The organism is Nocardia sp. NBC_01503 (assembly GCF_036327755.1).
Taxonomy (GTDB): domain Bacteria; phylum Actinomycetota; class Actinomycetes; order Mycobacteriales; family Mycobacteriaceae; genus Nocardia.
In genome coordinates this window covers 4,405,548-4,461,317 of the sequence record NZ_CP109596.1, presented here as the reverse complement: position 1 = coordinate 4,461,317, position 55,770 = coordinate 4,405,548, and the positions used below count along the sequence as shown (strand labels likewise).

The following is a 55,770-nucleotide window of genomic DNA, read 5'->3' as shown; positions in this document are numbered from 1 at the left end:
GTAAGACCACATTCGTCGGCAGTGTCTCGGAGATCAAACCGCTGCGCACCGAGGAGACCATTACCGAGGCCAGTGTCGGTGTGGACGATCTGGCCGGACTCGGCAGTAAGACCACCACCACCGTCGCCATGGATTTCGGCCGCATCACCCTGAATCCGCAACTGGCGCTTTACCTTTTCGGCACACCCGGCCAGCAGCGCTTCGTCCCGCTCTGGGAGGAGCTGGCCCTGGGCGCGCTCGGTGCGCTGGTGCTGGTGGACACCCGGCGCATCGAACAGTCCGATGAGGTGCTCGCCGTGCTCGAACAGCGCGGCGTGCCGTATTCGGTGGCGGTCAACGAATTCGAGGGCGCCAAGCGGTATCCGCTGGAGGAGATCCGCGATGCGCTCGACCTCGCCGAGGGCACCCCGCTGACGGCCCTGGACGCACGCGATCGGCGTACGTGCGTGCAGTCGCTCATCACCCTCGTCGAATACCTTTTTCATTCGCGTCAGGAGTCACGGATTTGACCACATCGACCGGGCCGACCGTCCTAGTCGACGGCATGCAATTCCCTTTGTACTCTGAGGAATTCGCTGCCGACCCACATGGCAACTACCGCGCGATGCGGCAGCGCTACGGCTCCCTGGTACCGGTGGAGCTCGCGCCCGGGGTGCCCGCCACCCTGGTGATCGGCTATCACGACGCGGTGCGGATTCTCAATGACCCGGAGCATTTTCCGGCCGATCCACGCATCTGGCAGCAGAATATTCCGGCGGACTGCCCGGTGAAGCCGATGATGGAGTGGTATCCGAATGTGCTGCGCAATGCGGGTGATGCGCATCGGCGGTACCGGCAGGCCAATGTCAGCGCCGTCGACGGCGTGGATCTGCACGGGCTGCACGCGATCGTGGAGCGCGAGGCCACTCCGCTGATAAACACGTTCTGCGAGAACGGATCCGCGGAGCTGATCAGCCAGTACGCGTTCCCGCTGGTCTTCGCCGGCCTCAATGACATGCTCGGCTGTCCGCCGGAGATCGGCCAGCGCGTCGCAGCGGGTATGGCGGCGCTCTTCGATTCGGTCGACGAGAACGCCGAGCTGGGTATGCAAATGCTCAGTGGCGCACTGCTGGAGCTGATCGAGCTCAAGAAGCGCGAACCCGGCGACGATATGGTCACCCGGCTGCTGCAGCACGACGCGGGCCTGGACGACACCGAGATGCTCGCCAACATCATCAGCATCTACGGCGCCGGACTCGAACCGCAGCAGAATCTGATCATCAACACGCTGCGGCTGATCCTCACCGACGACCGCTTCGCAGGTGACGTGCTCGGCGGAAGTCTCTCCACCCGTGATGCTTTGGACGAGGTGCTCTTCAACGATCCGCCCATGGCCAACTTCGCCATCTCCTATCCGCGCCAGCCCATGCTCGTCGGTGATACCTGGCTGCCCGCGCATCAACCGGTCGTGATCAGCCTGGCGGGCTGCAATAACGATCCCGCCATCGGCGGCGGTGAGCGCATCGGCAATCGCTCGCATCTGGCCTGGAGTCTGGGGCCGCACGCCTGCCCGGCGAAGTCGGTCGCCTCACTGGTGGCGCAGGAGGCCATCGACCAGCTACTGGACGCGCTGCCCGAGCTGCGCCTCGCGGTGCCGGTTGATGAATTATCTTGGCGTGCAGGGCCGTTCCACCGCGCGCTGGCGGCGCTGCCGGTGGTCTTCCCTGCGAGTCCGCCGTTGAATGTGAAGTAGGAGAGTTGTTTTGACGATCGAACCCCTGGCGCTGGATCTCACCGGTGTCGACATTCAAGGCGAGAATGCCCGCATCCGTGCTCGTGGACCGGTGACCCTGGTCGAGTTGATGGGTGTGCCCGCCTGGTCGGTCACCGATGCCGAGGTGCTCAAGCGCCTGCTGGCCGATCCGCGGGTGTCGAAGGATCCGGCACAGCACTGGGCGGCCTTCGGAAACGGTGAGGTCACCCCGGAGTGGCCGCTGTTCCCGTGGGTCGCGGCGACCAATATGTTCACCGCCTACGGGGCCGATCACCGGCGCCTGCGCAAGCTGGTCTCGCCCGCGTTCACTCATCGCCGCACCATGGCGCTGCGGCCGCGCATCGAGGAGATCGTGACCGATCTCCTGGATCGGCTGGCGGCCGCGCCGGCGGGTGAAACCGTGGATCTGCGTGAGGGTTTCGCGTACCCGGTGCCGATTCAGGTGCTCACCGAGCTGATGGGTGTGCCCGAGGATCGGGAACCCGCCCTGCGCATCTGCGTGGCGCGGTTCTTCGATACCGAGATCTCGCCCGAGGCCGCCGGGGCCAACTATGTCGAAATGTTCGGTCTCATCGAGGAACTCGTCGCCTTCAAGCGCGACAACCCGGGCGACGACATGGTCAGCGTGCTCATCGCCACCCGTGACGAGGACGGCGAGCGGCTCACCGAGAAGGAGATGGTCGATACGTTGATGCTTGTCATCAACGCCGGTCATGAGACCACCGTAAACCTTTTGGACCAGGCCATTTTCGCGCTCCTCACCCATCCCGAGCAGTTGGCCGCCGTCCGCGCGGGCGAGGTCACCTGGGAGGACGTCATCGAGGAGACGCTGCGCTACGAGGCTCCCGTGGCCCATCTCCCGCTGCGCTACGCGGTGGAGGATATCGAGATCGACGGCATCACCATCCCCAAGGGCGACGCCATTCTCGCCTCCTACGCCGCCGCGGGCCGCGACCCGAAGATCCACGGCGACACCGCCGAATCCTTCGACGTCACCCGCGTCAACAAGGATCATGTCTCCTTCGGCCACGGCGTCCACCACTGCATCGGCGCACCCCTGGCCCGCCTGGAGGCGAGCATCGCCCTGCCCGCACTGTTCAACCGCTTCCCGGATCTGGAGTTCGCCACCGACCCTGCCGATATCGCCCCGGTGATCGGCTTCATCTCCAACGGCCACCGCGACCTCCCGGTCCGCCGCACCGCCGAGTAGCTCCGGACGTCTTCGGGCCCGGCGGGGGCCGGGCCCGAATCACCCTGATCGCGGTATCCACCGAGCACGTCACCTTCCCCGGCGGCATCGAACCGGAAGTCAACTGAACGGCGTCCGGTCCGGACAACCCACAACGGCGTCCGGAACCACCCTGATCAGCTATTTCCCGGAGTCCACAAGGTTTCCGTAAGTGCCGCAACAGGTTCGGCTCCCTACTGTTCGAACTGCCGCTCAGGCAATCGCTCAACCGAATCAGTACGGGGGAACCAAATGAGGAATCTGCGCACCGCAATCGCCACCGCAATCGCCGCACTGGGCTGGACCGCCGTCGCGGCAACCGCCGCACCGGCACACGCCGACTATCCCGGCGCATGCCTGGTGTGGCAGAACCACTCCGGACGAACACTCGACATCTCGATGAACTACCCGGCCGGACACGATGGCGCGTGGACGGTCGAGCCGGGCGACTACGGCCTCGTGAGTGAGAACCATGTGATCATCACGTCGAACACGGGCCATTTCAACGTGACTCTCTCCGACTCGCGCCCCACCGTCTGGAATTACGATCCGTACATGAACCGAAAGGACGGCTGCAACGGTGCATGGATACTGACGATCAACTAGCCGACGTCAGTGTCCGACCACCGTCAGCACGAATTGCTGGGTCGTATTGTTCTGGGCCGGACGGCTCACGACGCCGTAATCCTTTTCGGGGATCTCGTGGGCGTCGACGTAGCGGTTACTGGAGACCTGCTGCATGGTGTACTTTCCGCCGCCGATGGATTGAATCCGCCACTGCTGCGTCGGATTGTTCTGCACGGGGCGGGTCACCAGGTGGTAGTCCAGGGATTCGATCTCATGGGCGTCCAGGTAGCGGTGGCTGCTGACCTGTTCCACGGTTCCGGTGCCGGTTCCGCTGTCATCCCAGTGAATTCGCCACTGCTGGCTGACATCGCCCTGCTTGGGCCGGGTGACGACGTTGTAATCGTGCGTGCGGTCATTCCAAGCATCGAGATAGCGGCCGCTGGAAACCTGTTGAATTGTCACGACATCGTCCGGCTGCGCGGCATTCGCGGTGGCGGGAGCGATAACCATGCCGACGGCGGTCAGGGCGCCGAAGAAGAGTCCTGCTTTCGCGCGGGTGATGAAGTGTGTCAAGTCAGGATTCCTCTGATCGAAGGGTGTCGCCATATCGGCTCAAACCAATGTTCGAGCAGGCGCACCCGATCCGGAACGGACCCTGAGGAGGCACTTCCACTCCCGGGGGTGAGCAAATCACCCCCAGAGAGTGGCCGTGGCAATCAGTTGGCCGAGGCGTTCAGCTTGGAGCTTCGGTAGCTGAAGCCGAAGTAGAGGGCCAGGCCGAGCAGGAGCCAGACCACGAAGCGGACCCAGGTGATGATGTCGAGGTGGCTGATGAGCCAGAGGGAGAAGGCGACTCCGATCAGGGGGACCACGGGGACCCAGGGGGTGCGGAAGGCTCGGTCGGCGTCGGGGCGGGTTCGGCGGAGGCGGATGACGCCCAGGGCTACGACTATGAAGGCCATGAGGATGCCTACGTTGGTCAGTTCGGCGGCCTCCCGGATGGGGAGGAATCCGGCGATGAGGGCGGAAACCACTCCTACGGGCCAGATTACGCGGGTGGGGACCTTGCGGCGTTCGCTGCTCTTGCCGAAGTAGGAGGGGAGCAGGCCGTCTCGGCTCATGGCGAAACCGACTCGGGTGACGGCGAGCATATTGGCGAAAGCCGAAGTGGTGACGCCGATTACGGCTCCGACCGCGATTATCAGGCCGAGGATGCCCATACCGACGGTGTCGAAGGCGCTGGAGAACGGGGAGGAGACATTGATGTCGGTGTAGTTGACCATGCCGACGATCACCAGGCAGACCAGCAGGTAGACCACCGAGGCGATACCGAGGCTGATCATGATCGCCTTGGGCATCAGGCGTTTGCCGTCCTTGGACTCCTCGGCGGCGGCGCTCATGGCGTCGTAGCCGTAGACGGCGAAGAAGGCCAGGGCCGCACCGGAGACCGCGCTGCCGACGCCGAAGGGGAAGAACGGGGTGTAGTTGCCCGCCTTGATATGGAAGGCGCCCGCGATAACCACAATCGCGACGATCAGCATCTTCAATGCTACGAGACCTGTTTGCACACGGGCGGATTCGCGGGTGCCACGTGAGAGCAGGAAGGCCAGCAGCAGGCAGAGCAGCACCGCGAACAGGTCGATCTTATGACCGTCACCGGTACCGGGTGCGCCCAGCGCCCAGGTGGGGAGATCGAATCCGATGTAGTGGGTGATGTAGTTGAGGTAGCCGGAGACCGCGATGGCCACCACCGAGACAATGGCGGTGTACTCGAGCAGCAGATCCCAGCCGATCATGAAGCCGATGATCTCGCCCAGTGCCACATAGGAATACGTGTACGCCGAACCCGCCTTGGGCACCATGCCCGCGAATTCGGCGTAACACAGACCCGCCGCGCCCGAGGCGACAATGGCAATGGCGAAGGACACCAGTACGGCCGGACCGGACACCTCATGGGCCACCACACCCGCCAGCGAGAAGACGCCGGCACCGACCAGGCCACCCAGGCTCAGCGCCACCAGCTGCCATAGACCCATACTCTTGTTGAAATCGCCGGTGTCCTCGGAGGTCACGGGCATTCGGCGCATCACCCCGCGCAAAGTCATGGGGGAACGCGGGCGCTTGGTTACGACAGTCATTGTCGTGGCCTTTCAGGTGGTGATCGGTAAAACAGTTGTCGCGGTGCTGGATTGGGCGCGATAGCGCGTGCGTCAGAAGATGAATCCCTCGGGGAACGGGTCCGACGGGTCGAGCAGATAATTGGCGGTGCCGGTCAGCCACGCGCGGCCGGTGATCGTGGGGATGATCGCGGGAGTGCCCGCGACCGTGGTGGTTTCCACTGCCCGCGCGTAAAACGTGGTGCCGATGAACGAGTCATTGCGCAGCACCTCGTCCCCGGCGAGCAGTCCGCGCGCGTGCTGGCGCGCCAGCAGCGCTGAAGTACCTGTGCCGCAAGGGGACCGATCGAACCAGCCGGGGTGAATGGCCATGGCATTGCGGGTATGCGCGGGTTCGGAAGCCGGGTCCAGGAACAACACATGCTTACAACCGGAGATGCTCGCGTCCGCGAGATGCACCGGACGGCGGAACTCGTTGATGGCCGCCATGATTCGCAATCCGGCATCGAGAATGCGATCCTTGTGCGCGCGATCGAACGGCAGCCCGAGTTTGCCGAGATCCACGATGGCGTAGAAGTTTCCGCCGTAGGCCAGGTCGTAGCGCACCGCGCCGAGTCCCGGGACCTCGACCTCATTGTCGAGACTGTCGCAGTACGACGGCACATTCCGCAGCGTGACCGAATCCGCGTGCCCCGCTGTCACATTCACGGTGGCGACCACGCGCCCGGCCGGGGTATCCAGGCGAATCTCGGTCACCGGCTCGGTCACCGGAATCATTCCCGCCTCGACCAAGGCGGTCGCCACCCCGATGGTTCCGTGACCGCACATCGGCAACAGCCCACTGACCTCGATGAACAACACGCCGTACTGTCCATCGGGGGTGGTCGCGGGTTGCAGAATCGCCCCGCTCATCGACGCGTGCCCGCGCGGTTCGTTCACCAGCAGCCTGCGCAACCCGTCCAGATGCTCGAGGAAATACGTGCGCCGCTGCGCCATGGTCTCGCCGGGAATCGTGCCGACCCCGCCCGTGATCACCCGGGTGGGCATGCCCTCGGTATGGGTGTCGATCGCGGAGATGATCTTGCTGCTGTGCATCAGGACAGTCCTTCACTATCGATTTCGGCGAGTTCACGCAGGCGGATCGGGGCGGCCAGGGGACGCCAGGCAGGCGTGGCGGCCGCCAATCCGGGGAGTGCGGCACCATCCGGGAGTGCTGCGCCGCAGGGAATCTCGGCACCGGGCTCCTCCCCGCACCACGGCGCGGCGGAGTTCCCGCTACCCAGAGACGCCGACGGGCACACTCGCCCCGGCGATCCGGATGCCGCGGTGCACGCACCGCCGAGGTGCGCACCGGCACGGACATCTCGATTCATCGCGGCCGTGGACTGACAGTTCCGGAGCCGCAGCGCCTCGATATTGGTGGCACACATGCGGCCCTGGCAGGGACCGAGACCCGCGCGAGTGGCGAGTTTGGCGGGGCGGTAGCCATCGCCCGCGGCGCGCGCCCATGCGGCGGTGAGTTCGCCGAGAGTGGTTGTCTCACAGCGACAGATCACCGTGTCGGGGTTGGACCAAGCCAGTGCGCCGGGACGGAGCGGGTGGGCGGCGGCCAGGCGGGTGACGAATTGCCGCGCGGTGCGGTGGCGGGCACGGAGTGCGCGGTCGGAGGTCGGGTCGGCTCCGGCGGCGCTCATTCCAGCGGCCCAGCCCTCGACGGCGGCGACTCGACTGCCCCCGATACCGGTGATTTCCCCTGCTGCCCACACGAATTCGGCGGTCGTGCGCTGGGAGTCGTCGACCACGACGAAACCTTCGGCGGTCAAACGCGCACCGGTGGCGACCGCGAGCTCATGCTGAGGGGTGAAACCGTGCGATACCGCTACCGCGTCCACGGGAATGGTGGTGTGACTGCCGGGAATCGGCAACCACTCCGCGTCGAGGCGGGCGATGGTCGCCTCCTCCGCCCTGCCGTCACCGGCCACCGCGACGATCGCGGTCGAGGTGCGCAGTGGAATACGGTGTCGCACTCCGGATCCGAGGTATTCGAACAGCTCGACCGCCTTACCCGCGCTATGCCTCAGCTCCCAAGGGCGGGCAGCCCACTGCCGTAGCACTCGCCGAGCCGGATTGGCCTCGAGCACGCCCAGGACCTTCGCGCCTCCTGAGGCCAGTGATTGCGCGACCGGGAGCAGGAATGGTCCGGTACCGGAGAGCAATACGGACTTGCCGACCAGTACGCGCTGGGTCTTCGCGAGGGTTTGCGCGGCACCGGCGGTGTACACGCCGGGCAGATCCCAGCCGGGAAATGGACATACCCGGTCGTACGCACCGGTGGCGATGATCAGCGCATCGCCCTGCACGACGCGATGTGTGCGCCGGTCACCCTCGACCCCGATCAGCAATCGCACTGCGGGGCAACCGCCTTCGGCATGCCGTTCGATCTGATAGACCGCCGCCAACGACAGATACTCGCAGCGCGGATGTTCGGTCAGCCATCGTGCGCGATGCTCGGACGCCCGGTAACCGTGTCCGATGGACAGTGGCCGGCGCACACCATAGTCGGTGGGAATCCGCCGGTTGTACTGTCCGCCGAGCGCCTCATTGGCATCGATCAATGTCACCGAAGCACCGTGCCGCAGTGCGGATTCCGCCGCGGCGGTCCCGGCCGGTCCACCGCCGATCACCACGACATGCCTGCTCATCGCTGCCCTGCCTCGGTCCGCGTGGCGATAACCCGGGTCTGCGTGGCAATGCGGTCGCCATCCCGAGCCGGTCGCCGACACAGCCGGATATCGGGCACACCGTTCACGGTCGCGACGCAGTCGAAGCAGACTCCGATACCGCAGAACACGCCGCGCGGTGCGCCATTGGGTGCGGTCCGCCAGTGCGAGCGGTCGGCGGCCAGCAGGACCGAGGCCAGGGTCTGGCCGTGCACGCCCGGCACCTCGATGCCGTCGCAGATGATGGTGAGCGGGCGGTCCGAACGACCGACCGGATCGCTCTCCGGGGGAATCAGATTGGGGCTCATAGTGCCGAGGCTCCTTGTGATAGGTACTCCCCTACGGCGATGACCGCGGGACGGCCGACGGCGAAGGGCGCGATATCGACCTCGCCCGGGCGGCCCGCCACAGCGTCGGCGAGCAACCGCGCGGTGCCGACCGAGAGCCCGATACCCGCGCCCTCATGCCCGGTGGCATGCCAGAGTCCGGGCAGTCGCGGATCCGGGCCGATCACCGGCAGATGATCGTCGACATACGGCCGGAATCCGCCGTACGCGCGCATGATCGCGACCTCCGCGAGCACCGGATACAGCCGTAATGCCTTGCGCGCGATGGCGGCCAGACTGTCCGGCCGAATCCGATCGTCGAAACCGCACTGCCGCCGGGACGAGCCGAGCAGTAGCGGACCGCCGCGCGTGGACTCCACCACCGCCGAGGATTGCAGTGCCGCATCCGAACTGCCCACCGCACCGACGTAATCGGCGTCGTAGACCTTGTGGAAGACGGTCGGTGGCATGGGTGCGGTGATCAGCACATCCCCGCGCCGCGGCTTGACCGCGATCGGTGCACCGAGGATTTCGGAAACCGGTCCGGACCACGGACCGGCGGCATTGATCACCACATCCGCGTAGCGGAAGCCGGAGGTGGTGCGCACCCCGATCAACCGGCCGCCTTCGATAATGGGTCCGGTGACGGCACACCGTGTTTCGACAATCGCACCGGCCGCGACGGCGGACCCGATCAGGGCCGCCGCCGCGCCGACGGGCTGGACCTGAGCGTCGTCGGGGTAATAGACGCTCGCGGTCACATCCCGGGTCAATGCGGGCTCCGCCGCCGCCAGCTGATCCGCGTCGAGAGACTCGCAGCGGACCCCGGCGGCACGCTGCCCACGGGCGAACTCGTCCAGTGCGACGGCCCCGGCCTCGGTGGTGGCAACGACTATGCCGCCCTTGGGTTCCCATTCGACCGCCGCCGCCTCCACGGGCAGCAGTGCGGCGATTCGCTCGAGCACCTCCGGCCATAATCCGCGCGAGTAGCGCGCGAGCTCCAGCTCCGGCCCGGGCCCCTTATCCGAGATCAGGACATTGCCCTCACCATGCGCGGTGGTCCCCGACGCCAGCCCACCCGCCTCACACACCCGCACCGACGCACCTTCGAGGGTGAGCCGATCCGCGAGCGCGCAGCCGATCATGCCGCCACCGATAATGAGCACGTCACTCCCGGCGAGAGCCGCCGCTCCGAACGAGTCGAGAATCATTGCGCGCGTACTCCATCCACCGATCGCGGCAGACCCAGCGGATTAGCCGCCCGCAACTGCGGCGGTAGCAGTTCGTCCGGCACCGACTGGAAGGCGACAGGCCGCAGAAACCGCGTAATCGCCCCGGTCCCAACCGATGTCGTCCCCGCAGCGGTTGTGGCCGGATATGGCCCACCATGCTGCTGCGCGTAGGTCACCGACAGCCCGGTCGGCCACGAATTCCACAGCACCCGACCCGCCACGCGCGCGGCAGCGGCGAAGAGCCCATGCGTGGTGTCGTCAGCCTGCTCACCGAAGACCGATACGGTCAATTCGCCGTGCAGCGACCGAGCCAACTCCAACAGCTCTGCGGCGTCCCGATACGTAACCAATAGCGTTGCCGGACCGAACATCTCCCGCATCAGCTCATCCCGATCAGCCAACACCGCCTGCGCGGTGGTGACCAGCAACAACGCTTCGCCCGGCCGCTCGCCGCGCAGTGTCCGCACTTGCGGATGCGCGCGCACCGGTTCGACAGCGTGGGCGAATCCCGCGGCGATCTGATCATTGAGCAGCTCACCGGTCGGAGGTGCTGCGGCGCTGCGCAATTCGTCCAGTATGGGAGCCCCCTCAGGCACCGCTACCAGGCCGGGCTTGGTACACAGCTGTCCCGCGCTGGAACTCACCGCCGTCAACAGGCCGGAGGCGATCTCCACGGCCCGGGCGCGCGCCGCTTCGGGGGTCACGAATACCGGATTGATAGATCCGAGCTCACCGTAGAAGGGGATCGGCACCGGACGGGCACAGGCCAGGTCGTACAGTGCGCGACCGCCCGCGGTGGAGCCGGTGAACGCCACCGCGCTGACAGCGGGATGCCGCAGGGCCTGAACTCCGGCGTCGCGCCCGAAGATGAGGCCGAATGTGCCACTCGGAGCACCACATTCGTCGATCACCTCATCGATGAGCGCCCCCACCGCACGGGACAACTCGGGATGGCCCGGATTCGCCTTCACGATCACCGGACACCCGGCCGCCAACGCGGAGGCGGTATCCCCACCGGCCACGGAGAACGCGAAGGGGAAATTGCTCGCCGCGAAGTTGAGCACCGGCCCGAGCGGAACATTCATCCGCCGCAGATCCGGGCGAGGCGCTCCCATGGGCCACTCCGGATCGGCGGAATCGATTCGCACGTCGAGGAATCCGCCATCCCGAACCACCTGCGCGAACAACCGCAGCTGGAAGCTGGTCCGCTTCAACTCCCCCGCCAATCGCGGCACCGCGAGATGCGTCTCCCGCACCGCCAGCGCGATCAGCTCCGCCGAATGCGCGTCGAGCCGCTCGGCGATCCCATCGAGCGCCCGGGCCCGCACCACCAAATCCATTGCGGCCCAGGCTCCCGCCGCGTTCGCGGCCGCCTCGGCAATGGCATCGACCTCCGCCACAGCGGACTCGGCCGACGCCGCTTCCTTACTGGTCATCGCGCTCCCACTTCCCGTATCCGGCATTCCGTGCGGTTTCGCCCGGCCTACCGGTAGCCCTTGGCCAGCACGTCCTGGGTGTCGGCGGTGATCTTGGCGATCAGTTCCGGGGCGAGCGGTACGCGCGGGGGACGGCACGGGCCGCCGGGGCGTCCGGCCAGGTCCATCGAGAGCTTGATGGCGTGCACGAATTCGGTCTTGGAGTCCCAGCGCAGCAGTTTGTGCAGGTCACGGTAGAGAGGCAGCGCCTTGTCCAGGTCGCGATTGACCGAGGCGTTGTACAGCTCGACGGTGGCCTGCGGAATAGCGTTCGGGTATCCGGCGACCCAGCCGACCGCACCCGCGATACCGAGCTCGAGCACCACATCATCGGAGCCGACGAGCACATCGAGTTCCGGTGCCAGCTCCTTGATCTCGTAGAAGCGGCGCACATCGCCGGTGAACTCCTTGACGCCGACGATCAGCCCCTCGGCGTGCAGTTCGGCCAGGAGGCCGGGGGTGAGGTCGATGTGGGTGTCGATCGGATTGTTGTAGGCCACAATCGGCAGACCGACCTGTGCGACGGTCCGATAGTGGTCCAGGATCGAATCGCGTCCGCCGCGATAGGTGTTGGGCGGCAACAGCATTACCGCCTGCGCGCCCGCCTCGGCCGCCTGCTCGGCCCAGCGGCGAGCCTGCAACGCACCGTAGGCGGCGATACCGGGCATGACGGTGAATCCGGCGGGGGCCGCGGCGATCGCGGTGGTCACCACCTTGGCCCGCTCGTCATCGCCAAGCGTCTGATATTCGCCGAGCGAGCCATTGGGGCTCACCCCGTGGCAGCCATTGGCCGCCAGCCACGCCACGTGTTCGGCATACGCGTCGTAGTCGACCGAGAGGTCCGCGTGGAACGGCAGGGTCGTCGCGACCAGTACCCCGTGCCAGGGCTTGTTCACCGTTGACGTGGTCGTTTCGGTCATGAGGGCCTCCATCGAATCGAGAGTCCGGGATGAGCGCCCGGCCGCCGGTGTCACCACAGTGCCGTGTGACATTGCACTGAAGTTAGCGGGTGTGGGCGGGGTCACGCAACCACTTGCGTGATGGCCATCACTTCTCTACGGTGCAATGTCACACAGCACTGAGCGATGGGGGTGCACACCATGACCGCTGTCGACGACACCGCCGCGACCACGCGGCAACCCACCGCGCTCTCGTTCCGCTATCAGGTCGCGCCGACTCTGGCCGGATCACCGGCCCCGCTCATCGCGATCAGCCTGTTGAACGGATTCCACAGCTCTTATCCGATCTCGCTGTATCTTGTTGCGGCGGCGATCATCTCGGTGATCGCGGTGGGCCTGGCCAAGGAGACCTCCGGTACCTCCCTGCACACGGTCGATGCGGAAGCCGCCGACCGGTGACGCGCTGAATGCAACGTGACATGGCATAGAATGCCTTCGACCGATCCGATCAGCTGACCATGGGCAGGAGTCACGTGAGCCTCGAGCACTTCACCCAGATGGAGAAGGTCAGCCTCCGCGACAAGGTTTCGCGGGCCCTGCGCGCGGCCATTATCGCCGGTGAGATGGAGCCGGGCGTGGTGTACTCCGCGCCAACGCTCGGCGCGCGGTTCGGGGTCTCGGCGACACCGGTGCGCGAGGCCATGCTCGATCTGGCGCGCGAGAATCTCATTTCCATCGTGCCCAACAAGGGATTTCGTGTCACCGAGGTCGCCGAGAAGGACCTCGATGACATCACCCGGATTCGACTGCTGCTCGAACCGCCGATCGTTCGCGAGGTCACGCCGCTGATTCCGGCCGCGGATCTGCCGCGGCTGCGCGAACTCGCGGCCAAGATCGTCGAAGGGGCCGAGCGCGGCGATCTGGTCGAGTACACCGCCGCCGACCAGATCTTCCACCTGGCGCTGCTCGGCTATGCCGACAATCCTCGGCTGACCGGTCTGGTCGCGGATCTGCGCGACCACACCCGCCTGTTCGGCCTGGCCTCACTCGCCAAGAAGGGCGAGCTGGTCGGCGTCGCCCGCGAGCATTTCACCATCGTCGACCTCATCGAATCCGGTGATCAGGATGCGGTGGAAGCCTTCCTGCGCAACCACATCAGCCAGGCGCGCGGGCGCTGGGCCAAGCCCGAGGATTAAGCGAACCGCCAGCGCGTCGCACCGTGCGGATCGGTGAGCGCGACCCCGACCGCGGTGTGAATCGTGAAGCGGTAGAGGTACCAGGGTCCCGGGCCGGCGCTCTGCGCGCTGTAGGGCGCGTTGACCGTATCCCCCGCACGCTCAGCGGGCCAACCACCGGCGCGATAGACGGCGGTCACCGCATCGAGCTCGGCGATATCGGTGGTTCGATGCGCATGCCCGTCGAAGATCAGATCGGCCTCCGCGAACCGATAGGCCAGCGTGCACGCCGGATTACCGATCAGGTTGCGCGACTTGAGAGTTCCGGGCCCGCTGGTGAAGTACAGGAACCCGTCGTACTCGACGGCCCCGATCCCCGTGGTGTGCGGCCGCCCGTCCGAGTCGGCGGTGGACAGGAATGCCGGAGTCTCGGGCAGACCGATCCCCGCCTCCGCCGATTTGCGCGCCCGGCTCCAGGACAGCTTGTCGTCCCCGTAGATATTCAGATCCTTGGCATCGATCGGGTCTGGCAGCATGACTCCTCCTTGATTCGTGATCCTGCAAATCAAGACGATGCGGCGCACCGGAATTCATCACCGCCAGGTGGTGACGGTCGCCTGAGCCATGATCGCCGATCCCATCCAGCGCCGGAGGTAGCGACGCAGCTCTTCATCGGTGCGCGGCGGGTGGCCGGGTGAGACGAAGAACGATTGCATGATGCGGAGCAGGTATTCGACGAGTTCGCGCAGGGCATCGTCGTCGTAACCGTAACCGCGCCAGTCGACATCGAAGCGTTTGATCATGGTCATGCCGAAGTCCTGCGCCTCTTCGGAGGTGATGCCGTCCGGATCGGCCGCGGAGTTGGCGGGGGTCAGCATGATGCCCAGGTGCGGGGTGCGCGGGACCTCGGCGAGGGTGAAGACAATGGCCTCGGTCATCGCCTCGACCGGATCGGGCATACCGCTGACCTGCGCGGCGAGCCGATCCAGGAAACCGGCGACGGCGGCGATGGCCGACGCGCGCATGAGGGCGTCCGCGCTCGGGAAGTAGCGGTACACGGTCTGGCGGATGACACCGAGTGATTCGGCCACGTCGGCGATGCTGATCTCCCGGCCGGTGCGGCCGATCAATTCGACCGCGGCGGCGACGATGCGGCGTGCCGCCTCGTCGTCACTGTCCGGCGGAGTTCCGCCCCATCCCCGCCTGCGTGCCACAAAAACCGACGTTAGCACGGGGTCGCGGGCCGACTCGATTTCTTACGAACATACACACAGACGCTCCTGTGTATGTTTGTATGGTCGCCATGACGGATCTGATTGTGCGGAAGATGAATTTCGCCTTCGAGGACTACGACGTGCCCTTCCTCTGGAACGAGGAGAATCCGGCCTTCTCGTCGATGGCCAATGCCGTGTCCTTCCTGGCCATCGGCTTCGAGAAGATGATCGTGAAGATGATCATGCAGGTGAAGCCGCAGATCACCGACGCCGAAGTCGCCGAGGAGGCGGACGCGTTCATGCGACAGGAGGGGCAGCATTCATCCGCGCATCGCCAGCATGTGCGCGGGCTGATCCGGAACTATCCGGGATTGCAGGAGACACTCGACGAGGTGATCGGTGAATTCGACCGGCTCACCGCCGAGACGCCGCTGAAGTATCGGCTCGCCTACACCGCGGATCTCGAGGCGACCTTCACCTCGGTCTTCAAACTCATGCTCGACAACGAGGCCGCGCTCTTCCGGCCCGGCGATGATCGCGTTGCCTCACTGTTCATCTGGCACTTCGTCGAGGAGGTCGAGCATCGCAGTTCGGCGCTGATCATCTTCGACTCCGTCGTGGGCAGTGACCTCTACCGGATGCGCGTCGCGGCGTCGATCTTCCAGCACGTGCTGAAGGTGGTCAGAATCGCCTGCGCGGGCTTCAATAAGCATGTGCCACTGGAGGAACGGCAGGTCGACGCGCTCGCCATGTTCGCGAACTACCGCCGTAAGCAGCATCTGCGGCGGTGGCTGCCGGGACTGAGTCCGCAGAACAGCGGGCCGATGCTGCGCGCCTTCGACGATCTGCCGCTCGGCGAACAGCTGATCGCATTGAAGGGGATAATCCGCAGCCAGCTGCCCAAGCACAATCCGGCCCACGAGACGCTGCCCGCACTCGCCGATGTGTGGTTCCGGCGCTACGAGGCCGGATATGACGTAACACGCTGGTACACAGCGGATTCCATCGGCTCGGAGGCCAATTCGTGACCGACCACTGCTCCCCCACCTTCGATCAGCTCGCGCATTCGCTCGGCTTCTCCTGCGAAGAGGCGGGCGGAATCGTCGAATTCCGCAACCCCTTCGGGCTGGAGAACTGGACGCTGCCCGTCCTCGAGTGCACCATCATCGTCGGCTCGATCCTGGCCCTGGTGCTCGCGGTAATTCGCCTGCGCCGCAATGGAGATCCCACCAACCTGGTGCTCTGGTTCGGCGCGACGGCCTACCTGTTCATCATCGAACCCCCGCTGTACTTCCCCGCGGCGTTCGGCATCCAAGACCATGTCGACACGATGTTCGCGCACAATGTCTTCACCGTCGACTTCCTGTGGGGCCGACTACCCCTCTACATCGTGGCCATCTACCCCTTCATGGCGACGGTCGCCTACGAAATCGTCCGCATGCTGGGCGTTTTCCGCCGTCACGGCGCATTCCTGGGCGCGGTCTGCGTAGGCTTCGTGCACCACGCGTTCTACGAGATCTTCGACCACATCGGCCCGCAACTGCGCTGGTGGGAATGGTCCACCGGCAACTCCCTCAATCAGCCGATGTTCGATTCGGTACCCCTGCCCAGCGTGGTGGTCTTCGCCGCCCTCTGGCCCACGTCGCTGGCCTTCTGCGTTTACTGGTTCGTGGGCCGCAAAGTCGATGCCGGACAACACTTCACCGGTCTCCAACTACTCGGTCGCACGGTGACAATCGGCCTCCTGGCCTCCCTGGGCACCTTCATCCTGCCCTTGCCCGCCACCGTCTTCGGCGCGGGCAGCACCACGGTCCGCGGCACCCTCTACGCCGCCGAACTGATCCTGCTGACCCTGGTGGCCATCCCCGTCCTGTTCCGCCAGTGGCGATCCCTACGCCGCGACCCCGAATCCCCGCACTACACGAACCCTTTCATTCGCTGGTACAGCGTCCTGTATCTCGCCGTCTTCGCCCTGCTCTGGGCCACCGCCCTCCCCGACTTCCTCGACGCCGACAACGGCCTGACAACCAACGGCGACCCCATCGGCAACCTCTGGTACACCCTCGCCTGCTTCGCCATCGCAATCCTCTGCGTAGCAGCGACATTCACCACCGCACGTCCTACCACCGAGGTCGCGAAACCCGCCGAACCCGCCGACATCCCCGGCCGGGCCGTGGCCTGAGAATCAGAGCCGCAGGTGCGTGGTCGCGAGGGTGTGCAGCGACCACCACAGCAGCGGGGCGGCGATGAGCGCGCCGAACAGGATGATCATGGCAATGCCGCCGCCGTCACGCGTAATGATGTGCAACACGAGCGATTCCACGAACAGGACGATCAAGCTCACTACGGCGACACCGACGGCCGCCCACATGGCGGCCGGTTGAAAGGTGAATCTGCCCACGGTCCACCCGAAGAGCAGTAGCACCGGTAGGACGAAGATCAGCCAGTAGAAGGAGAGTACGACCAGGTTCGACGCGTGCGCGACACGATCGGTCTCGCCCGCGCCGTCGACCGATTCGCTTGCCACCGTGCGGATTCGAGACAGTTGCACGGTGACGTGACCCACTCCGGCCAGTGCACAGGCGAGCAGCAGCGCGCCGTACCCCGCCGCGACATCGCCGGAGGTATCCAGCGGTGTACGCCAGGCCCACACCGTGGGCAGCCAGGAGGCGCCCACCATCGGACCCAGCGCGATAATGGTTTCCGGTCTGGCACAGAGCCTTTCACGCATATACCCGACCGGCAGCCGACGCCGCTTCCGACGGAACAACCAGAAGATCGTGAGCAGCGCCGAGATACCGATCACCGGCGTCAACCACCGCCAGTGCGCGGGCTCGGTGAACATGGACACGAACGCGATCAGCGCACTCGATACCCAGACCATGGTCGCCGGTCGACTCACCGCCATCCACATGCCGTCGGCCCGCGCCAGTCGCGGATCGACCGGCGCTGCCGCGGACCCCGAGGCCGGATGCAGTGCGCTCGCGTAATCCTCCAGATCCCACTCGATCTCCCACTCCCCCGCAGGCTCCGGCCACTCGCCCTGATGTCCGGAGCCGGGGCACATCACCCCGCTGTCATCGGCGCGATAGTCGTACTCGGGATCGAGCATTCCGTAATCCCGCATCTGCGCCATGCGGAGGGTGATGGCGAGGCCATGCCAGGACTCGTGACAGTACGGATTCGGGCAATCCGGATAGGTCGGATCGTCGAAGTCGTATCCGGTGCGAGGTTCGCCATCACGCATGCTGTCCTCGACGAGCAGATCGATCTCATCGAGCAGGCGCAGCACCGGATCGGGGCGCGGCGCACCGGCGTCCTCGGCGCGCCGCCCGATCGGGCGTCCCCACAGATCATCCCCCTGAGCGTCCACCTGCCGATAGTAGGTCGAGGCACCGACGCTCGAACACCCGATAATGCGGTGGACTCACCCCCATCGAGGAGTGCCTCAATGCGCCCCGAGGGCATCCAGAATCATCGGCCGCGCGATGGCGAGCGCCTGCTGCCAGTACGGCCAGGTGTGCGTGCCGTTCACGAAATCGATTCGCGCGGGAATTCCCAACGCCACCAGTCGATCCCGGAGCATCTGATTGGCGACCATGGTCATCGCCTCCAGCCCCATGGCGTTCACGGTATTGCCGACCCCGAACCGCAGATCCGCCAGTCCGGGCACCGCATTGCCGGTCGAGATGTACATCGGCAGGCCGCGCAGCAGTTCGGCCTGGTTGGTCGCGTCATTGCGATTCCACGCGGGATCCGAGGCCGGACCCCACATATCGTCGACATCGAAGTTGCCCTCATCGATCATGGCGGCGCGCATGGCCTCGTTCCACATCGGGAAGGTGGGGTGCACAAAGCCGGAGAACGACCCGGCGAACCGGAATTGATCACGATGATGCGCGGCCAGTGTGAGCGCCGCGTTCCCGCCCATGGACGCGCCGACAATCGCGTTATTCGTGCGCGAGACACCGAATCCGGCCAGATAGTCGGGGAGTTCCTTGGTCAGGAACGTCTCCCACCGGTACGTCGTCGCCTGATGATTGCTGCTGCTGGGCCGATACCAATCGGTATAGAAGCTGGAGTGCCCACCCACCGGGAACACCAAAGTCACATTGTCGCCGACGAATTGGCGCAGCGCGTCGGTATCGCTGGTCCACTGACTGTGATCCCCCGGTGCCCGCAAGCCATCCAGCAGATACAGCGCGGAGCTGCCACCACGCGCGGCCCACTGCACCTGAACCTTGATCGGCCCCATACTCGACGGCACCCAAAGCTCCTGGTAACCGCCTGCCGGAGAACGCAATACCGGCCCGTGCACCGGTGCGGCGATCGCGACCTCTGCCCCCGCCGAGGCCAGCAGGACCGCCGCCGCGGCAACAGTTCCCGCCCTGCGCAACCACCGCTGATTTCGAATTCGCGCGTCAGTATTCACCTGTAAACCTCCCACCTGGTCCAGGCCAAGTTACCGCAGTCGGCTCGAATCCCGCTGTCCCTCAGCGGAACTTACCGATTCGACTGGAGCGCGTGATGGTGGGTACAGCGAAAGCCGGGGCGGCACAGGCCACCCCGGCTCTTCCGGGCTACGGGATCAGCAACCTCCCGAGGAGGTCGTTGACCGCCCAGATCAGGTCACCGATGAAATGCGGGATCATGCCTTTCCTCCTTCGCGAAAGATACTTATCGATCAACTACATTCGCCCTGCCCGCCGGACGGAACGGACCGACAGGTGTGCTGATCAGATATTCGTTGCGCGCGTCGAGACGGATGGCCGCTGGATCCCCTCGGCCGAGGGTCGTTGCCGCGGTCCCGAATTCGCTTTGCGGGGTAGTCGATCGGGTGTTACTGTTCCGGCCGGTCGGACCAACTGGTTCGTCTGGAACGGTCTCGGGGGGTTCCCAATGTTCAATTGGTATGTCGGTCTGCTCGCACTCAGCGGTGTGCTGATGCTCGCCATGGCGGCGGTGAAGAATGGTCACAGCGTCACCTCGCGTTCGATCAATGCGATCTTCGGCGCGGTATTCCTGGGCTATGCCGGATATCTGGCATTTCTCTTCGACGGCGGCTCGTACCTGATCTTCTTCCAGGCGTTCATCGTCCCGATCATGATGGTGGTCAACTTCTTCCGCAATCGCACACCGGCGCCGAAGCTCACCGATACCCAGAAGGCCTGGCGCGAATACCAGCAGTCCGAACAGCAGCGGTAGCCGAACCGTCAGGACATGATCGATCGCCAGTCCCGCCAGCGCGTCCGGCCTTTGGCGATGAACACTCCGTACGCCAGGGCGGCGAGATACATCAGGACGTGGGAGTTCTCCAGGATGGGCTCGCTGTGCCAGGGCTTGGGCAGCAGGAAAATGCCTACGGAGACGTAATTCTCACCCCAGTGGTAGGCCCAGGCGCCGGTACCGACGAAGAGCAGGGCGGCAGCTCCCCACCAGCGCGGATTAGATTGAGCGCGATCGACGAGGTGAACCATCAAGGGGACGAACCAGACCCAGTGATGACCCCAGGCGAAGGGCGATACCGCGCAGGCCGTCATACCCGCGAGGGTGGCGGCCAACAGTCGTTCACCTCGATGGTCCAGCGCGACGGTCACCACGAGGCTCACAAAAGTGACGGCGATGGTGACCACCAGCCACAACCAGAGCGGTGCGGCCCCATGACTCAGATGAGCGAGCACCCCGCGAATCGATTGATTCGCCGGATTGGTATCGGGCGCGATGCGATCGGATTGGAAGAACGTCGAGAACCAGTACCGATGGGAATCTTCGGGCAGGATCACCCAGGCCAGGGCAATGGTCCCCAGGAAGGTCAGCGCCGCGACGGCCGCCGAACGCCATTGGCGCAGCGCGAGATACTGCACCACGAAGTAGCCCGGAACAAGCTTGATACCCGCGGCCACCCCCACGCCGATCCCGCGTATCCGACTGTCGTCGGCCCGCGAGAAATCCCACAGCACCAGCAGCATGAGCACCAGGTTGATCTGCCCGTAGAACATCGTGGTGCGCACCGGCTCCAGAAACAGGCAGGTCAGCGTGAGCAGCGCACTGACCCCCGCCAACCTCGGGGTCACCCGATAACCGAGTGCGCGCCAACACAACAGCACACACCCGAACAGCACGAACACATTCAACAGCAGTGACGCATAAGTGATCCAGCTCCACGGAATCGCCGCGATCGGCAGGAACACCAGCGCCGAAAACGGCGTGTACGTGTACAGGAGCCCGAAGAACGTCGGCTCGGTATACAGCGGCCGCCCCTGCAACACCCGCTCCGCGCCATCCCGATAAACGTGCGCGTCCAACCCCCCGGCCAGAATCCCGCCCGACTCGCTCATCCACGGATTCACCGTGGTCAACACCAGGACCACCGCGAGCACCGCACCCACACCCAGCACCGAAACCGTCGCACCCGAACGCTCGAACTCCCGCAACCCCACTCTCAACACGATTCATTACCCTACGTAATGAATCGCCCCGATCATGCCCCGGAAACCGGGGTACCGCGGTGCCCTTGCTCACCACACGACGCCGAGATCGCGTGGCGTATGCTTCAACACACTGTTCGTTTCTCGATGATGGCCCCGATGCGCCGCGAAGCATCGTTCTCATGAAACTCGTTCTCGCCCAAGGGATGGTCATTCCCGCCGTGCGATGACGGCCGCGCGGTTGCGGTCGCGTGGGGAGTTGCGGCGCCGCCCCGGGGCGCACGGATGTTGGCATCATTTGATCGCCGCGCCGCTGTGGCCCAAACACGGCGTGAATCTCGGGACGCTGCCGCGGACCTGCGATCACCGCACCGGGAAGCCGTGGCGGCGGGCGCCGGTGATCACCAGCAGGGTCGGTGCCAGCAGGATCAGGACGCTCCAGGGAAACGCGTTGGGGCCGAACAGGTTCAGCAGGACTCCACCGACGACGCCACCACCGGCCATCGCGGCGTTCCAGAGCGTGACCAGCATGGCCTGGGCGGTATCGGCGGCCTCGCCGCCCGCGATCGCCACGGCGGTCTGCAACAGGGTCGGGACCCCGCCCCAGCCCAGGCCCCACAGTGCCGCCGCCACGTAGACCAGCGCCGCATTGTGCGCGGGAATCGCCAGCGCGGCGGCGGCCACCGCGACCAAAATCGTTGCGGCGATGATCGATCCGCGTAGCCGCCGGTCGATATGTGCGCCGGTGAACCAGATGCTGAGCATCGAGGCGATACCGAAGACCAGCAGTACCGCACCGGTCATCCCGTGCAATCCGGCCGCGTCCAGGAAGGTCGCGATATACGTGTAGAGGATGGTGTGCGCGAGCACGAAGGTGAGCGTTACGAACAGGACCGCGCCCACACCGGGAATTCTTGCGGTCGTTGCCAATTGGATCCTGCCGGCGGATTGTCCGGGAAAGTCGGGGACCGCCGGGAAGATCCAGGCCAGCAGGATGACCGCGAGCACCGACATCACGGTGAAGGTCACCTGCCAGCCCACCGCGTCACCCAGCAGTGTCCCGAGCGGAATACCGAGCGAGAGCGCCAGCGGAATGCCCGCCATGACGAACGCGATCGCCTTGCCCCGCAACGACTCCGGCACCAGGCGACGGGCGTATCCGGCGAGCAGCGCCCAGACCACCCCCGCGGCGATCCCGGCGACGAACCGGGCGATCAGGGTCAGCGGGTACAGCAGCGACAGCGCCGTCACGGTATTCGCCACCGCGAATCCGGCCACACCGGCCAGCAGTAGTCGCTTACGCCGCCAGCCCGCCGTCGCGACCGAGAGCGGAATCGCCGATACCGCGGTGCCGAGGGCGTAGACGGTCACCAACTGACCGGTCGCCGACTCTCCCACGTGCAGATCGGCGCTCATTCCCGGAAGCACACCGGCCGGGAGCGCCTCGGTGAGTACAGTGATGAAGGCCGCCGTGGTCAATGCCGCCAATTGCGGAATCGGTAGTCGCGGAGCGGCTTTCGCGGTGGTCTCGGGCTTTTCGAGTTGGATTCGATCGGTCATGCACGCATCGTCGAACCTTGACATCTATGTGAAGGTCAAGCCCCGATGCGGAGAGCGATCCGAATCACGATCCACCGCACGCGAACCAAGGGCGCTTTCGGTCCGAAACGGCAGCTCCATGCACCTTTCGCGGCGGACGGCAATCCCCCATTTGCCGCGGCCTCAATCGACTTCCCATCAATGTGAAGCATGCTAATTTCTGATCTCATGACAACTTCTCGGGCACGTGCCGCCACCCTCACGACCACCGCCGCCGCGGGCATCGGCGCGATCCTGCTCGCCACGGCCCCGAACGCCGCGGCCCTGGGCGACGGCTATGTATCCCTCCAAGGCTCGAACCCCCAGGTCGGCTGCGGCTACACCCTCACCAGCGGCGATATGGTCGGCGGCGGTAGCAGCTCGTCCAACGGCCTCGAGGTCACCTTCTTCGACGACGGCGCCACCATCGGCACCGGCACGGTGGGCGGGTTGATCGGCAAGGCCGCGCAAACCTCCTGGACCCCCAAAACGGCGGGCCAGCACACCCTCACCGCCACCTGGACCTTCGGCCAAGGCGATATCCACCCGCTGACCCCGCTCACCGTCCAGGTCCGCGCCTCCACCTCCACCGGCAGCTTCGGCTGCCCCCTCCCCAGCATCTCCGGCTAGCCACGCCTCCGATCCGGCCGCACCCGAAGCCGTTTCGCAGCTCCGAAAATGCCTACGGCCCGAGTTGAACTCGGGCCGTAGGCATTTGGAACGGGTCGATCAGAAGGATCCGGTGCTGGGCTTGGGCCCGGGATCGGTCGGCTGATCGGTGACGGTGACGACCTTGGTGGTCGTGGAGCCCGCCACGCCGCTACGGCCGGAGAAGGTCGCGCCGATGGTGTACGAACCCGCGGCGCCCGGGGTCCAGACGATGGAAGCCTTGCCGGTGGCGGCGACGGGGATATCGCCCAGGACGTTATCGCCCGCCTTGAACTGGATGGTGCCACCCGCCGCGGCCGGGGAGACGGTCGCCTCCAGGGTGACGGCCTTACCGGTCTGCGCGCCGGACACATCGGTGAGCACCGTGGTCGAGACGGCATCGCTGGAGACCGTGATGGCCGGACCCTTGCCCTGATAGTTGCCGTCACCCAGGGATCCGCTGTAGTCCATGGAGGTCGGCAGCGGGGTGTCGCGGGCGCAGTTGACGCCCACCTTGTACTGCACCTCGAAGGTCTGCGACTTCGGCTGAATATTCGGGTACACCGGGTATTTGGTGATGCCGAACTGGGCGCGCACCCAATCAGAGGACGAGGTGTCGAGCGAAACCTGGTCGCCACCCATCTTTCCGGAGCCGTCGACCGGAGTCAGGCAGGCCGGGTGCAGGTCCTTGACCGCGTAGATGTACTCGACCGGAATGCCGGTCCGCTCGAATGTCGTAGTGACGGTGACGATATCGCCGACAACCGGATTGGTGTTCGACACCGTCCGGGTGAACTTGCTGTTCCCGTCGGTCCAGGTGATCGATCCGGGCGCCGCCGCGGCCATACCGGGCATCGCCGCGACCACGAACCCGCCCGCGACCGCGAACGCGGCCATCGACCCCGCCACCCGCTGCATTCTTCTATCCACCATCGTTGCTCCCACGTACATCGGGTAACCCCTCGACATCGTCATCGAGGCGCTGAAACCCGAGTTGGCGAGATTAGATCACGGCCGAACCCCCTGCGGATCGGATTCCGAAATGATGATGGTTCAGATTGCGTATTCGGCGGTTCGCGCTTACACCGTGCCACGCGCACGGCTCACATCCGGCAAACGCAGAATGGGTCTATGAGGGATGTCCGATTCGGCGAACCCGGTGGATTCATCCGGGAGGTGCGGCTGGAGAGTCGAGCCTTGGCCGAGGAGTACCCGTTCACGTTGCCCGCGGTGCGGTGGCTCGCGGGGTCGGGCGGGCTGCCGCTGCCGCCCGGGGTCACCTTTCTGGTGGGCGAGAACGGTGCCGGAAAGTCCACCCTGCTCGAGGCGATAGCCGTCGCGGCCGGATTCAACCCCGAGGGCGGCAGCCGAAACTTTCGGTTCGCCACCAGATCCAGCGAATCCTCCCTAGGCGACCATCTGGTTCTGCGCTGGGCGGTGACCAAACCGCGCACCGGCTTCTTCCTGCGCGCGGAGTCCTATTACAACGTCGCCTCGGAGATCGAACGCCTCGACCGCGAGCCCTTCGGCGGTCCCCCACTGCTATCGGCCTACGGCGGCGTCTCCGCGCACGAACGCTCGCACGGCGAATCCTTCCTCGACCTGGTGACCCACCGCTTCGGCCCGAACGGGCTCTATCTACTCGACGAACCGGAAGCCGCACTGTCGGTCCGCGGCTGTATGGCGGTACTCACCCGCCTCGCCGAACTATCCGACCGCGGTTGCCAGATCGTCGTAGCCACCCACTCCCCGATCCTGCTCGCCCTACCCGGTGCCACCATCTACGAGATCGCCGACGACGGCCAGCTCACCCGGGTCGACTTCGACGATGCCCTCCCGGTCCGCTTGACCCGCGGCTTCCTCGCCGACCCGGAGATGTTCCTGCGACACCTGTTCACCGATAGCTGACCGCCATCCACCACGCGTCGAGTTCGTCTTCCTCGCAGCACCCCGGGGGTGGGGTACAACGCGCCGATCCAATCCCGAACCCGCCTATCCGACAACGGATGTCGCGAATGCAGCACCCGCACAGACCATTCGACCAGATCCTCGAGCTCGTGCATCGGCGCGCGCGAGGCTACCGCCTGAAACCGGCTGCGTCACGGTCGGTTCAAGGAGGTGGCACTCGGCCTCCGCGACGCGGTGTCCAAGTGATGAGTCGCGATTCGGGGTCGAGACCGGGGTTGTCCCCGATGCGCGAGTTCTCCGATGCGCGCACCATGGGTCATGCCGGGCAGTGATCGCAGGAGGCTCGGATGGCGAATTCTCATATCTCACAACCGGGGGCGGTGGGGCGCGGGGTCAGAACGTTGTCGATGTGGCCGTGGGTCGCGTCGCTCGCCGCCGCCGCGGTCGTCGACCTCGTCATCGGCGCTGTCCGCCGCTTCGACTTTCACGGCATCAACGGGTTCAGCACCACCAATTACGGCTGGCTCGCGTTCACCCTGGTCGGCGGAGTCGGGTTCGCATGGCGGCTGGCGGGCACTCCGCTGACACCGCTGCGGGTAATGCGACCACTGGTCGCGCCGGCGGTGGCATTCGCGCTGTGCTTTGTCGCGGTCACAATCACCGGGCTGGTGTTCCTTCCCAACCAGAGTCTGAGCGAAACGCTCACCACCGATGCGCCGGGGCGAGCGCTGACCGTCGGTGAGGTGGTGCTCGTATTCGGGGTACTGGCGGAGGTCTTGCGGGCCGCCGCCCGCGCCCGCCGGTGAAGACTACCGGCCGGTGCTGCCGTCGATCAGTTCGCGGAGGATATCGGCGTGACCCGCGTGCCGGGCGGTCTCCTCGATCATGTGGGTGAGGGCCCAGCGGAGACTGGGCGCGGGGCGTCCGGGGCGAGGCATCGGTGCGGCGAGATCCGTACAGCCGTCGAGTTTTTCGTTCGCACGCTCGACCGCGGTTCGATAGCGCGCGACGACATCGGCCACCTGATCCACGGCGGGCGCACGGAACGTCTTCTTCCAGTCGGTTACGTTGTCCCCCAGGAACATCGAACGTTCGACGACGGTCAAATGCCACAGTAGTCCGAGCAGGTTCGTCCCCGAAGACACTGCGGCCGTGCGCACTTCGGGTTCGGGCGCATCCTCGACCTTCGCCGCTACCGAGGCACGCAGATAGTCGAGGAATCCACGCAGGACCTCCATCTCGCTACTTCCCGTCCGCGGCGGCGGGGTGTCCTTACGGCGGCGTGTCGTACCGGGCATGGCGACCTCCCTTCCGGACCCAGTCTCACCGAACCCACCACGATCCGGCACACGATCTTGCCGCTTCGGCAAAGAGAGCGGTGCTCTTGACTCGGATCACGGTTCATGGCACGGTATGCGCAGAGCGAACACCGATCTCGGAGTGGGCATGAATATCGATATCTGGCAGGGCGCGAACCTCGCCCTCGCATTCCTGCTGGAGCTGGTCGCCTTCACCGCGCTCGGCCTCCTCGGCGCGCGCCGGGGGAACGGACGGGCGAGAAAACTCGCCTACGGAGTAGCCGCGGCGGTAGCGACCATGGCGGTCTGGGGTCTATTCGCCGCCCCCCAGGCAACTTTCACCATTCCGGCCATGGCGGTGCTGGCCAAGGTGTCGGTTTTCGGCGGCGCTTCGGTAGCACTTCATCGACTCGGGCATCCGCGAGCAGCGGCGATCTTTCCTCTGCTCGTGCTGGCAAACCTCGCGATCATCCACTTCTCCTGAGGTGGTTCGGCGAAGATTCGAAAACTAGCACCGCTAGACAGGCTAGCGAACGAATGCTATCGTTGCTCCAGCTTCTAGCTCTGCTAGGTATAGTTATCGGATCCACCGAGGAGTAACCGACATGACCTTCACCAGCAATGAACAGCAATTCCTCGCCGAGGCCGGAATCGGCCGACTGGCCACGGTGTCGCCCGACGGGGTTGTCCAGAACAACCCGACCGGCTATCGAGTGAACGCCGACGGCACGATCGACATCGGTGGTATGCGGATGCGCGTGAGTCGCAAGTTCCGCAATGTCGAGGCGGGCAGCCGGGTGTCGTTCGTCATCGACCAACAGGTTTCGCTGGAGCCGTACGTGATTCGCGGCATCGAGGTACGCGGCACGGCGGAGGCGCTCGACGACCAGGAGCCGCCGTTTCCGCCCCAGGAACGCGCGGTCATTCGAATCCACCCCGACCGGATCATCTCCTGGGGCATCGACGGCGGATCCTTCGAATTCATCAGCCGCAACGCCGAGTAGTCGACCAATCCACATATGCCACAAGGAATCTCGATGAAACAGCGCTATTACGCGGCAGCCCTCTACACTGCGCTCGGACTGGTGGCCGGGTTGTTCTATCGCGGTGACCGCGAATTGAGTTCCGAGCGGCAATCGGGATATGTACTATCCCTATTATGTTGATGAGCGAGGGTGTCGAGTGGGGGTTGCACTGCTGCATGGTGCTGACTTGGCTCGAGGATCGCGCGCCGATCGCCACGGGGAAGCTCGCCGAGATGTTCGAACTGCCGCCGGAGTATCTGAAGAAGCGGTTACAGCCGCTCGTGCGGGAGGGGATTCTCGAATCGACGCCGGGGATTCGCGGTGGATATCGGCTGGCGCGCACACCCGAGCGCATCACATTAATGGATGTCGTCGGGGCGGTCGAGGGGCGCACCGAGGCGTTTCGGTGCACCGAGATCCGACGCCAGGGAGCCGGGGTCACGGCGGGGAAATCGGAGTTCGCCAAGCCGTGCGGGATCGCAACGGCCATGCGACGAGCCGAGCTGGCCTGGCGGCGGGAACTGGCGGACCAGACCATCGCGGACCTGATCGCCGATGCTCCGGCCAACGCGTCGATTCGGGCCCGCCTCTTCTATGAGCAACTCACCGCCTGAGCGGCGGCTGTACGAGAAATCCGCCCGGCCTCACCGGCCGGGCTTTCTTGAAGGGAGAACCGGGATAATGCATGTCCCGATAATGGCGAAGAGCGCGGCGGAGTCGAATGGGTTGCGGCGCACACTGATTCTTGCTCTGGGCACCTTCGCCGTCGGCACCGATGCGTTCATCCTGGCGGGGTTCCTGCCGGATATGGCGACGGAGTTGGGGGCGTCCACGGCTACCGCGGGCGCCTCGGTGACGGTGTTCGCCGCAGCCTACGCACTGCTGTCACCGGTGCTGGCCACGCTGACCGCGCAGGTGCCGCGGCGCGCGCTGCTGGTGGCGGCGCTGATTGTGCTCGCGGCAGCCAATTTCGGATCCGCGGCGGCTCCGAACCTCGCGGCGCTACTCGCCACCCGTGTGCTGGCAGCCGTCGGCGCAGCGGCCTTCACACCGAATGCCGGAGCCGTCGCATCGGCATTGGTGCGCCCGGAGGCGCGAGCGCGCGCGTTGGCGGTGGTGGTGGGCGGACTGACCATCGCGACCGCACTGGGCGTGCCGCTCGGAGATGCGATCGGCCAATGGCTGGGCTGGCGTTCGGCTTTGGCCGCCGTCGCGATCGTCTGTCTAGTGGCCGCGGCGGGTGTCGCGGCGTGGGTGCCCTTCGTCCCCGGCAACCCGCGCGTCGGCCTCGCCACCCGACTGGCGGTGCTGCGCAACCGATCCGTGGCCAAGGTCCTGCCTCTGACCGTGCTCGGCATGGGCGCGGCATATGTGGTGTACGCCTACAGCGTGCCCGCCCTCGAGGCAGTCGGCATCTCCCCCACCTCGACCGCCTGGGTGCTTTTCCTCTACGGATTCGGTGCTGTCGCAGGCAATCTCGCCTCCGGCTACGCCACCGACCGATGGGGCGCGACCCGGGTGCTCACCACCGGCTACCTGGTGATGGCCCTCGCCCTGGCCCTCATGGGCACGATGGCCGCCACCCACACCCGAGCCGCCTGGCTGATCGGCCTCCTGGCCGCCGCGTGGGGAGCCGCCAGCTGGTGCCAGACCCCCGCGCAACAGCACCGCCTCATCGACGCGGCCCCGCACGAGGCGGGACTCGTCGTGGCCCTGAACGCCTCCTGCATCTACCTCGGCATCGGCGCGGGCACCCTGCTGGGCGGAATCACCATCACCCACGGCGCGACCACCATGTACTACACCGGAACCGCGCTGGCCTTGGCAGCCTTGGCCTATCTCCGCACCACCACCCGCGCACCGCGCTAGAATCGCTTGAAATGTGCTGTGGCGGAACATCATTTGCGATCGGTCGACCGCTACATCCCAGACACCTGGAGGTTGCGTGCCGATAGGATGGTTCAAACGCAAGGTACGAGAAGTCTCCAACCGTTTGCCGGGTCCCCGAGCGAAGGTCGAGAAGATACTGCTCGTGCACTACGGCAAGACGCCCGACTTCGACGAATCCCGGCGCCTACTGCGGGAAGTGGGTATCCGCGCCGACTTCGACCCCACCGATATCCCCGCCGCCGCCGTCGAGGCGAAGGGCGGACATCGAGCCACGGTCGTACACGCGTACGCCGCCGTGCTCACCCTTCAGGACAAAGGGCAGTTGCGCCCCAACGCATTACAGCGGACGAGCGCCCATGTCATCGACGAGGGCGGCGAGCAGCTGATCGTGGCGGTCGTCTGGAACGACATCATCGCGACCGAAACCAACGCGTGGGTCCGCCAGCTCATCCCCGTCCACCTGGACAGGGCCGAACGCGACGACGTCCAATTGGCGCAGGAGCGCAGCTGGAGAATGCTGGAGGACGAGTCCACGGTGTCCTTCGTGGCCGCCGCCCAGGACGGCGAAGGCAAACAATTCGACGACGTATACATCGCCGTAAGCCACCTCCCCGAGACCGATCCGCAGCGCATGCTCGAACACATGCCCAAGGGCTTCCAGGAATGGTCGACCACCATCCTGACCAACCTCGAAGCCCCACTGGACAAATCCGACATAGCCCACTGGCTACTGTGCACCGACGACAAAGGAACCCAAGCCGTCCACCTCACCTACCTCGCCCCCGGCAAGCACGCCGTCTACCCCTCGGACCTGCTGGAATTTCCGGAGAGCGAGGAAGAGTACAGCGACGCCCCCGACGCCGACCAGGACCCCGACCTCGTCGAGCGCCTGTCGGATACCCCCACCCCACCAACCGATTGACCCACTGGCGCGTGTCGCGAACCCAAACCTGGCCATAGTCAAACTATGGCCGCTATAGTTTGACTATGGCCGATCCGGTTCAGAAGACAACAATCCAAACCAGCACCACCACGCGAGACAAACTCAAAGCCCGTACCCCCGACGGGCTCACCATCGAAGACACCATCGTCAAGCTGCTGAATGCAGACGACGCGCGCCGCGCGCGCCGCCAAATGCTGCTCGACCAACGCTTCCGTGACGCTGCCGCAAACACCGACTCCGTCGCCCGCGCCAATCGTATGGCGGACACACTCGCCATACTCGCGGCCGGAGACGAGGCCACCAACCAGTGACCATCTATGTCCTCGATGACACAGTGCTGCGGGGATTCGGGGAGTGCAGCGATGATGCCGCCAACCTGATAGCCAGCCTCGATGCCCGCAGCATCCGCATGGCCATTCCCCAGAACGCACTGATCACAGCCGAAGCCGGCCTCTCCGACGAACAGTGCGAATACATCAACGCCGTCGTCGAACGCCTCGACCACATACTCCTCGACGATCTGACAGAACTCGATCACCTGTCCTCCACCGCACATGTCGCCGCATGGATCGGACAGCCCGAGGACGCTGCCGCCGCACACGCCCTCGCCCTCGCCCGGCGCCTTGACTGCCCCATCCTCACAATGAACGCCAAGCGTTGGGAGCACCCCCGGCTCGCGATCCCCTGGCAAGTCCGCATTGTCGAATTCCGGCAGGACGGGTGAACCGACCTGCCGCCCAGACAATTCGGCGAAGGGTTTGCCGTTCGAGAGGTGCGGCCGGAGCGATCTATACGGAAAGGCCCGGTCCCGATGGACCAGGCCTTTCGCTGTGGGCCTAATGGACCAGCATGCGAACCGCGCGGTGCTGGTCGACGGGCCGGACATCATCATTCGAGCGGTGAGTGCTCGGTCGTGATAGAGGCGGCCCGAAGCCTCCTACTTGGCGATTTTGGCGGCCGAGGGGTGCGGCGGGAGCTTGCGACCCAGAATCTCTTCGGCTTCGCGACGGCGCTCGGCGATCTGCTCCGGCGTGAGCTTCACCCGGGTGACGCGACTGGATCCCTGTGTCAGCGCACTCATCACTCGCCTCCTCGCACGATTGCTTTGATACGCCACATATTACGCGTGTCGTCCCACCCGACACCAACAACGAACAGGATCCGCGCGTCAATCACCAGGACTTCTCGCTCCGCGGGCTCCTCAGCGAGGTCGCCCAGGCGCAGGGCTGGTACACCCGCCTGCACTACCAAATCCAACATCACCGGGTCGACACGCGTATATGAATGTGGCGGAGTAGCTGAACCCGAGGTCGAAAGGAAGCCTTGGTGAATGATGTCTTCGTCGATCAGCGCATACGCCGAGTCCGCATCGACGATGCCATACTCCGACGCCTCGACTTCCCTAGTGACGCGCACCGCGCTTGCGAGCGGATACTTCGCCAGTCCCGATCTGATCAGGCGGATGCGTCGCTCTATCGCTGGTGTCATCGCGATCTCGCCCCACAGCGCCTTGTTGATGACGTCGTGCGCGTTGTACGTGTACGCCTGAATGACATCCGCTTCGCTGTCGCTGAGCCGGTCGGCCCGCTGCCCCGCCAGGACCGTCTCCGCCAGTGGAATCGTGTCGAAGCCGTACTCGTCGCCCTCATCCGTCACACCCCGGATCCTGGTCTACGCCCCGGCCGCACACGCCGAGATCGCATCAAATCCCACCCGACACGAGGCTCTCGGAACGAGATCGCAAGCGATCTGATCCCACCGCTCACGGCATCTCCGGACTGGAGCGAAAGTCCTTTCAGCTCAACGAAAAGAGGCCCAGCGCTTCCGCTGAGCCTCTTTCCAAGAGTGGACCTGACGGACCAGCATACGAACCCGGCCGTGCTGGTAGACGGGCCGGACGTGATCATCCGGGCCGTAGGTACCCGGCCGGTCGCGGGCGGTGATGCCCGATGACCGGCCACGACGAACGAAGGGCTGCGTTTGGGTCGGCGGATGGCAGCGCGGATGGGTCGGCGTCTGCTCGGCGTCCTATAACCGCCGCCCCAAACGCCGAACACGGGATCGGCATCCGCGCCGCTCAACACCACAATCCGAGGGCGGGGTCGAAATCCCGACTCAGTATCAATACTGAGGGTTCATCACGTGGGGGACGGCGAAACGGCCACGGCGTGCACTGCGGCGGGCATCCCAACGCCGGTCCCTGGTTCCGACTGCTCGATCGTGACCGTCGTCTTCTCTACCTGCTGAACGAGCACAAGGTGTTGACCACCGACCAGATCGCGGCGCTGGAATTCACCTCGACCCGCCGCGCCCAAGACCGACTCCGCAAGCTGCGCGAGATGGGCATGCTGTTCGCCTTCCGCGAGTCGCTCTACGGCGGTGGCACCAGCCAAACACGCCACGCCCTCGGCTACTCCGGCGCACGTCTGATCGCCGCGGCGCGTGCCGAGAAGCCGCCGACCCCGGCCGCGCACGCAGTGATGCTCGAACGGCTGGCCTGCTCGCCGACCCTCGAGCACCGCTTGGGTGTCAACGGGTTCTTCGCCGCGTTGGCTGCGCACCGCAACCCCGCCCGCCACCAAGACATTGCGAAGGTGGAGGGGTTGACGCAGTGGTGGTCAGAACACCAGTGCAGCGAGTTCTTTCAGATCGACACGTACTCCGGGGAACAAGTGCGGCTACACCCGGACGGGTACGGCTGCTGGGAGCGCCACGATCGGGCAGTGCGGTTCTTTCTCGAATTCGACACCGGCACAGAGTCGTTGACCACCCTTACCCGCAAACTCACCGCCTACCAGAGCTTCCCGACCGAGGACTTCGGCATCCTGCTGTTCTGCCTGCACTCAACCCGCCGCGAAACCACCGCCCGCGCCGCGCTCCACAAGACGCTGCGCGATCACCAGCCCGGACTCGTGATCGCTACCAGCGCCCGCGACCACGTCCATCCCGACGGCCCCGCAGGCCCGGTCTGGGCCCTGCTCACACCCCACATCGGGGACTCTGCCGCCAGTCGGCTGCACCTGGCCGACCTGCCCGAACGCGGCCCTCGCATCGCCCACCGCACGGGAACCCCCGAGCCCTACAACGAGGCCGCCTTCGACCCCTACGATCCCGACATCACACGCATCCTCATCCTCGACCGCAACCGGCGATCCACCGCGCCCGTAGACAACAGCATCGACTCCCACCGGGGAACCGACCACCCAACGCTCGCCGAGGATGGTGAGATCGAGATCTTGCCGCCGGGTGCCGCTTTCGACTGAGCCCGCGTGGCGCGAATCAACCCCCAGTCCGGGCCGCATCGAAATGCGTTTCTACCTGCAGTGTTCAACCCATTGGACGGATTTGTCACAGCGGACGCGATAGGCTGCCCACCTGGCGGCAGAACGACACCTCGAAATCGGAGACAACGAACCGTGCCGGTCTTCGGGCAGTCACCGCAGCCCCGACCTGAACCTGCGCCTTTCGCCACGGTTGCCGAAATGCCGTTCTATCTGCACTGTTCCACACTTCGCAGCGTTTCTTCATGGTCGCGGGTGCTAGGCTGCCCGCCCTGGGCGTGAGCGGTACCGGCGAGCGCGACGAGCACGGCCCAGCCATCCTTTGGGCTGGTGTCCGACCAACAAGATCGACCTCAGCGCCGCTATTGGCGGAAATGGCCGTCTACCAGCGCTGCTGGATAGTTTTCGGCGGTTTGTCATGGTCGAGGGTGCTAGCGTCCTCGCGGGCGCGCACCCCGAAGCCGTGAATTACCAGCACTGTTGGTTCTTTCCCGAGGCTTGTCACAGCCCTCGCGATAGGCTGCCGTTGTCGCCGCTGAGGCCGCCCGCAGTCACCCGTCCAGGTCCGACGAAACTGCCACCGGCCCGAAGCTGAACCTCGCTCACCCAGGCCGGCAGCGTCCGACACGGTCGACGTCGCCGCCGTCAATTGCTCACGACGTCGTTCGAGAGCACACCCCCCTTTGTGCTACGTCCGATTCGCACCGAATCAACTGTGGCACTTGCTATTTCCATCCACACCACCGATTCCGGGTTCGCGCCCGCAGCGGTGGCCCCGTTCCTCAGCTGCTGAAGCAGCGCACCTGTATCCCAAAGCCGAAGGCACCCACGACAAGTCGGGTGCCTTCGGCATTTCTGTATCACGAAGTGGAGTTCGTCATGACAGCAGTGCCGGTCGGCCCCCCGGTCACCACCACCAACGACAACGGCCAGAAGGTGACCACCACCCACCTGTCGGACGGAACCATCCAGGTCGACACCCAAACCGGCGGCGACGAAGGCGCGCATCGACCTACGACCACAACCGAAATCAAGATCGACCCAGCCTGGGCCGCCGCGTTCAGAAAGCCCGAGGACCAGGACAAACCTCTGCCCGCGCCATACCAGCCGAAGCAGCCGCTCAGTCCCACGATTCAGATGATGACGGGACTGGATGCCAACGGCAATCCGAGTACCGACACCGGCTCGCCTCCGACGAGCATGAATCCGTACGACCCGACCGGAGCCCTTGGAATTCAAGTGGATTCCAACGGCCACCCGATCGTGCCGGACAAGCAACAACCCACGCGGCCCTTCACCATCTACGACATCACCGGGATCGGTCCTGACGGCAAGCCCATGCCCGACGATCCGCTTTATCACGCGAATGGCAATCCCTACGATCCCTCGGGACTGTTGGCGACCGATTCCCGCTTGGGAGGGCTGACCGATCGGCTCCTGCCTCCCGATCCGCACGACGCAGCCGAGATCACCTCAATACGGGCGGTAGACAGCCAGTTTCCCGAGCTCACGCCGGAGCTGCTCGAGGCCCGGCGTCATCACGCCCAACCGGGCAGCTCGTGGGTCTCCACACACGGAGCCATCGTGACGGTGACCGACGACGGCGGCCTGAGTATCAAGATGCCGAACGGGCTCCTGTACCGCGAAGTCACCGACGTCGTCGGTCAGACAGGTGCCACGACCACACGAGGAATCGTCGAAGTACCCGGCCAAGACGCTGTCGTGGCCAGCCGGACCGAACATGTGCCCACCGCAGACGGACGAAGCCATGACGTTGTCTACGGACCCGACAACACCATCACCGGAATTCTCCAAACACGCGACGGAACAAACCGCGTCTACCTACCGGAGAAGAACTCCGAGGGCAAAACGATCGACGGACAATACGTGGACATCGTCGGCGATCGCCAACTACGCATCAACCTGATCGACCCCGTCACCGGGAAGCCGACATTCATCGAGAGCGAGACCCGCCCGGACAAGGATCCCGCACACGGCGCGTTCAGCCCTGAACACTCGAGAACTACGACAGATACCTTCTACCCCGACGGACACCACACATCCGTCACGGAAATCGACGATGCACACCAACCCACAATCCAAACTGTCGTCTACGACAAAGACGGCCACGCGCACACCGTCATTACCGACAAGAACACCGGACGAGTAATCGCGGACTTCCCGACCGCGCCCCAAGAGGGACTCCAGGCCGACGTAATGGGCCTGATCCCCGATATCAAGCACGATGCCGAAGTCCTCGGCGGTGTTCTGGGCGGCGGTTCGGCATACGGGCTCGGCGACGCGGCCTTGGCCGGTCTCGACATAGCGTCCCTGATTCCTGATGTCGGCCCTCTCGCGCAGGCGGCAGTGAAAGGCGCCTCCACGGTTGGCCGTAAAGCATTACTTTCGGCATTGGCTCGGGGCGCAACCGAGGAAGAGGCCAGAACCGAAGCCCAACAAGCAATCACGAACTACCTCAGAGACGAACATGGCATCGGCGCTGGCACCGATACCGGGCACGGACTCGACGGCGCGGCCGATACCGGGCACGGACTCGACGCCGCGGCTGATGCAGCCCACGAACCCCACGGCGGCAACGGAGCCCACACGGACAACGGCGCAGAGCCGGAAAGCGGTGCACCACACGACGAACCACAAAACCACAACGGACGAAACAACGAACCGGCCACCGACACGCACACCGAACACGAGCCATATACCGGGCCATCCGAGGAAGCGCCTCCGGGCGTGTACCCCGCCAACATCAAAGAGGTCCAAGTAGGACCCAACGTCCAGTGGCAGGACATCAACACCAATAAGTTCGTCAAGATGCCGGAGTGGGCCAAGAACCCACCCACCAAATATGCCAAAGCGAGTCACACGCCAGAGCAAGAGTTCTCGCTCACATCGCAAGCAAAGAATGATATTACGAAGGTCCAAATAGAAAAGGACGCCAAGGATATAGAGATAGGCGACCTTCGTGCCAAGCGTGACGATATCGCAACAAGTCTAGGAATTGACAAAACTAAGCTGACGCAGAAATATCTTGCGGGACAAGAGGATGATCTACTCCAACAGGGTGTTTCAATTGCTGATATCGAACGTCTAAAATCCGCCATGTCCGCGGCCAACAAGGCGGAAAACCAGGCGAATAAGCTGACCGAGAAGATGGGTATGATCGCAGCTCGCGATTACATCCGGCAGATGGGTGGCGAAGTCATCACCGGCCTGGACGACTCACTAGCCGGCTCGGGCACGCTCGACGTGGTTGGCATCGTGAACGGCAAACTCGTGGTCATCGAGGCAAAGGGCGGCGGTGCACAGCTGGGCGAACGGTGGGTCAACGGAGAAGCCGGACAACTGATCCGGGTGCAGCAAGGCACGCGACAGTATCTCCAGTGGATGCTCCACAACGACCCCGAATTGGCGAAGGCTCTCGCAGAGCGTGGCCTGCTCGACGCGGCCCGCAACGGCGACATGGACGTGATCTATGACATGGTTCGATACAACCCGAAGGTTGGTCGACCGCAGTGGGCGAGATTCAACAGCGAGGAAGACGCAGCCGTACCGCCCGAGGCCATCAGACAGATACGCCAACCGGGGCAGTCGGACCCCGCCGCCACAACACCGGATCCGCCACAGGGTTCGGATATCGCCGCACGGATGCCCCTGCTGGCCGCGCTGACCCCGTGGAACAATCTGCCGACAGACAACAGTTCTGACCCGTCTCCCTCGCTCCCATCGTTGATGGAGTCGGCGATGCAGACGATGCTGTCGTCGCTGAGGACCCAGACGGCATTAGCGCTGCCGTTTATGGGAATTCCCACCCCATTGACGCCGGGTGGAAACGACAATTCCAAGCGTACGGACCAATCGTTGACCCTGAATATCACCACTCCCACACGGCAAGCCGGACAATTCGGCGACACCGAGCGCCACAAGTGCCTCGCCTATGCTGCCAGCATCCGCCTGTAGCTCCGTAAGCTCAGACACCTTCGAACAGGAAGTATTCTTCGAACATGCAGGTCGACATCGACAAGATCGCCGAAAAGGTCAGCGTGGCAGCACGATTCGACTGGACGTGGACCGATGCGGACCTCGACCGCTTCTGCGCGGCCGAGGGCTGGCGGATCGCCGAGCGCACAGGACCCAGTGCAGTCCTCACAACTGATCTCAAGTTGCCACGGCCCGAAGCGTGGTGGCGTGCCGAGGATGGCCGGGTCAACCGTGTGCTCGCGTTCGTTGCTGACGGGCTCGACGCCACCGATAGCGAAACCTTGCGGCGGGTCTACGACCAATTCGCCGATATCAGTTCCGCAGTCGAATCAGTTGTGGGCCCTCCGACAGATCGCAAGGCTGGGGCCGACGGCGAAATCCGGTGGGCGCTCCCAAAAGTCGTGATCACGCTGCGTCTCGTCAAGAGCACCAGCCTTTTTCTCCACTTCACCAATCCGGAATATCAGGCATGGTTGGACGCGCCCGATGAGGAGGCGATTTGATGGTCACGAGTATCGGCGATTGGTTGTCCTTCAGCGCCGCGTTGGCGTTAACCCTCGCACGGATGCCGACAAACGGCTGCCTAATCCTCACGGCTCCAGGCAACCGATTTGCACAGTTCACAATGGTCCCGGAAGGACTGTGGGCAGAAGTCGCAGACGATTCTGCTCTCACCGACAGCTATCACATCCTTCCGGACGAGCGAGATCAGCTGACGGCCGACGGCTGGAATCCGCCGTCTGAAGGAGGCTCGCCCAACTGGAATCGCCAACTCGGGTGGCCCACACGCTATCCGGACTACGAGACTCTCGCCGAGCGAGTCGTCGCGGCGCTCCATCACGTACTGAAGGTCACCCAGCCGACCGAGCTGAGCATCGACTCGTGGGTGAACTTCTCCGAAGAGGAGATCGACGTCAGCGCACTCGCTTGAACATCGTGACGCCTGCGATAGAGCACTTCCGCCAACGGCGGCGGCGGCGGTCGGCCAGCAATTGACCGACCGCCGGGGGCGCATCCTCGTCGCGCTGCGGTAGCCCGCGGGCGACCTCGCTGAGGTAGCGCCACGGAGGGGCACGGCCACGATGTGATCGGCGTCGATAGAGCGGGCCGCGCGCAGTGCGTCGCCGGGCTGGCGCAGTTCCACACCGAGAGTCGTTGCGAGCGCGGCGATCACCGGCTGGGAGAAGCTGGCCTGCACGTGCCCGATAGGTCGGACCGAATCCGGCTGTGATTCTGCAGGCTCAGACACCTTCGAACAGGAAGTATTCTTCGAACATGCAGGTCGACATCGACAAGATCGCCGAAAAGGTCAGCGTGGCAGCACGATTCGACTGGACGTGGACAGATGCGGACCTCGACGGCTTCTGCGCTGCCGAGGGATGGCAGATCACTGAGCGCACGGAGCTCGGCGCAGTCCTCACGACCGATCTCAAATTGGATCGATCCGAAGCTCATTGGCACGTTGACGAAGGATCGGTCAGCCAGGTCATCGTGTTCATAACCGACAGCCTCGACGCCACTGACGGTGCGGCGGTGCGGCGCGTCTACGACCAATTCGCTGACGCCAATTCCGCCGTCGAATCGGTGGCGGGAGCTCCCACACAACGTAAGGCGGGAGCCGACGGCGCGCCGAACTGACTACTGTCACGGGCGAGCTCACGAAGGCTCAGCAGGCGATCGACCGCTACCTGAACGCCTTCGAAAACGGCACTCTAGACCCCGAACTCCTCGCCGTACGACTCGGCGAATTGCGCGCCAAAACAAACCAACTTGCTACTCGCCGCGACGAACTCACCGTCACCCTCGACAGCGAACCTGTCGCCCCGGAGCCCGCCGCGCTGGACGGCATCGCCGACCACATCGCCGACATCATCATCAATGGGACCCGCACCCAGGCCAAAGCACTCATAGAGACGCTCGTCGCCCAGGTCACCATCACCGGACCCGACCGCCTCGTTCCCACCTTCCGCATCCCTCAACGCGGAAACGACATTGGGGCTGGTACCGCTTCCGCGGTACCAGCCCCAATGGAGTCGGTTCGTGCAATGCCACGATTGGTGGAGCTAAGGGGATTCGAACCCCTGACCCCCTCACTGCCAGTGAGGTGCGCTACCAGCTGCGCCATAGCCCCGTTGCCCGAGCGCTCCGGGCGACTGGGAGAAATTACCCGGGAGCAGGGGTGAACTGCAAATCCGCTGGTTGGCGGGGTTGATGCCGGTGATCAGGTGAGCGGCTGAGGTTTTGCTGAATGTGTTGGGGGGCACGGAAATATGGGGGGTGCGGTGGGGTGGGGCGCGCGTAGACTCGGCGGGGATTCGAGGTTGTCCTAGGTGGGCCGAGGGAGCGCGGTTCATCGGGCTTGGAGGGATCGTACGCGGTTGAGGCTGATCAATGGCCGGTATGAGCTTCGGGAGCTTGTCGGCAGAGGGGGTATGGCCGAGGTCTGGGACGCGTGGGATCGGCAGTTGCGTCGCCGGGTTGCGGTGAAGGTGCTCGACTCCGGGAGTTTGATGCCGCTCGAGCAGGATGAGCGGATCCAGCAGGAGCGGTTCGAGCGCGAGGCGCATATCGCGGCGCAGATGAACTGCGTGAACATCGTGATGGTGCATGACGCGGGGGTGTTCGTCGAAAACGGGCGCAGGTACCCGTTTCTGGTGATGGAGTTCATCGCGGGCGAGAACCTACGACAGCAGCTGCGGTATCGGGAGAATTGGGCGCTGCCCAGCCTGCTACGGGTGCTGACCGATGCGCTGAGCGGGCTCGTGTACGCGCACTCCAAACAGGTGGTGCACCGGGATATCAAGCCCGAGAACATCATGATCTGCCGGGACGGGACCGCGAAGCTCGCCGATTTCGGCATCGCCATCGAGATGCGGGAGAACATTCAGCGCCTTACCCAGGTGCATCGTGCCCTTGGCACACAACAGTATTCGGCCCCGGAGTACCTGCACCACGGACAGATCACGCATCTCAGCGATGTGTACTCGTTCGCGGTGGTCTGCGCGGAGGTGCTCAACCACGCATACGGTCCGGCCGGAATACCGGATGAGATCAAAGTCGTACTGGAGCAGTCGCTTTCACCGGATCCGACGCAGCGGCATCGCTCCGCGGCCGAATTCCAGCACTATTTCCGCGGAGCCATCGAACGGTCCACGCGGACCGGACGCACCTCGATGCCCGCCGCCCCGGAGTACCCCGGACCCACCCGGACCTCGGTGCTGGCCCCGGGCGTCCTGCTCGAGCCGGAGCCGGAAGTCCCTGACCCGCTGGCCTATTCGTCCACCTGGAGTTTCCTGGCCGCACCCATCGTGGCCTCCAGACAGAGACTGCTGGCCGGATTGTCCACCGATGACCACCGTTTCGTCGCCGCCCTGCTGGCCACCACCGCCACACTCGGAATCCTCCTGGGCGGCTTGGCATTCACGCTGCTCACCTGGGTGGTCGTCGAGATCGGAAAGCTGTTCTAGGGTGATGAGAAATCGGCAAGTCGGTATGGCCTGGCAGCGCTACCTGTATCCGGGATCGCGGGCCTCACATTGGCTTCGACTCGGCGTCCGCGTCGGCGTGACCTGCTTCGTACTGACCATCGCGATACTCACCTTCGCGGTGCTGTCATGAGGTGCACCGCGTGAGAACCGTCTGCCTGAACTGCCTCACCGAATTCCGCTACGACCGCGAACGCAATCGCTGGTACACGGTCATCCGCCAGCGCAACGGCGGTTTCGCCAAGCAGATCGAAACCTACTTCGACAAGCTGAACCTGCGCTGCCCCAAGGGATGTGAACTCGACCCGGTCACCCTCGACCATCCCACCAAGGTGATCGGATTCGTCGGCGAATCCGCCTCGTCCAAAAGCCATCTGATCGTCTCGATGATCCATTCGATGATGAACGATCCGCGATTGGCCGGCCAGTTCTCCTTCATCGTCTCGCCCAAATCCGCGAGCCTGTGGACCGCTCTGGAGGCCCGGCTGCTGGACCGGCGGGCGCTCGACGCCACCGGCCCGCGCCGCATGGCCATGGATCAGACCCAGCGTACCGACGGCATCGCCATGAATGCCCAGCGGCAGTCCCAGGGCCACACCTGGGCGGGTCTGGAACAGCGCAGACCCATTCTGGTGACGGCGTATTCGGTGCATACCGCCAGCGCGGTGAACCTGGCGTTCATCGATGTGGCGGGCGAGGATATCGCCGACGGCGCGGTGGCCGCGCGGGTGAGCCCGCACCTGGCGGTGGCCGACTTCCTCTGGTTCGTGGTGCCGTCCACGCTCAACAAGCAGTATCTGGCGCTCATGCGCGAACAGGCCGATCCCGATGATCAGGAGAGCCTGAACAATATTGTCGAGCATTCGCAGACCGTCGGCCGCACCACGCTCATGATCGATCAGATCGCCAAACTGTGGCGGGCGGCCAACAGCTATCCGATCCACCTGCCGATCGAACCGCCACGGCTGCATGTCTCGACCATTGTCGCCAAGACCGACCTGCTCTCGCTCATCGATCTACCCGAGGCGAATATCGTCGCGCCGCCCGCGAATTGGGCGGACAGCCCGGTGAGCGGCAAAGGTTCGGGCAATGCCTACGATCCCCCGCGCATACTCGAGCGCTGCGAGATCACCAGAAATCTGGTGCGGCAACTGTTCCCGGCGGTCGACTCGGCGCTGTCGATCCACTTCCCGTGGAACATGTATTTCCCGGTTTCGGCGGTAGGCTGCGGCAAACGTGGCAATGGCACGTATCCGGTGTTCAAGCCATACGGTGCGGCCGACCCGGTGGTGTACATGCTGGAGATGATCGAGGAGCTACGGGCCTACCGATGACAGGATTTCCGCAGCTGGTGTGTGGCTGGGCGCTGGTGAATCTCGAATCCTCCGGCGCCGGCGTGGGCGTGGTGGCGCGGTCCTGGAATTGGCCCGCGGTACTGGGATTCACGGTGCGCGAACTCGGATCGCTGGTGACGCTGCCCGAGGGCGGTGACCCGATCGGGTTCGCACTCGAATTCACCGTGACGCGCGGGCTGGCGGTGGCGGGGTTGAAGACGCCTTCTCAGGTGCGACCCGGAACGTGTGTGACGCATTTGATCGCGGGTGATACCGCGCGGCTCGATGGGGCAATCGCGCTGCGGCTCTTCGCATCCGGCGGTTTTCTCACCTCGTTGAACGGTTCGGTATCGCCTACCGATCATTGGGAGACCACGGTACCGGATTCGGCGTCGCACGGCTTCGACGCGACCGCCGAGATCGCGGTGGAGCAGCCGTGGCTACCGGCGCTCATCGGCGCGGCGCTGGCGCATCTGGCCGGACAGGGTCCGACCATCGTGCTCCAGGTCGAGGATGCGCACGACGCGGTGCGCATGCTGACCGCCCTGTACGGCATGCTTCCGCGAAATGTGCTGCGCGAGTTGACATTCTCCACCACGGTCTCGCCGCTGGCGGAGATGCCGTCCATCACCACGGTGATCGGCGACGCCACTCCCCCGGACCGCCGCGTCATAACCACCGGCAGCGGGATCGACAATATCTCCGACACCTACCAGCGACTGGGCCGCGATATCGTCGAGCATCGCCGAGCCGGAATCACGCTGCCTTCAACACTGTCGTCCGTCAACGATATTCGGCAGTGGTGCTATCAACAGCACCTGCGCACGCTGGAGCCCGCCGTCCTGGATGACGCGCAAATGGTGCAGGTCCTCACCGATCCGACCCTGACCCCGGACTGGTTCACCGATGCCACGGTGGCCCGGCGCGCCATTCACCTCGCACTCGATCGCCCCGAGGTCACAACGGCTTTGGCCAACCTCCAGGTGCGGAGTGAGGTGCGCGCGGCCTTCGAGCAGACGCTCACCGACTGCGTCATGACCGATCGTGATCGCGGGCGCGCCACCCGCGTCGCGCAGGCACTGCGGTTCGATCTCAGCGAGGTCGTGGTCGCCTCCGCGTTCCGGCGGCTCGACAACGGAACCCTCAGTGTCAGCGATGCGAAAACCGTTTGGCCGCAACTGCAGCAGGACTGGGCCGTCGGCGATACCGATCAGCGCAAGCTGATTATCGAACGCCTGCAACAGCATCGGGCGCTGCGCGAATTCACCATCGACTCGCAGGACCGCTATCTGGTGTACGAGACGGTGCGCGCGGAGATCAGCGATCCGGCGGTGCACACGGGCAGCAGTCGACTACTGCGCACCGCCATGTACAGCCAGCTGCCGATTGTCGCGCAGCTCATGGTGAATATCTCCTGTACCAGCCGCGACCGGTACATTCTGGAGCAGATTCTGGCCTGCGCGCCGGCGGATCGGCTGCCAACCCTGGTCGCCGAATGCACGCGGTATCCGGCCGTTGATGCCTTCGAACTCATGAAGGCGGTCACCATAGTTCGCGCCGAACCGGCCGAACTGGTCGAGGGACTGAAGCCCGCCTGGACGGCATTGCGCCGGGCCGTCGGCGTGCCGCAGGCCATCGAGAAGCTCATGGTGCTCGATGCCGAGGCCGCCCAACCCGAAGGCCAGTCCGGCCGATCCCGGCTACGCCAGAACATGTTCGGGCGCAAAGGGAATCGGGGCAACTGGAGCAGATCGGAGGTATCGGCACTACTGCGCGCGGCCGCCGATGATCCGCCGGTGATCGAGGAACACTTCGAGATGCTGCGCGCGGCAATCGATTCCGATGTCGAGTTCGTGGCCGGTTGTATGGCCGAACGCTCCGCGGATTCGAATGGCGCGACGGTGCTGACGCGGATCATGCTGTGCGCCGCACATGAGCGAGTCCCCGCGCTGCTCACCGCCTGTGCGCAACAGCGGGATCTGGACCCCTATGCCCTGCTTCGCGCGGTCGCCGAACTGGACCTGGAGTCCAGCGCCCTGGTGGAGTTGCTCGCCGGTGGCTGGCCGCATCTGCGCACCCGCCTGGACCTGCCCCGCCGTATCGCGACGCTGGTAGCTCTCGATGCCGCGGCTGCCCTGCCCGCCCGCCTCAAACCGCTCAGCCCACCGAAGAAGCAGCGGCGCAACAGTTTCTGGCGCTGAACTCAGGGACGGGCACGGCTACGGCGGGGGCGACGGCGCGGGGCTTCGTCCAGGAGTGGGGCGATCGGACCTGTGTAGCCCGTGGCGATCAATTCGACTGTGGTGAGGAACTTTTCGGCGAAGCGTTCGGCTGTTTCGGGGTCGAAGAGGGCTGTCGGGTAGAGGAAGGGGCCGTCGATTCCGGTGGGTGCGCCGGTGGCGTCGTAGTGCTCGGTGAGGCCGAACTCCAGATCGTGTTTGGCACGGACCACGCCGGTCGGGATCTCGCTGACCTCGAGCCCGCCGAGGCTGGAAGCTCCGGGCGGTACGGCATCATCGCGTTGCAGGATCAGGGTGGCCTGGAAGAGCGGATGGTTCGGGTCCTGCGGCAGGCAGCGCAGGAGCCGCGGATTGGAGGTGTCCGGATTCGCGAAGGCAGCCAGGGCGACTCGGCGCACCTGGTCCAGGAGTTCGGGCATATCGGCGGCACGGTCCAGGCGGATCCGCATGAGCACGTCATCGGCGAGATTGCCGACGATATCGGCGAGCAGTGGATCATCTCGGCCCGAGACGGCGGTCGCGACCGTCACATCGGAGGATTTGGCGAAGGCCGCCACCGCCACCGCGAAGGCGGTTTGCAGCAGCATGAACACGCTCGATCCGCCCTGCCGGGCGCACAGCAGCAGCGTGCGATGGATATCGGCGTCCAGGCGCACCTGGACCATGGCACCGGTGGCATCGCGATGTCCGGGACATGTTCTGTCATAGGGCAATTCGAGCGGGATGGGCCGCCCGACCAGGTTGTTCGCCCAGTACCGCAGCTGGGTGCTGGCCCGGCTGCACGGGTCCTCATACGCGCCCAGATACTCGTGCTTCCACAGCGTGTAGTCGATGTAGTCGACCGGCAGCGGCTGCCAGGCCGGGGCTTGCCGCCCCACCCGTGCCAGATAGGCGGTCACCAGATCCCGCATGAGCGGTCCGATCGACTGCCCGTCCAGGGAGATGTGGTGAACCACCAATGCCAGCACCACATCCCGCGCACCCAGCCGATACACCCGGGCCCGGATCGGCACCTCGGTCCCGAGATCGAAGGCGCGACCGCTGAATTCGGCGATCCGCTCGGTGAGCTCACCGGCGAAGCTGTCCACCACCCGCACATCGATGCGCGCCACATCGGCGTCCATGACCACCTGGATCGGTCCGCTCGCGGTGGCCGGATAGCAGGTGCGCAGCGGTGCGTGCCGCCGCATGACATCGTCGATGGCGGCGATCAGCGCGGTGAGATTTACCGCCTGGCCACGAATTCGAAACGCACGAGCAACATTCCAGTCAGCGGAGTATCCGGCCGCCGCCGCATGCCACATACGCTCCTGTGCGGGGGCGAGCGGAATTCTCGGTGCGCGTGGCATCCGCCGCAATGGCGTCGGCTCTGCCACAATCTGAAGGAATTCGGCGACGTCAGCGGGCTTTCGCCGCACGGTCGGGGTGGTCCAGGCAGCAACCGGTACAGACATAGCCGCCGTCCTCTCAGCTGCCACTGACACCACACCACCGCCGCCCAAAAATCCGGCAGCGCTGCGGGACGACAGTTCGGCAACCGTAGCAAAGCGACGGCTATTCGGGGGAGCCGGAAAAGAGACCCAGCCCACTCCCCCGAGGACGTTTACGCAAGCCCCAGGAATCGCGGGCAGCGCAGACCGCCCCTACCAGCATGAGCTGGCCCGAGCCGCGGCCATTTCGCGCGCCGGGCACCCCGGCGCACAGCTGGATTTTGCGAGATCCTTACGCAAGCGAAACACCTCGCCGAACCCCCTGTCACCTCGGCCCGGGATGACAGGGGGCCACCGACTCAGCGGCGGGTCACGGTCGTCGGCAGGCTGGCGAAACCGCGGTTGTTGGAGGAGTGAATTCGGCGCAGGCCGTCGGGGTCGATGTCGTAATCGGAGATCGTGGCGGCGATCTCGGACAGGGCCGTACGGAGTTCCAGCAAGCCGAGATTGGAGCCGAGGCAGTGGTGGCGCCCGCTGCCGAAGACCAAGGAGGCGCTGGTGTCGCGATCCAGATAGAACGAGTCCGGATCGGAGAAGACCTCCGGGTCGCGATTGGCCGCGCCGGTCAGCAGCAGCATGCGCGCGCCCGCCGGGATCTTCACCCCGTGCAGCTCGATCTCCTCGGTGGTGGTGCGCAGATTGGTCTGGGTGGAGGGATCCCAGCGCATGGACTCGTCGATCCAGTCCTCGATCCGGCCGTCCAGGGCCAGGCGGCGCTGATCGGGATGCAGCCAGCCCGCGTGCCAGATATTGCCGAAGCTCAGCATGGCGGTTTCGATACCCGCGCCGACCAGCAGAATCAATACGCCGACAATCTCTTCCGGGGTGAGCCGATCATCCCCGTCGGCGGCGTCGAGCAGACCGGAGAGCAGATCATCCCGCCGCTCCCTACTGCGCTCGATGGTCAGTTCGGTGTAGTACCCGACCAGTGCGCCGATGGCCTGCATGGCCTCGGGCCGCAGATCGGTGGACTCCTCCCCGGTGTACATGATCTCCATACCGAGTTTGCGGATCATCTCCCGATCGGCTTCGGGCACACCGACCAGTTCGGAGATCACATCGGTCGGGAACGGCCCGGCGAAATCGGTCATGAGATCGAAGCTGCCGCGTTCGAGCAGCGGTTCGAGCACCCCGCGCGCGATCTCACGTAGTCGCGGCGCCAGCGCCTGTACCCGATGCGCGGTGAACGCCTTGGTCACCAGTCCGCGCAGCCGAGTGTGCTTGGGCGGATCCATGGCGACGAAGGAGAAGAACCGCTCGGCCTGCGGGCCCCAGAACGCCGGCTCCATCCGAATACCGTTCACGCTGGAGAAACGATCGGAGTCGCGCAGCGCGGCCAGCACATCGGCATGCCTGGACAGCGCCCAGAAATCGTCGGTTTCATTACGGTAGACGGGGGCCTCGGAACGCAGCCTGGCATAGTGAGGGTACGGATCGGCGTGAACTTCGAAGTCGTATGGGCTGTAGCGCGACATGATCAAACACTAATCGAATTGGATTGGGAGCGTTGTGAACTCGGAATCGGCAGCGGAACGGATCGACACCTCCAAACCGCATCCGGCCCGTCGCTACGACTACTGGCTGGGCGGTAAGGACAATTTCCCGGCCGATCGGGAATCCGCGGACGCGGTGGCCGAGGCGTTTCCCACGGTACGACTGGCCGCGGTGGAGAACCGCAACTTTCTGCGCCGGGTGACCCGATACCTGGCCGCGGAGGCCGGTATCCGGCAGTTCCTCGATATCGGCGCGGGTCTGCCCACCGCGGGCAATGTGCACGAGATCGCACAGGGCATCGCGCCGGAGTCGCGGATCGTCTATATCGACAATGATCCGATCGTGCTGGTGCACGCGCGCACGCTGTTGAACTCCGCGCCCGAGGGCCGAACCGCGTATATCGACGCCGATCTGCGCGATCCGGATCGCATCCTCGACCATCCGGATCTGCGCGCCACCCTGGATCTGAACCAGCCGGTCGCGCTCATGCTGGTCGCGATCATGCACTTCTTCACCGATGACACCAAGCCGTACGAACTGGTCCGCACCCTCTGCGAGGCGCTACCGCCGGGCAGCCACCTGGTCATGTCGCATGCCACCAATGACTATCTGGAGGATGAGGACCGGGCCAGGACCACCGAGGCCAATCAGCGCAGCGGCGTACCCTTCCAACTCCGCTCCAGCGCCGAGTTCACGAAATTCTTCAGCGGCTTCGAACTGGTCGCACCCGGCATCACCTCGGTGACCGACTGGCGGCCCGACGAGTACCGCCCGCAACCCCGCGCCGAGGCGATCTCCATGCTCGGCGGGGTCGCCCACATTCGGTGAAGTAGTGAATTCAGAGCCTGCCGGTGTCCTTCAATACCCGGCGGGCCTGAGCGAAGAGCATGCCGACATTCACGGTTTTGCGGCAGACCACGACTATCACCACATCGTCGCGACTCTCGGTGCGAATGAAAAGGTGTGTCAGGTTATCGCTATTGACCAGAATTTCCTGGAAGTAGTGGCGCTCCAGGCGAACTCCGCGCCGCTCCTTCCAAATATCCTCGATCATCACCACATTGCGACCCTGGAACAGGTCCAAGGTGGCGGCGGCGAGCAGATCGAGCACCTCCTGCGGATGATTGTCCACGGTCTCCACCGCGAGCAGCATTCCGGTGGTCATATCGATCGCGCCGGAGGCCAGACACTCCGGGACTTCGGCGCGCAGTACTTTGACCATGATTCCGATTCGATCGGAGAGACTGTTGGGTCCGGTCGGGTTCGCGCTGGTATTCATTGCGTCCTTTCAGATTTCCGCACGATGGCGGCTCGTTGTAAAGCACGGGTGGCCGGTTGCGGTGGGCGCGGCGGCAGCGTGTCATTGATGCCGCTGGCACCGCGGCGGCGGCGCGGCAGCAGGGTCCTGGCGCCGCCGCGCGCGGGTTCGGTCATGGGCAGCTGCACCCGCTCCAGCGGGGCGATGCCGAGCAGATCCGCGTCGAGCATGCGCACCACCTCGACGGTGACCGCGTAGAGGCTGCGGCTCAGCAGTATGGCGATATCGCGGCAACTGTGTCGGCCGTTCACCCAGAGCAGGATCTCCTGCCGGTGCGCTCCGTTGTGTCGCTCGTCATCGGGGCTGCCGAGCAGGGCACGACCGGTTTCGGTGAGCACCAGATGATTTCGATGCGGGGAGACCCGGCCGTGCGCAAGGGCCTTGAGGCGGAGTTCGGTCTGCTCCAGCAACCAGAGGGTGTCGATGCCCGAGCGCGGGTCCGGGTCCCGCGGCACGGTGGGCGGGTCCTGCCAGCCGCACTCGGAGACCCAGCCCGCGGTGATCGCGAAGACGCCGTCCAGTGCGGCCATTCGCGTCACCAGGCGCAGATCCGCGGCACCGGTGGAGATGCGGCCGGGTCGCGAAAGCAGTTGCCGCACACCGGGTGCGCCCGGGGAATCCACGGCGACTATCTCGCCGTCGCGGAAATGCAGATCGCCGCCAGGCTCGCCGGTGACGCGCAATATCCCGGTGCGCGCGGCGGCCGCCGCATTCGTCGATTCGCGGACCAATTCGCGAGCTGACTCCCGGCCGAGCACCGACAGGCGACCGGACTCGGCGAGAGGACCCGTGGTCATGCTCGAACTCCTGCAAAATGATCACGCACGAATGGCTAAAAACTCACGCCTGGTTTGTATTTCGACACGACCTCCGTCGATCAGGAGTGCCGTGTGCTGGATATCCTGACAGCCCAGCAGTTTTGGAGCAACGGAATCCGGTGAATTAGGGACCAAAGTCCCACGGTCTTGGCGTCAAGTGGGCTATGCACGAGATTGCCAATTGTCCGGTATTTGCTGAAATACCGTGTACAGCAACAAATACCGGCCGGTCGAATTCGACCGGCCGGTATTTGCGGAAAGGCTATTCAGTGATCGCGCTCGACCACGCAGTCGGCCAGTTCCAATAGATCCCGCGCACCGCGATAGCCCGAAATGCACGATTTCGCCGCCCGCACCCGCCGAATGGATTCGGCCTGCGCCCACCGCCTACCACCCGCCCGCGCGATCAGATCCGCGGCCCGCAGCGCCGCCGGCGCATCGAGAGGCTCCTCCGAGCAGTACAGATCGGCGAACTCCCGACCGGCCGCGGTACCCGACTCCAGCGCCACCACCACCGGCAGACTTCGCTTGTGCCGCATGAGGTCATTGCCGACCGGCTTTCCGGTGCGCGCCGGATCACCCCAGATGCCCATCAGGTCATCCACCAGTTGGAAGGCGATACCCAGTTCGCGGCCGAAGTGATCCATCGCCTCCACCACCTCCGGCCGGGCCTCGGCGCAGAGCGCGCCCATGGCGCAGGCACAGCCGATCAGCGCACCGGTCTTGTACTGCAGCGTCTGCAGGCATTCATCAAGGGTCACTTCGATTTTGGACTCCGCGGCACAGTCTCGCTGCTGGCCGAGGCAGAGTTCGATCACCGCCTCCTCCAGCCGGGCGATACCGGACAGGCCCGCGACGGGCGCACCGGCGAGGGTCCAGATGGCGAGTCCGTGCATGGCGTCACCGGCCAGCACCGCATCGTCGATACCGAAGACCCGCCAGGCGGTCGGGCGGCCGCGACGGAGTTCGTCGCCATCCATCACATCGTCGTGCAGCAGGGTGAAGTTGTGCACCAATTCCACTGCGGCAGCGGCATGTACGGCCATATCGGGGGATCGGTCCGAGTCACCGCGACGGGCGGCGGCACGCGCCGCGGCGAGCACCAGGGCCGGGCGCAGCCCCTTGCCGGAGGATTCACCGACGGTCGGGGTACCGGCGGCATCCCACCAACCGAGGTGGTAGCCCACCACCAGCCGCAGTTCGGTGGGGAGGGTATCGACCGCGGCGCGCAGCAACGGTCTGGTCAATTGCTGTGCGCGCGACAGGATTCCGGTCGCATCGCCGCCCTCCACCCATGGCATCGCGGTGCCGTACGCGGGATCTGCCGCTGCCGAGGAACTCATGGCCACCTCCATTGACGCTGGGACTCGTAGTCGCCGAGTCGATCTCGTGGATACCGAGCCGGATTACCGGCCCGCAGTCGGCGTAGCAGAAGTGAGGGGGCGGCGCGGAGCGCGGGACACCGTCCAGGGCTGCATCGCGTGGGCCCCTCTCGCTGGACGAAGCATGAGTTACAACGTGTTCCGAGTCACAGATCATGGTAAAGGCCCATTAGCCGTTAGCCAACACCTCGCAATCATCCCCGACCGACCGGTATGGACACGGACTCCCATGCCGGACCCCACCGCGATAGCCTGGGCCGGGCGCAGTGGCCGCGATTCGCCCAATTCGGCGAAGGTGCAGCGCTCGCGCCACGCGGTCCGACACGCCGGACCGGTATCGATCCGTACCCAGGAGGCTTATCCATGACCGGTTCCGCACTCGACCGCGCCGAGATCCTGCGGCGCGTAGGCGATCGCGGTGCGATTCGCGTAATCGTGGCCGGCGGCGGGACGGGTGGGCATACCTACCCGGCGGTATCCGCGATTCGGGCGCTGCGCGATCTGGTGGCCGAGGCGGGTGCGACAGCGGAGGTGCTGTGGGTCGGCGTACCGGACAGCCTGGAACAGCGGGTTTCCGGCGAAAACGACATCACCTTCACCGGGATCAAAGCGGGAAAGCTACGGCGCGACCGCAATCCGCTCAAGATGCTCAATGCCGCCAATGCCAAGGACGCGGCGCGAGTGCCGCTGAGCGTGCTCACCGCGCAGGGCGTCGTGCGACGCTTCCGGCCCGACGCGGTGCTGTGCACGGGCGGATATGTTTGCGCCCCCATCGGAATGGCGGCGGCACTGCGACGGCGACCGCTGGTGATCCACGAGCAGACCACCGGAATCGGCAAGGCGAATCAGCTCCTCGCCCGCGCCGCCGACCGGATCGCGCTGAGCTCGCCGGCCTCGGTGGAGCTACTGCCCGCCAAGGTACGCGGACGAGCGGTGGTGACCGGCAACCCGATTCGCCCCGCCCTCACCACCGGCGACGCGAAAGCCGCTGCGCCCGCGTTGAATTGGACCGGCTATTCCCCCGACCTGCCGACCGTGTACATCACCGGCGGCGCACAGGGCGCGGTGCAGCTCAATGACCTCATCGGTGAGCTGCTCCCGGAACTGCTCACCGTAGCCAATGTGATCCACCAGTGCGGCAAGCTCTCCTACGATCAGGTGCGTGAGCGCGCGGCCGCCCTTCCCGCCGAGCTCCGCGACCGCTACCTGGTCCGCGACTTCCTCGGCCCCGAACTCCCCGATGTGCTCGCCCTCGCCGATGTGGTCGTATCCCGTTCCGGCGCAGGCACTCTCGCCGAACTCACCACCCTCGGCAAACCCTCGGTGCTGATCCCCTACCCGCACTCGGTCGGCGGCGAACAGATCCGCAATGCCCGTATCCTGGCCGACGCCAATGCCGCCCGCGCCTTGATCGGCGAGGACGCCACCGTCGCCAACCTCCGCACCGCACTCTTCGGCCTGCTCACCGAACCCGACTCGCGCACAGCGGTTTCCGCCGCCGCCCGCGCCATGGGCCACCCTGACGCCGCCGAACAACTCGCATTGAACGTCTTGGACCTCGCCACCGCATAACCCCACTGCCGCCAGCTCGGGCACGACCCACTCCCTCATCCCGGCGCGTTTTGGCGGGGATGACGAGAAATAACCGCCACACGCGAAGCCGACGGGGTGATCAGCCGCCGATTACCAGGCAGGTGCTGGTGGCGGTGGCCAGGAGTGCGCCGTCGGCGTCACGAATATCGGCCTCGGCGAAGGCGACTCGGCGACCGGGCTTGGTCACCCAACCGTGCACGGTCAGTTCGCCGGTGTGGGAGTGGATGGGGCGCAGGTAGTTGATTTTGATCTCGATCGAGGTGTAGCCGACGCCCTCGGCGAGGGTGCTGTGCACCGCGCAGCCAGCCGCGGTGTCCAGCAGCGTGCAGGCGACGCCGCCGTGCACCATGCCGATCGGGTTGTACATGGATTCGTCGGGGACGCAGGCGAATACGACATCGCCCGCGGCCACCTGCACGGGGCGCATATTCATGAGTCCGGCAATGGGCGCGCCGGGGATCTCACCGTTCACCATGGCACTCAGATACTCGAGCCCGGTGCGGCCGGGCGCCGCCTCCAGCGAGACCTTGGGGTCATGCCAGTACACGCTCTTGCTGCGCACCTCACCCCAGGATTCGGGGCTCGTGGGCGGTTCGGTCGTGATCGTCATGGATTCGACCCTAACACTCCTGGGTTCACAATGTGAATGCAGATAGGATGGCGGAATGGCACGGAACTGTTCGGTCGCGGCCGCACTCGGGATAGTCGGCGAGCAATGGGCGCTACTGGCGCTGCGTGAGGTCTTCCTCGGGGTACGCCGCTTCGACGCCATTCAGGAGGCCACCGGCGCACCGCGCGCGGTGCTGATCCGGCGCCTGCGCACCCTGGTCGACTCCGGCATCCTAGAACTGCGCGACTATCGCGAACCCGGCGCCCGCACCCGCCAGGAGTACCGCCTCACCGCCGCGGGCCGCGAACTACAGCCCGTGCTGACCGCGCTCATGCAGTGGGGCGACAAACACCTCGCCGGTCCCGCCGGACCACCCCTGGCCGTCTCGCACGCCGACTGCGGCGCACCCGTGCGCGCCGTCCTGTGCTGTACCGAAGGACATCAACTCCCCGACACCGGTCGCGGCCTCATCGCCACCCCGAACGGAGCCGGAGCCGGGCGTCAAGCGGAGTAGCGAAGTCACCTTTCACGCAAATCCGGCGGCGCACAATACCTTCCGGCACCGTTATGGACGAGTGACGTTCGCAACCGACCGATCGCCCCGAAAACCGGGTAATGTCGAGGTGGTCAGCAAGTTCTCGGCTATTCCAAGAGTTTGGAGATGCCATGCAAATCCAGGTCTTCGCCGACAAGCACATCGGCGGCAGCGCGGCACTCATCGAGCAGGCGCAGGACACCATCGAATCGATCCTCGACCGCTTCGCGGGAAATCTGACCCGCGTCGAAGCCCACATCACCGATGTGAACGGCCATAAAGGCGGCTCGGAGGACAAGCAATGTAACCTCGAGGCCCGCCCCAAGGGCCAACCTCCGGTAGCGGTCCGGCACCGTGCCGCCACCGTCGAAGAGGCTTACATAGGCGCCGCGGAGAGCATGGCCCACCTACTCGAGAATCGCTTCGGCCGCCTACACCACACCAAGGGCGGCGAAACCATCCGACATATGGCAGCCCGCTAGTCCCACACTGAAACCCCTTGCACCGGCGGGTGATTCGCTTCTTCGCGATTCACCCGCCGGGTCGGCATCGAGATCAGGGCAGCAAACCCAGTCCGCGCGCGCGTACCACGGCTTCATGGCGGGTGTGCGCGCCCAGTTTGGTCATAGCGCTGCGCAGGTAGCTCTTGACCGTTTCGGCGCGGAGCGAAAGACGTTGGGCAGCTTCCAAATTCGTGCATCCCAGGGCTATCTGTGCGAGAACGTCGAGTTCCCGCGGAGCGAGGGTGACCGCCTCGCCGCGATCGGCCACGCCGGAGACCAGTCGAGCCAGACGATCGGTGACCGCACGTAATCGATTGCGCGCCAGCGTCTCCGAGACCGTCGGGGTGATTCCGCGCAACTCCGCGTGCAGGTCCCGCAGCTGTTCGGTGACCACCGCGTCCGCGCTGGAGACGGGCTGCGCCGATTCACGAGCCAGGGCCAGGCGCACCCGGCGATCCACTTCGTCGCGAATGGCGAGCTCCACGCTCAGCCGCTGCCCGGCCTGGACCATGGCATCGGCGACGCGGTCACCGATCGGACCGGATTCGCGATTGGCCACATAAAGCACAGCGCGGGCCTCGCCGTCGACCACGACCGGCACCGCCACTACCGCGCGCAAGCCCTCACCCAGTACCGGACCGTCGTAGTGATGGGTGATGGTGGAGGCCGATCGGTAGTCGGCCACCGAGCGCGGTTTACCGGTGGAGACCGCACTGCCACCCAAACCGGAGCTCGGCGCCACCGCCAGTCCACGCATGCTGTTGGTGCGAGTACCGACGAATTCGCTCAGTACCAGCGTCCCCGCGCGCACCGCGCCGCCGAACACCACCGGGGCCTTGGACAGCGCCGCGATCCGCCGTAGCTCGGCCCGCAGTGCGTCACCGTCATCGGGGCGCAGCAGGGCATTGGCGGCGGGCTTCATCGGTTACCCCCATTCGGGGCTAGTCGGGGTGGCGGTGTGACGTGGATCCTACCGAAGTGAGCATGAGCATGGACCGGCTCCCGCCGGTGAGCTATACCTCGGGTGCCTGGCCTACGCCGCTGCTGGGCGACACCATCGGCGCGAATCTGGACCGTACGGCGGCCAGGTGGGCCGAGCGTGAGGCATTGATCGACTACACCACCGGCATCCGCTGGACCTATCGCGAATTCGTGGCGGAGGTGGACGCGCTGGCGCTGGGGCTACTGGCGGCCGGGCTCGGCAAGGGTGACCGGGTCGGCATCTGGGCCCCGAACTGCCCGCAGTGGACGCTGACGCAGTACGCGA

Annotated in this window: 59 protein-coding genes and 1 tRNA gene (2 of these 60 running past the window's edge); 33 read left to right on the top strand and 27 right to left on the bottom strand. The window is 65.2% G+C overall.

Translation table 11 applies throughout. The features are described 5' to 3' along the window. The 4 genes from OHB26_RS20130 to OHB26_RS20115 form a co-directional block, all read left to right on the top strand. On the top strand, window positions 1-509 hold the 3' portion of the coding sequence (locus OHB26_RS20130) for a GTP-binding protein (RefSeq protein WP_330178828.1). 109 nt of this gene lie to the left of the window's left edge; only the last 509 of its 618 coding nucleotides appear in the window; its start codon lies off the left edge, out of view; its stop codon occupies window positions 507-509. A gap of 35 nt (window positions 510-544) precedes the next feature. Continuing rightward, window positions 545-1,732, top strand: coding sequence for a cytochrome P450 (locus OHB26_RS20125; RefSeq protein WP_330185712.1), 1,188 nt, complete (start codon window positions 545-547; stop codon window positions 1,730-1,732). A gap of 10 nt (window positions 1,733-1,742) precedes the next feature. Further along, the gene (locus OHB26_RS20120; RefSeq protein WP_330178827.1) at window positions 1,743-2,963 is read left to right on the top strand and encodes a cytochrome P450 family protein; all 1,221 of its coding nucleotides are present in this window, start codon (window positions 1,743-1,745) and stop codon (window positions 2,961-2,963) included. A 270-nt stretch (window positions 2,964-3,233) separates the two neighbouring features. Then, window positions 3,234-3,587 carry a hypothetical protein gene (locus tag OHB26_RS20115; RefSeq protein ID WP_330178826.1) on the top strand — a complete coding sequence of 118 codons (354 nt, stop codon included), beginning with the start codon at window positions 3,234-3,236 and terminating at the stop codon, window positions 3,585-3,587. 6 nt (window positions 3,588-3,593) lie between these two features. On the opposite strand, the gene OHB26_RS20110 is transcribed toward OHB26_RS20115, so the two are convergent. The 8 genes from OHB26_RS20110 to OHB26_RS20075 all read right to left on the bottom strand — a co-directional run bounded on the left by OHB26_RS20110 (window position 3,594) and on the right by OHB26_RS20075 (window position 12,338). Beyond that, window positions 3,594-4,121 carry an RICIN domain-containing protein gene (locus OHB26_RS20110; protein ID WP_330178825.1) on the bottom strand — a complete coding sequence of 176 codons (528 nt, stop codon included), beginning with the start codon at window positions 4,119-4,121 and terminating at the stop codon, window positions 3,594-3,596. A gap of 143 nt (window positions 4,122-4,264) precedes the next feature. Further along, on the bottom strand, window positions 4,265-5,686 hold the full coding sequence (locus tag OHB26_RS20105; RefSeq protein WP_330178824.1) for an amino acid permease: 1,422 nt from the start codon (window positions 5,684-5,686) through the stop codon (window positions 4,265-4,267). A gap of 72 nt (window positions 5,687-5,758) precedes the next feature. Then, on the bottom strand, window positions 5,759-6,760 hold the full coding sequence (locus OHB26_RS20100; protein ID WP_330178823.1) for a proline racemase family protein: 1,002 nt from the start codon (window positions 6,758-6,760) through the stop codon (window positions 5,759-5,761). Next, a complete protein-coding gene (locus OHB26_RS20095) occupies window positions 6,760-8,367 on the bottom strand; it encodes an FAD-dependent oxidoreductase (RefSeq protein ID WP_330178822.1) in 1,608 nt (535 codons plus the stop codon). Before OHB26_RS20095 ends, OHB26_RS20100 begins: the two co-directional genes overlap by 1 nt. Continuing rightward, window positions 8,364-8,693, bottom strand: coding sequence for a (2Fe-2S)-binding protein (locus OHB26_RS20090; protein WP_330178821.1), 330 nt, complete (start codon window positions 8,691-8,693; stop codon window positions 8,364-8,366). Before OHB26_RS20090 ends, OHB26_RS20095 begins: the two co-directional genes overlap by 4 nt. Next, entirely contained in the window at window positions 8,690-9,922 is a 1,233-nt protein-coding gene (locus tag OHB26_RS20085) for an NAD(P)/FAD-dependent oxidoreductase (protein WP_330178820.1), read from the bottom strand. The genes OHB26_RS20090 and OHB26_RS20085 overlap by 4 nt, the downstream gene beginning before the upstream one ends. Beyond that, window positions 9,919-11,379, bottom strand: a complete 1,461-nt coding sequence (locus OHB26_RS20080) for an aldehyde dehydrogenase (NADP(+)) (protein WP_330178819.1) — start codon at window positions 11,377-11,379, stop codon at window positions 9,919-9,921. Before OHB26_RS20080 ends, OHB26_RS20085 begins: the two co-directional genes overlap by 4 nt. A 47-nt stretch (window positions 11,380-11,426) precedes the next feature. Then, the gene (locus OHB26_RS20075) at window positions 11,427-12,338 is read right to left on the bottom strand and encodes a dihydrodipicolinate synthase family protein (RefSeq protein ID WP_330178818.1); all 912 of its coding nucleotides are present in this window, start codon (window positions 12,336-12,338) and stop codon (window positions 11,427-11,429) included. Window positions 12,339-12,518: 180 nt separating this feature from the next. On the opposite strand from OHB26_RS20075, the gene OHB26_RS20070 reads away from it, so the two are divergent. Beyond that, entirely contained in the window at window positions 12,519-12,776 is a 258-nt protein-coding gene (locus OHB26_RS20070; protein WP_330178817.1) for a hypothetical protein, read from the top strand. Between the two features lie 74 nt (window positions 12,777-12,850). Then, the gene (locus OHB26_RS20065) at window positions 12,851-13,513 is read left to right on the top strand and encodes a GntR family transcriptional regulator (protein ID WP_330178816.1); all 663 of its coding nucleotides are present in this window, start codon (window positions 12,851-12,853) and stop codon (window positions 13,511-13,513) included. Here OHB26_RS20065 and OHB26_RS20060 read toward each other — a convergent pair. Together OHB26_RS20060 and OHB26_RS20055 are read right to left on the bottom strand one after the other, a co-directional pair. Then, complete coding sequence (locus OHB26_RS20060; protein ID WP_330178815.1) at window positions 13,510-14,028, bottom strand: pyridoxamine 5'-phosphate oxidase family protein; 519 nt, start codon at window positions 14,026-14,028, stop codon at window positions 13,510-13,512. The two genes, OHB26_RS20065 and OHB26_RS20060, sit on opposite strands and share 4 nt — an antisense overlap. Before the next feature lie 57 nt (window positions 14,029-14,085). After that, window positions 14,086-14,706, bottom strand: a complete 621-nt coding sequence (locus OHB26_RS20055; protein ID WP_330178814.1) for a TetR/AcrR family transcriptional regulator — start codon at window positions 14,704-14,706, stop codon at window positions 14,086-14,088. Window positions 14,707-14,795: 89 nt separating this feature from the next. Here OHB26_RS20055 and OHB26_RS20050 point away from each other — a divergent pair, with 89 nt between their 5' ends. Both OHB26_RS20050 and OHB26_RS20045 read left to right on the top strand, forming a co-directional pair. Beyond that, window positions 14,796-15,734, top strand: a complete 939-nt coding sequence (locus OHB26_RS20050) for a metal-dependent hydrolase (RefSeq protein WP_330178813.1) — start codon at window positions 14,796-14,798, stop codon at window positions 15,732-15,734. Next, entirely contained in the window at window positions 15,731-16,888 is a 1,158-nt protein-coding gene (locus tag OHB26_RS20045) for a hypothetical protein (protein WP_330178812.1), read from the top strand. Before OHB26_RS20050 ends, OHB26_RS20045 begins: the two co-directional genes overlap by 4 nt. A 3-nt stretch (window positions 16,889-16,891) precedes the next feature. Here the strand turns inward: OHB26_RS20045 and OHB26_RS20040 are convergent, their stop codons facing one another. Continuing rightward, on the bottom strand, window positions 16,892-18,079 hold the full coding sequence (locus OHB26_RS20040; RefSeq protein WP_330178811.1) for a hypothetical protein: 1,188 nt from the start codon (window positions 18,077-18,079) through the stop codon (window positions 16,892-16,894). A 75-nt stretch (window positions 18,080-18,154) separates the two neighbouring features. After that, window positions 18,155-19,138, bottom strand: coding sequence for an alpha/beta hydrolase (locus OHB26_RS20035; RefSeq protein ID WP_330178810.1), 984 nt, complete (start codon window positions 19,136-19,138; stop codon window positions 18,155-18,157). 467 nt (window positions 19,139-19,605) lie between these two features. On the opposite strand from OHB26_RS20035, the gene OHB26_RS20030 reads away from it, so the two are divergent. Next, complete coding sequence (locus OHB26_RS20030; protein WP_330178809.1) at window positions 19,606-19,911, top strand: hypothetical protein; 306 nt, start codon at window positions 19,606-19,608, stop codon at window positions 19,909-19,911. Between the two features lie 8 nt (window positions 19,912-19,919). Here the strand turns inward: OHB26_RS20030 and OHB26_RS20025 are convergent, their stop codons facing one another. After that, window positions 19,920-21,155, bottom strand: coding sequence for a glycosyltransferase 87 family protein (locus tag OHB26_RS20025; RefSeq protein WP_330178808.1), 1,236 nt, complete (start codon window positions 21,153-21,155; stop codon window positions 19,920-19,922). A gap of 342 nt (window positions 21,156-21,497) precedes the next feature. Continuing rightward, window positions 21,498-22,694 (bottom strand): MFS transporter, encoded by a 1,197-nt coding sequence (locus tag OHB26_RS20020; protein ID WP_330178807.1) that lies wholly within the window; start codon window positions 22,692-22,694, stop codon window positions 21,498-21,500. A gap of 207 nt (window positions 22,695-22,901) precedes the next feature. On the opposite strand from OHB26_RS20020, the gene OHB26_RS20015 reads away from it, so the two are divergent. After that, window positions 22,902-23,342 carry a hypothetical protein gene (locus OHB26_RS20015; RefSeq protein ID WP_330178806.1) on the top strand — a complete coding sequence of 147 codons (441 nt, stop codon included), beginning with the start codon at window positions 22,902-22,904 and terminating at the stop codon, window positions 23,340-23,342. 99 nt (window positions 23,343-23,441) lie between these two features. Here the strand turns inward: OHB26_RS20015 and OHB26_RS20010 are convergent, their stop codons facing one another. Next, window positions 23,442-24,293 carry an Ig-like domain repeat protein gene (locus OHB26_RS20010; RefSeq protein ID WP_330178805.1) on the bottom strand — a complete coding sequence of 284 codons (852 nt, stop codon included), beginning with the start codon at window positions 24,291-24,293 and terminating at the stop codon, window positions 23,442-23,444. A 198-nt stretch (window positions 24,294-24,491) separates the two neighbouring features. On the opposite strand from OHB26_RS20010, the gene OHB26_RS20005 reads away from it, so the two are divergent. Continuing rightward, window positions 24,492-25,268, top strand: a complete 777-nt coding sequence (locus OHB26_RS20005) for an AAA family ATPase (protein WP_330178804.1) — start codon at window positions 24,492-24,494, stop codon at window positions 25,266-25,268. A gap of 347 nt (window positions 25,269-25,615) precedes the next feature. After that, complete coding sequence (locus OHB26_RS20000; protein WP_330178803.1) at window positions 25,616-26,074, top strand: hypothetical protein; 459 nt, start codon at window positions 25,616-25,618, stop codon at window positions 26,072-26,074. A 3-nt stretch (window positions 26,075-26,077) separates the two neighbouring features. Here the strand turns inward: OHB26_RS20000 and OHB26_RS19995 are convergent, their stop codons facing one another. Then, the gene (locus tag OHB26_RS19995; protein ID WP_330178802.1) at window positions 26,078-26,566 is read right to left on the bottom strand and encodes a DinB family protein; all 489 of its coding nucleotides are present in this window, start codon (window positions 26,564-26,566) and stop codon (window positions 26,078-26,080) included. Window positions 26,567-26,681: 115 nt separating this feature from the next. On the opposite strand from OHB26_RS19995, the gene OHB26_RS19990 reads away from it, so the two are divergent. The 7 genes from OHB26_RS19990 to OHB26_RS19960 all read left to right on the top strand — a co-directional run bounded on the left by OHB26_RS19990 (window position 26,682) and on the right by OHB26_RS19960 (window position 31,148). Beyond that, the gene (locus OHB26_RS19990; protein ID WP_330178801.1) at window positions 26,682-27,050 is read left to right on the top strand and encodes a YrdB family protein; all 369 of its coding nucleotides are present in this window, start codon (window positions 26,682-26,684) and stop codon (window positions 27,048-27,050) included. A 121-nt stretch (window positions 27,051-27,171) separates the two neighbouring features. Then, entirely contained in the window at window positions 27,172-27,570 is a 399-nt protein-coding gene (locus tag OHB26_RS19985) for a PPOX class F420-dependent oxidoreductase (RefSeq protein ID WP_330178800.1), read from the top strand. A 161-nt stretch (window positions 27,571-27,731) separates the two neighbouring features. Beyond that, complete coding sequence (locus OHB26_RS19980) at window positions 27,732-28,205, top strand: RrF2 family transcriptional regulator (RefSeq protein WP_330178799.1); 474 nt, start codon at window positions 27,732-27,734, stop codon at window positions 28,203-28,205. A 67-nt stretch (window positions 28,206-28,272) separates the two neighbouring features. Then, entirely contained in the window at window positions 28,273-29,460 is a 1,188-nt protein-coding gene (locus tag OHB26_RS19975) for an MFS transporter (protein ID WP_330178798.1), read from the top strand. A 76-nt stretch (window positions 29,461-29,536) separates the two neighbouring features. Continuing rightward, window positions 29,537-30,403: a hypothetical protein gene (locus OHB26_RS19970; RefSeq protein ID WP_330178797.1), complete on the top strand. Its 867-nt coding sequence runs from the start codon at window positions 29,537-29,539 to the stop codon at window positions 30,401-30,403. Between the two features lie 65 nt (window positions 30,404-30,468). Beyond that, window positions 30,469-30,735 carry a hypothetical protein gene (locus tag OHB26_RS19965; RefSeq protein WP_330178796.1) on the top strand — a complete coding sequence of 89 codons (267 nt, stop codon included), beginning with the start codon at window positions 30,469-30,471 and terminating at the stop codon, window positions 30,733-30,735. Then, window positions 30,732-31,148, top strand: a complete 417-nt coding sequence (locus OHB26_RS19960) for a hypothetical protein (RefSeq protein ID WP_330178795.1) — start codon at window positions 30,732-30,734, stop codon at window positions 31,146-31,148. Before OHB26_RS19965 ends, OHB26_RS19960 begins: the two co-directional genes overlap by 4 nt. Before the next feature lie 213 nt (window positions 31,149-31,361). Here OHB26_RS19960 and OHB26_RS19955 read toward each other — a convergent pair whose 3' ends face one another. Further along, window positions 31,362-31,505, bottom strand: coding sequence for a hypothetical protein (locus OHB26_RS19955; protein WP_330178794.1), 144 nt, complete (start codon window positions 31,503-31,505; stop codon window positions 31,362-31,364). Then, window positions 31,505-32,080: an ADP-ribosyltransferase gene (locus tag OHB26_RS19950; protein ID WP_330178793.1), complete on the bottom strand. Its 576-nt coding sequence runs from the start codon at window positions 32,078-32,080 to the stop codon at window positions 31,505-31,507. Before OHB26_RS19950 ends, OHB26_RS19955 begins: the two co-directional genes overlap by 1 nt. A 512-nt stretch (window positions 32,081-32,592) precedes the next feature. Here OHB26_RS19950 and OHB26_RS19945 point away from each other — a divergent pair. From OHB26_RS19945 to OHB26_RS19925, 5 genes are all read left to right on the top strand, one after another. Beyond that, entirely contained in the window at window positions 32,593-33,687 is a 1,095-nt protein-coding gene (locus tag OHB26_RS19945) for a replication-relaxation family protein (protein ID WP_330178792.1), read from the top strand. Window positions 33,688-34,584: 897 nt separating this feature from the next. Continuing rightward, window positions 34,585-37,680, top strand: coding sequence for a hypothetical protein (locus tag OHB26_RS19940; protein ID WP_330178791.1), 3,096 nt, complete (start codon window positions 34,585-34,587; stop codon window positions 37,678-37,680). Window positions 37,681-37,724: 44 nt separating this feature from the next. Beyond that, complete coding sequence (locus tag OHB26_RS19935) at window positions 37,725-38,204, top strand: DUF6301 family protein (protein ID WP_330178790.1); 480 nt, start codon at window positions 37,725-37,727, stop codon at window positions 38,202-38,204. Continuing rightward, window positions 38,204-38,632 (top strand): TY-Chap domain-containing protein, encoded by a 429-nt coding sequence (locus tag OHB26_RS19930; RefSeq protein WP_330178789.1) that lies wholly within the window; start codon window positions 38,204-38,206, stop codon window positions 38,630-38,632. The genes OHB26_RS19935 and OHB26_RS19930 overlap by 1 nt, the downstream gene beginning before the upstream one ends. A gap of 344 nt (window positions 38,633-38,976) precedes the next feature. Then, window positions 38,977-39,339: a DUF6301 family protein gene (locus OHB26_RS19925; protein ID WP_330178788.1), complete on the top strand. Its 363-nt coding sequence runs from the start codon at window positions 38,977-38,979 to the stop codon at window positions 39,337-39,339. 74 nt (window positions 39,340-39,413) lie between these two features. Here the strand turns inward: OHB26_RS19925 and OHB26_RS19920 are convergent, their stop codons facing one another. Together OHB26_RS19920 and OHB26_RS19915 are read right to left on the bottom strand one after the other, a co-directional pair. Further along, window positions 39,414-39,680, bottom strand: coding sequence for a hypothetical protein (locus tag OHB26_RS19920; protein ID WP_330178787.1), 267 nt, complete (start codon window positions 39,678-39,680; stop codon window positions 39,414-39,416). Window positions 39,681-39,756: 76 nt separating this feature from the next. Then, window positions 39,757-39,832 (bottom strand) — tRNA-Ala (locus OHB26_RS19915). 199 nt (window positions 39,833-40,031) lie between these two features. Here OHB26_RS19915 and OHB26_RS19910 point away from each other — a divergent pair. The 4 genes from OHB26_RS19910 to OHB26_RS19895 are packed head-to-tail and all read left to right on the top strand — an operon-like array spanning window position 40,032 to window position 44,721. After that, complete coding sequence (locus tag OHB26_RS19910) at window positions 40,032-41,168, top strand: serine/threonine-protein kinase (protein WP_442942682.1); 1,137 nt, start codon at window positions 40,032-40,034, stop codon at window positions 41,166-41,168. Window positions 41,169-41,172: 4 nt separating this feature from the next. Beyond that, window positions 41,173-41,319, top strand: a complete 147-nt coding sequence (locus tag OHB26_RS19905; RefSeq protein ID WP_330178785.1) for a hypothetical protein — start codon at window positions 41,173-41,175, stop codon at window positions 41,317-41,319. A gap of 10 nt (window positions 41,320-41,329) precedes the next feature. Continuing rightward, window positions 41,330-42,520: a hypothetical protein gene (locus tag OHB26_RS19900; protein WP_330178784.1), complete on the top strand. Its 1,191-nt coding sequence runs from the start codon at window positions 41,330-41,332 to the stop codon at window positions 42,518-42,520. Further along, window positions 42,517-44,721, top strand: a complete 2,205-nt coding sequence (locus OHB26_RS19895; protein WP_330178783.1) for a GAP1-M domain-containing protein — start codon at window positions 42,517-42,519, stop codon at window positions 44,719-44,721. Before OHB26_RS19900 ends, OHB26_RS19895 begins: the two co-directional genes overlap by 4 nt. A 2-nt stretch (window positions 44,722-44,723) precedes the next feature. Here the strand turns inward: OHB26_RS19895 and OHB26_RS19890 are convergent, their stop codons facing one another. Beyond that, window positions 44,724-46,214, bottom strand: a complete 1,491-nt coding sequence (locus OHB26_RS19890; protein WP_330178782.1) for a condensation domain-containing protein — start codon at window positions 46,212-46,214, stop codon at window positions 44,724-44,726. Window positions 46,215-46,549: 335 nt separating this feature from the next. After that, window positions 46,550-47,725: a cytochrome P450 gene (locus OHB26_RS19885; protein ID WP_330178781.1), complete on the bottom strand. Its 1,176-nt coding sequence runs from the start codon at window positions 47,723-47,725 to the stop codon at window positions 46,550-46,552. Window positions 47,726-47,759: 34 nt separating this feature from the next. On the opposite strand from OHB26_RS19885, the gene OHB26_RS19880 reads away from it, so the two are divergent. After that, window positions 47,760-48,572, top strand: coding sequence for an SAM-dependent methyltransferase (locus OHB26_RS19880; protein ID WP_330178780.1), 813 nt, complete (start codon window positions 47,760-47,762; stop codon window positions 48,570-48,572). Between the two features lie 10 nt (window positions 48,573-48,582). Here OHB26_RS19880 and OHB26_RS19875 read toward each other — a convergent pair whose 3' ends face one another. The 3 genes from OHB26_RS19875 to OHB26_RS19865 form a co-directional block, all read right to left on the bottom strand. Beyond that, window positions 48,583-49,023, bottom strand: a complete 441-nt coding sequence (locus tag OHB26_RS19875; protein WP_330178779.1) for a hypothetical protein — start codon at window positions 49,021-49,023, stop codon at window positions 48,583-48,585. Beyond that, window positions 49,020-49,859 (bottom strand): hypothetical protein, encoded by an 840-nt coding sequence (locus OHB26_RS19870; RefSeq protein WP_330178778.1) that lies wholly within the window; start codon window positions 49,857-49,859, stop codon window positions 49,020-49,022. Before OHB26_RS19870 ends, OHB26_RS19875 begins: the two co-directional genes overlap by 4 nt. A 287-nt stretch (window positions 49,860-50,146) precedes the next feature. After that, on the bottom strand, window positions 50,147-51,223 hold the full coding sequence (locus OHB26_RS19865) for a polyprenyl synthetase family protein (RefSeq protein WP_330178777.1): 1,077 nt from the start codon (window positions 51,221-51,223) through the stop codon (window positions 50,147-50,149). 402 nt (window positions 51,224-51,625) lie between these two features. Between OHB26_RS19865 and OHB26_RS19860 the strand changes: the two genes are divergently transcribed. Further along, window positions 51,626-52,834 (top strand): UDP-N-acetylglucosamine--N-acetylmuramyl-(pentapeptide) pyrophosphoryl-undecaprenol N-acetylglucosamine transferase, encoded by a 1,209-nt coding sequence (locus OHB26_RS19860; RefSeq protein WP_330178776.1) that lies wholly within the window; start codon window positions 51,626-51,628, stop codon window positions 52,832-52,834. Window positions 52,835-52,934: 100 nt separating this feature from the next. Here OHB26_RS19860 and OHB26_RS19855 read toward each other — a convergent pair whose 3' ends face one another. Continuing rightward, window positions 52,935-53,465 (bottom strand): PaaI family thioesterase, encoded by a 531-nt coding sequence (locus OHB26_RS19855; RefSeq protein WP_330178775.1) that lies wholly within the window; start codon window positions 53,463-53,465, stop codon window positions 52,935-52,937. Window positions 53,466-53,520: 55 nt separating this feature from the next. On the opposite strand from OHB26_RS19855, the gene OHB26_RS19850 reads away from it, so the two are divergent. Both OHB26_RS19850 and OHB26_RS19845 read left to right on the top strand, forming a co-directional pair. Then, window positions 53,521-53,979 (top strand): winged helix-turn-helix transcriptional regulator, encoded by a 459-nt coding sequence (locus OHB26_RS19850; RefSeq protein ID WP_330178774.1) that lies wholly within the window; start codon window positions 53,521-53,523, stop codon window positions 53,977-53,979. Window positions 53,980-54,131: 152 nt separating this feature from the next. Continuing rightward, window positions 54,132-54,482, top strand: a complete 351-nt coding sequence (locus OHB26_RS19845; RefSeq protein ID WP_067574528.1) for a ribosomal subunit interface protein — start codon at window positions 54,132-54,134, stop codon at window positions 54,480-54,482. Between the two features lie 73 nt (window positions 54,483-54,555). Here OHB26_RS19845 and OHB26_RS19840 read toward each other — a convergent pair whose 3' ends face one another. Continuing rightward, window positions 54,556-55,425 (bottom strand): helix-turn-helix transcriptional regulator, encoded by an 870-nt coding sequence (locus OHB26_RS19840; protein ID WP_330178773.1) that lies wholly within the window; start codon window positions 55,423-55,425, stop codon window positions 54,556-54,558. A 62-nt stretch (window positions 55,426-55,487) separates the two neighbouring features. Between OHB26_RS19840 and OHB26_RS19835 the strand changes: the two genes are divergently transcribed. Beyond that, a protein-coding gene (locus tag OHB26_RS19835) for an AMP-binding protein (protein WP_330178772.1) crosses the window boundary here: on the top strand, window positions 55,488-55,770 show its 5' end (the start). 1,370 nt of this gene lie beyond the right edge of the window; 283 of the gene's 1,653 nt are visible here — the first part of the coding sequence; its start codon is at window positions 55,488-55,490; its stop codon lies beyond the right edge, outside the window.

What these genes read in the sequence shown, in the direction of transcription:
- OHB26_RS20125 (WP_330185712.1), top strand. Translation starts at nt 545, where the DNA reads ATGCAATTCCCTTTGTACTCTGAGGAATTCGCTGCCGACCCACATGGC.
- OHB26_RS20115 (WP_330178826.1), top strand. Translation starts at nt 3,234, where the DNA reads ATGAGGAATCTGCGCACCGCAATCGCCACCGCAATCGCCGCACTGGGC.
- OHB26_RS20105 (WP_330178824.1), bottom strand. Translation starts at nt 5,686, where the DNA reads ATGACTGTCGTAACCAAGCGCCCGCGTTCCCCCATGACTTTGCGCGGG.
- OHB26_RS20100 (WP_330178823.1), bottom strand. Translation starts at nt 6,760, where the DNA reads ATGCACAGCAGCAAGATCATCTCCGCGATCGACACCCATACCGAGGGC.
- OHB26_RS20095 (WP_330178822.1), bottom strand. Translation starts at nt 8,367, where the DNA reads ATGAGCAGGCATGTCGTGGTGATCGGCGGTGGACCGGCCGGGACCGCC.
- OHB26_RS20090 (WP_330178821.1), bottom strand. Translation starts at nt 8,693, where the DNA reads ATGAGCCCCAATCTGATTCCCCCGGAGAGCGATCCGGTCGGTCGTTCG.
- OHB26_RS20085 (WP_330178820.1), bottom strand. Translation starts at nt 9,922, where the DNA reads ATGATTCTCGACTCGTTCGGAGCGGCGGCTCTCGCCGGGAGTGACGTG.
- OHB26_RS20080 (WP_330178819.1), bottom strand. Translation starts at nt 11,379, where the DNA reads ATGACCAGTAAGGAAGCGGCGTCGGCCGAGTCCGCTGTGGCGGAGGTC.
- OHB26_RS20075 (WP_330178818.1), bottom strand. Translation starts at nt 12,338, where the DNA reads ATGACCGAAACGACCACGTCAACGGTGAACAAGCCCTGGCACGGGGTA.
- OHB26_RS20070 (WP_330178817.1), top strand. Translation starts at nt 12,519, where the DNA reads ATGACCGCTGTCGACGACACCGCCGCGACCACGCGGCAACCCACCGCG.
- OHB26_RS20060 (WP_330178815.1), bottom strand. Translation starts at nt 14,028, where the DNA reads ATGCTGCCAGACCCGATCGATGCCAAGGATCTGAATATCTACGGGGAC.
- OHB26_RS20050 (WP_330178813.1), top strand. Translation starts at nt 14,796, where the DNA reads ATGACGGATCTGATTGTGCGGAAGATGAATTTCGCCTTCGAGGACTAC.
- OHB26_RS20030 (WP_330178809.1), top strand. Translation starts at nt 19,606, where the DNA reads ATGTTCAATTGGTATGTCGGTCTGCTCGCACTCAGCGGTGTGCTGATG.
- OHB26_RS20020 (WP_330178807.1), bottom strand. Translation starts at nt 22,694, where the DNA reads ATGACCGATCGAATCCAACTCGAAAAGCCCGAGACCACCGCGAAAGCC.
- OHB26_RS20015 (WP_330178806.1), top strand. Translation starts at nt 22,902, where the DNA reads ATGACAACTTCTCGGGCACGTGCCGCCACCCTCACGACCACCGCCGCC.
- OHB26_RS20010 (WP_330178805.1), bottom strand. Translation starts at nt 24,293, where the DNA reads ATGGTGGATAGAAGAATGCAGCGGGTGGCGGGGTCGATGGCCGCGTTC.
- OHB26_RS20005 (WP_330178804.1), top strand. Translation starts at nt 24,492, where the DNA reads ATGAGGGATGTCCGATTCGGCGAACCCGGTGGATTCATCCGGGAGGTG.
- OHB26_RS20000 (WP_330178803.1), top strand. Translation starts at nt 25,616, where the DNA reads ATGGCGAATTCTCATATCTCACAACCGGGGGCGGTGGGGCGCGGGGTC.
- OHB26_RS19995 (WP_330178802.1), bottom strand. Translation starts at nt 26,566, where the DNA reads ATGCCCGGTACGACACGCCGCCGTAAGGACACCCCGCCGCCGCGGACG.
- OHB26_RS19990 (WP_330178801.1), top strand. Translation starts at nt 26,682, where the DNA reads ATGCGCAGAGCGAACACCGATCTCGGAGTGGGCATGAATATCGATATC.
- OHB26_RS19985 (WP_330178800.1), top strand. Translation starts at nt 27,172, where the DNA reads ATGACCTTCACCAGCAATGAACAGCAATTCCTCGCCGAGGCCGGAATC.
- OHB26_RS19980 (WP_330178799.1), top strand. Translation starts at nt 27,732, where the DNA reads ATGAGCGAGGGTGTCGAGTGGGGGTTGCACTGCTGCATGGTGCTGACT.
- OHB26_RS19975 (WP_330178798.1), top strand. Translation starts at nt 28,273, where the DNA reads ATGCATGTCCCGATAATGGCGAAGAGCGCGGCGGAGTCGAATGGGTTG.
- OHB26_RS19965 (WP_330178796.1), top strand. Translation starts at nt 30,469, where the DNA reads ATGGCCGATCCGGTTCAGAAGACAACAATCCAAACCAGCACCACCACG.
- OHB26_RS19955 (WP_330178794.1), bottom strand. Translation starts at nt 31,505, where the DNA reads ATGAGTGCGCTGACACAGGGATCCAGTCGCGTCACCCGGGTGAAGCTC.
- OHB26_RS19940 (WP_330178791.1), top strand. Translation starts at nt 34,585, where the DNA reads ATGACAGCAGTGCCGGTCGGCCCCCCGGTCACCACCACCAACGACAAC.
- OHB26_RS19935 (WP_330178790.1), top strand. Translation starts at nt 37,725, where the DNA reads ATGCAGGTCGACATCGACAAGATCGCCGAAAAGGTCAGCGTGGCAGCA.
- OHB26_RS19930 (WP_330178789.1), top strand. Translation starts at nt 38,204, where the DNA reads ATGGTCACGAGTATCGGCGATTGGTTGTCCTTCAGCGCCGCGTTGGCG.
- OHB26_RS19925 (WP_330178788.1), top strand. Translation starts at nt 38,977, where the DNA reads ATGCAGGTCGACATCGACAAGATCGCCGAAAAGGTCAGCGTGGCAGCA.
- OHB26_RS19905 (WP_330178785.1), top strand. Translation starts at nt 41,173, where the DNA reads ATGAGAAATCGGCAAGTCGGTATGGCCTGGCAGCGCTACCTGTATCCG.
- OHB26_RS19895 (WP_330178783.1), top strand. Translation starts at nt 42,517, where the DNA reads ATGACAGGATTTCCGCAGCTGGTGTGTGGCTGGGCGCTGGTGAATCTC.
- OHB26_RS19890 (WP_330178782.1), bottom strand. Translation starts at nt 46,214, where the DNA reads ATGTCTGTACCGGTTGCTGCCTGGACCACCCCGACCGTGCGGCGAAAG.
- OHB26_RS19885 (WP_330178781.1), bottom strand. Translation starts at nt 47,725, where the DNA reads ATGTCGCGCTACAGCCCATACGACTTCGAAGTTCACGCCGATCCGTAC.
- OHB26_RS19875 (WP_330178779.1), bottom strand. Translation starts at nt 49,023, where the DNA reads ATGAATACCAGCGCGAACCCGACCGGACCCAACAGTCTCTCCGATCGA.
- OHB26_RS19870 (WP_330178778.1), bottom strand. Translation starts at nt 49,859, where the DNA reads ATGACCACGGGTCCTCTCGCCGAGTCCGGTCGCCTGTCGGTGCTCGGC.
- OHB26_RS19865 (WP_330178777.1), bottom strand. Translation starts at nt 51,223, where the DNA reads ATGAGTTCCTCGGCAGCGGCAGATCCCGCGTACGGCACCGCGATGCCA.
- OHB26_RS19860 (WP_330178776.1), top strand. Translation starts at nt 51,626, where the DNA reads ATGACCGGTTCCGCACTCGACCGCGCCGAGATCCTGCGGCGCGTAGGC.
- OHB26_RS19855 (WP_330178775.1), bottom strand. Translation starts at nt 53,465, where the DNA reads ATGACGATCACGACCGAACCGCCCACGAGCCCCGAATCCTGGGGTGAG.
- OHB26_RS19850 (WP_330178774.1), top strand. Translation starts at nt 53,521, where the DNA reads ATGGCACGGAACTGTTCGGTCGCGGCCGCACTCGGGATAGTCGGCGAG.
- OHB26_RS19845 (WP_067574528.1), top strand. Translation starts at nt 54,132, where the DNA reads ATGCAAATCCAGGTCTTCGCCGACAAGCACATCGGCGGCAGCGCGGCA.
- OHB26_RS19840 (WP_330178773.1), bottom strand. Translation starts at nt 55,425, where the DNA reads ATGAAGCCCGCCGCCAATGCCCTGCTGCGCCCCGATGACGGTGACGCA.